Origin of the sequence: Microbacterium sp. NPDC089190 (assembly GCF_040701795.1) — a bacterium.
In the GTDB taxonomy this organism is placed as follows: Bacteria; Actinomycetota; Actinomycetes; order Actinomycetales; family Microbacteriaceae; genus Microbacterium; species Microbacterium galbum.
Map to the genome: position 1 here is coordinate 1070104 of NZ_JBFBHF010000001.1, position 57671 is coordinate 1127774.

The window sequence follows — 57671 nt, forward strand, 5'->3', positions numbered from 1 at the left end:
CGAGGGTGGAGCCACTCAGCACACGCGAGGCGACGAGTCGACCCACGGGGATGCGGACGATGCTCTCCGGCTCGGTATCGGAGAAGTCCTCACCGTCGACGATGCCCTGCAGCCCGTCGGCGACGGTGTCGGCGGCCGCCGTGACGCGGGAGCGCTTCCCGCCCGGCCCGGCACCCGCCTCGGCGAGACGCCGACCCGACGCCAGCCGCAGGATGTCGCCGCGGACCGCCTCGGCATCCTTGCCCGAGAGGTACTCGAGCTTGACGTTGGCGTCCAGGCCCGCCCCCACGACCTCGAGCTTCGCCAGCCCGAGAAGGCGCGCGACCATCGGACGGGTCAGGTTCACGCCCTGCACGCGGTCCAGCGGGGCTCGGCGATGGGTGCGGAAGAGCACACCCGAGCGCACCTCGACGTCGTCGTCGCCGATACGCAGGGTGTGGAAGCGCCACGACAGTCGGAAGAGCCCCAGCAGCACCAGGAGGACCACCAGCGCCGCTCCCGCCGCGATGAGGATGAGGTTGTTCGCCAGCAGGAAGTCGACCGGGTCGGGCGGAACGGCCCCGGGCGGCAGGTCGGTGAAGACGGGGAAGAACAGCTCCAGCAGCCGCTCGCGGAGATTCGCGACGATGAGGCCCACGATGACGAGCAGGGACAGGCCGCCGCGCAGCAACGGCGTCAACGGGTGCAGTCGGTGCCATTCACCGTCGCTGTACGGCGAGCGCACGACCGCCCGCGCCCCCGCCCGCCCGCCCGCGCCCGGCGCGATGACGCCCCCGTCACCGGACGGCACGCCCGCACCCGGCACGAGGCCGCTCTCGTCGCCCGCTGACGCGTCCGCGGCGTCGACGGGCGCCCCCGCGGGAGGCCCCGGCGCGTCGCTCGACGGCGGCGGCGTCACCCCTGCGCCGGTCCCGACCGCCTCGCCGCGGTTGCGATCGTCGGTGTCGCTCACAGTCCGGTCCGTCGCGTCTCCGCCACGGCGACGAGCGTGTCGCGCAACTGCTCGGCCGCCTCCTGCGTGAGCCCCGGGATCGTCACACCCGTCGAGGCCGCGGCCGTGACGAGCTTGAGCTGCGCGATACCGAATCCGCGGTCGAGCGGGCCGTGCGTGATGTCGACGAGCTGCATCCGCCCGTACGGCACCGCGACGACGCGCTGCCACAGGATGCCGCGGCGGAAGACGAGATCGTCCTGACGCAGCTGGTACCCGAAGGAGCGCGCCTGCCGCGGCGTGATGAGCAGCCCGATCGCCGTCACGACGAGAACGATGCCGGCGGGGATCCAGGGCCAGGGCACTCCGGTGAAGGCCTGGACGCCGATGGCCACCGCGAGCACGAGGAGGAATACCGCTCCCTGCGAGATGAGCTGCACCCACACATACGCGCGCGCCAGTTGGTGCCACGTGCCCTCGCCGAGCGGGAGCCGGCCGGCGGCGCGCGGCTCCAGGACGCGCGAGAAGGTCCGGGCGTCGAGCGCATCCGCGCCTGCCCCTTCGGCGCGCACCGCGTCGGCGCCCACCGCGTCGGCACCTGCCGCATCGGCGTCTGCCCCATCGGCGCCCACCGCGTCGGCGCCCACCGCGTCGGCACCTGCCGCATCGGCGCGCACCGCGTCGGCGCCTGACGCGTCGGCGCCCACCGCCTCAGATGCCGACGGGTCCGGCGGGGGTGTTCCCGGGGGTGTCGTCATCATCGTCCTTCCGGAGGGTGCACAGCTGCTCGGCCACGAGCCCCGCGACGACGAGGACGACCGCGCACACGACCGTCGCGATGATCGATCCCATCGAGCCTAGCGAGGGGGTCGCGGGCCGGCTCAGCAGGAACGCGAGAAGTCCGACGCCGAATCCGAACGCGGCAGCCCCCACGAGCGACGACGCCTTCGCGAGCATCGCGACACGCAGGGCGCGGAAGGGATCGATGCGCCGCTCGCTGCGCCCGCGCGTCGCACGGAACACCGGCACCGCCAGGATGACGATGACCGCACCGACCAGCGCGAGGATCGTGGGCAGGCTCGCCGCGGGGGTGAACGTCGCGCGCCCCATCGCGGTGAGCATCGTGTCGAGGACGAAGCCGACCACGCCGCCGATGATGGCGGCGATGAGCAGGATGCCGGCACCCGTGCGCCTCATCGCGCCCCTCCCCGCAGTTCGGCGAGCAGGGCGTCGACCCGGCCGCGCCCGGGGATCACGGCATCCGGATCGACGTCGAGCCACGGCACCAGCACGAACTCGCGCTCGTGCGCGCGCGGGTGCGGCACCACGAGGTCGTCGCGGTCGATGATCTCCCCGCCGTAGGCGATGAGATCGAGGTCGAGCGTGCGGTCGCCCCAGCGTTCCCGGCGCACGCGCCCGTGTCGCGCCTCGATGCGGTGCAGGGCGGCGAGCAGCGCCGTCGGGGCGAGTCGCGTGCGCAGCGTCGCGACGGCGTTGAGATAGCGGGGGGCGTCGTCGTCCTCGCCGTCCAGGGTCACGGCGGTCGTCTCGATCGGGGTCGACACCGCGACGTCCGTGGTGAGGGGCAGCGCCCGCACCTCCGTCACGGCTGCGGCGAGCGTCTCGGCCCGCTCCCCGAGGTTGGCGCCCAGGGCGATCACCGCGGCGACGGGGGACGTGCGCGGCGCCTCTCCGATGCCGTGGGCCAGTCGCACGCTCACGAGCGCCCGCGCGTGATCGTCACCGACACGTCGGCGAAGGGGACGGGGATGGGCGCCGCAGGCTTGTGCACGGTGATGGTCACGGACTCGACCCGCTCGTCGCGGAGCACCGCGTCGGCGATGCGCGCGGCGAGCCTCTCGAGGAGGTCGACCGGCTCGCCCGACACGATCACGGCGATCCGCTCGGCGAGTTCGCCGTAGTGCACCGTGTCGGCGACGTCGTCCGTCTCGGCCGCGCGGGCCAGGGGCAGGACCACCGTCGCGTCGACGATGAACTCCTGCCCGTCGCGCTTCTCGTCGGGATAGACCCCGTGGTATCCGAAGGCGCGGACGCCCGTCAGGGTGATGTGGTCGACGGCATCCATCAGGACTCCCAAGCGCGGGCGACGGCGAGCGCGTCGCGGGTGGTCGGCACGTCGTGAACGCGCACGGCCCAGGCGCCGGCCTGGGCGGCGAGGGCGCTCGTGACGGCCGTGGCCAGGTCGCGGCGCGCGAGGTCGGCGTCGTCGCCGAGCGCGTCGGCGAGGAACCTCTTGCGGCTCGTGCCGACGAGCACGCGTCGGCCGCGGGCGACGAGCGCGGGCAGCGCACCCAGAGTCCGCCAGTTCTGCTCGCCGCGCTTGCCGAACCCGATACCGGGGTCGACGACGATGCGCGACGACGGGATCCCGACGGCCTCCGCGGCCGCGACGCGCTCGTCGAGCTCGGCGGTCACCTCCGCGGCGACGTCGACGTACTCCGCTCGCGCGTACATCTCGCTCGACGGCCCGCGCCAGTGGCCGATCGCCATCTCCGCGCCGCTCCGGGCTACGGCGTCGAGCATCTCGGGGTCGGCGAGACCTCCTGAGACGTCGTTGACGAGACGGGCTCCGACCGCGACGGCGGCTGCGGCGGTCGAGGCGTTCATGGTGTCGATGCTGACGTACGCCCCCTCGGAGGCCAGGGCGGCGACGACGGGCAGGACGCGCTGCTGCTCGACCCGGGGCGAGACCCGTTCGGCCCCGGGTCGTGTGGACTCCCCGCCGATATCGAGCAGGTCGGCCCCCTCAGCGCGAAGACGGCGCGCGTGCGCGATCGCCACGTCGGGAGCGAGGTACCTCCCGCCGTCGCTGAAGGAGTCGGGGGTGACGTTGACGATCGCCATCACGAGTGTCACGCGCGTGCTCCGATCAGGGCGACGAGCTCGGCACGGGCGACCGGCTCGGCGTACGCACCGCGCGCGGCGATCGTCACGGTCGAAGCGTCGAGCTGTCGTCCGCCGCGCATGGTCACGCACTCGTGGGTGGCATCCAGGACGACGAGCACACCCCGCGCATCGAGGGCGGATGCGATGGCGTCGGCGATCTGCTCCCCGAGACGCTCCTGCACCTGCGGACGGGCGGCCAGGATGTCGATGACCTTCGGCAGCGCCCCGAGGCCCACGACCTCCTCGCCCGGCAGGTACGCCACGTGGGCGCGGCCGCGGAAGGGCAGCAGGTGATGCTCGCACATCGAGCGGAACGCGATGTCGCGCAGCATCACCGCTCCCGAGGGGAGCGTGTCGGGCGCGGGCCCGCGTGACACCGAGATCGTGTGCTGCAGCGGGGCGCCGGCATCCTGGTTCACGCCCGAGAAGAACTCGGCCCAGCTGTCGGCGACCCGGGTCGGGGTCTGCCGCAGCCCGGGGCGATCGGGATCTTCCCCGATCGCCTCCAGCAGCTCACGGACGAGGGCTGCGACCCGCTCTCGATCGACGGCCACGGCGCCTCAGGCGGTCGCCGGGCGCGTCTGTCCGCTCGGACGGGGCTGCGCCTGGGCCTGCGTCTGCGCCTCCGCCTCGGCGGACGCGGCGATGCCGGCCGGAGCCTGGCGACGCGGGACGTCGACCGGCGGCTGGTTCGACACGGGACGATCGCCCGACGACAGCCACTGCGGGCGCGGGGTGAGGCGCTTGACGTCCGTGAAGATCTCGGCGAGCTCGATGTGGTCGAGCGTCTCCTTCTCGAGCAGCGCCAGGGCCAGGCGGTCGAGCACGTCGCGGTTGTCGTTGATGACCTGGTACGCCTCGTTGTGCGCCTGCTCGATGAGCGCGCGCACCTGGGCGTCGACCCGCTCGGCGATGCGCTCCGAGAAGTCGCGACCGTGTCCCATGTCGCGGCCCATGAACACCTCGCCCGACGACGAGCCGAGCTTCACGGGGCCCACCTCGTTGGTCATGCCGTACTCGGTGACCATCTTGCGGGCGATGCTCGTGGCCTTCTCGATGTCGTTCGAGGCGCCGGTGGTGGGGTCGTGGAAGACGATCTCCTCCGCGACACGGCCGCCCATGGCGTACGTCAGCTGGTCCTGCAGCTCGTTGCGGGTGACGGAGTACTTGTCGTCGAGCGGCAGCACCATCGTGTAGCCCAGCGCCTTGCCGCGCGGGAGGATGGTGACCTTCGTCACGGGGTCCGTGTGGTTCATCGCCGCCGCGGCGAGGGCGTGACCGCCCTCGTGGTACGCCGTGATGAGCTTCTCCTTATCCTTCATCACGCGCGTGCGACGCTGCGGTCCGGCGATCACGCGGTCGATGGCCTCGTCGAGGGCGCGGTTGTCGATGAGCTGCGCGTTCGAGCGCGCGGTCAGCAGGGCCGCCTCGTTCAGCACGTTGGCGAGGTCGGCACCGGTGAACCCGGGCGTCTTGCGCGCGACGACTTCGAGGTCGACCGAGTCCGACAGCGGCTTGCCGCGGCCGTGCACCTCGAGGATGCGCTGGCGGCCCTTCAGGTCGGGGGCGTCGACGCCGATCTGACGGTCGAAGCGGCCCGGACGCAGGAGGGCCGGGTCGAGGATGTCGGGGCGGTTGGTCGCAGCGATCACGATGACGTTGACCTTGGGGTCGAAGCCGTCCATCTCGACGAGCATCTGGTTCAGCGTCTGCTCGCGCTCATCGTGACCGCCGCCCATGCCGGCACCGCGGTGGCGGCCGACGGCGTCGATCTCGTCGATGAAGATGATCGCCGGCGAGCTTTCCTTGGCCTGGTTGAACAGGTCGCGGACGCGGCTGGCGCCGACACCGACGAACATCTCGACGAAGTCCGAGCCGGAGATCGAGTAGAACGGCACGCCTGCCTCGCCGGCCACGGCGCGGGCGAGCAGGGTCTTACCGGTTCCGGGAGGGCCGTACAGCAGCACGCCCTTGGGGATGCGCGCACCGACCTCCTCGAACTTCTTGGGGTCCTTCAGGAATTCCTTGATCTCGTCCAGCTCTTCGATCGCCTCGTCGGAGCCCGCGACGTCCTGGAAGGTGACGGTGGGCGTCTCCTTCGTCACGAGCTTCGCGCGCGACTTGCCGAACTGCATGACCTTGCTGCCGCCGCCCTGAGCGCTGGACAGCAGCCACCAGAACAGCAGGCCGAGGAGGATCAGCGGGAGCAGCAAGCCGATGAGGCCGTCGAACCAGCTGGGCTTGGGCACGACGTCGTTGAAGCCGTCGGCGGGGGCCGCGGCGTCGATCGCGCTGGCGACCTCGTCCGCGCGGGCCTGGCTGAAATAGAACTGCACGTCGTTCGCGCCCTCGAAGGGCTGCGACAACGTCAGATCGACGCGCTGATCGGGATCGTTGGTGACGACCTGAGTGACGGTGCCGCCCTTGAGCAGGTCCAGACCCTCCTTGGTGGACACCTGGCGGGCACCACTGAGGTTGGAGATGAGGGAGAAACCGATGACCAGAAGCAGACCGACCAGCAGAACGTAGACGATCGGGTTGCGCGTGATCTTCTTGAAATTCATGGTGGGCGAGCCCAGCCCTTTCGTGATCCTCCGCAGAAACGCGGTCGCATCAGGCTAACGCCCGTGGACTATGCCGGGCCTGTGCGTTCGTCGAGGGCGTACGGAGACTCCGCTCCGAACGCCTCAGGAATACACGTGCGGCGCGAGCACCGCGACGTCGCGCAGGTTGCGGTACTTCTCCGCGTAGTCGAGCCCGTAACCGATCACGAAGTCGTTGGGAATGTCGAAACCGACGTACCGGCAGTCGACCTCGACCTTCATCGCGTCGGGCTTGCGCAGCAGCGCGAGCACCTCGACCGACTCCGCCCCGCGCGAGGCGAAGTTCTCGAGCAGCCAGCTCAGGGTGAGACCGGAGTCGATGATGTCCTCGACGATCAGGACGTGCTTTCCCGTGATGTCGGTGTCGAGGTCCTTCCGGATCTGCACGACGCCGCTCGAGCGGGTGGAGGCGCCGTAGGACGACACGGCCATCCAGTCCATCGACACGTGCATGGGCAGGTGACGGGCGAAATCGGCCATGACCATGACCGCGCCCTTGAGCACGCCCACGAGCACGACGTCGCGGCCCTCGTAGTCGGCGACGACCTGCGTCGCCAATTCGGCGAGCTTGTCGTGGATCTGCTCCTCGGTGAGGAGCACTTCGCTGATGTCGTCGGAGATGTCGGCCGCGCGCATTGGAGAAGTCTACGTCGCTCGATTCCGGATGCCGTGCCCCGGCGATGCGGATCGCCGTCGTGCCGCCCGGAGGGCACCGGGGGCGGGTAGCGTCGCCTTCCGGCCGCCGTTGCTCACTCCGGAAGGGAATCGATGACCTCCACCACGTCATCCCCGCCACGAACGCGCGGCACCGGCGCCGTCATCCTCGCCCAACTCCTGCTGCGGATCGCCTCGGCCGCGGGTGCTCTCGCGCTCGGGTCCTACTTCGTCGACCTCTCCCGACAGGGGACCTCGGTGGGCCGTTGCTGCTCGGCATCCTGTCGGGAACCGGCTTCCTGGCCGAGCTCGTGCTCGCCCCGCTCGCCGGGTCCGCCAGCGATCGACGCGGGCGGAAGATCTTTCTGGTCACCGCCCCCCTGCTCGCTGCGGCAGGCGTCCTGCTCACGCCCGGAGCCTCGCTGCTCGCGGCCGTGCCGTCGATCGCCCTGGTCGTCGTGATCGTCGGGACATCGCGCCTGCTCGACGGCGCGGGCGCGGCGATCGCGGCTCCGACGACGCTCGGGCTGCTCGCCGACTCCAGCGACGGCGATCCGCGACGCCGCGGGCGGGTCACGAGCCTGTACGAGCTGTCATCGTCGGGCGGGATCGCCCTGGGCGCCGTCGCGGGGCCCCTTCTCTACGGCACGCTCGGGCTCTGGACGTTCGCGGTCCTCGCCGCGGTCTACGTCTTCGCGTCCCTGCTGGTGCTGGTCTTCCTACGGCCGGGGCCGGCATCCATGATCACTCCCGCCCGCGCCTCGCTCGGCGACCGCGTGCGTGTCCTCGTCCAACCGCGCCTGCTGGCGTCCCTCCCGGGGTGGATCGCCGTGAACGCGATCCTGGGCACGTGGGTGACCTCGCAGATCACCTTCGTGCTGGCCGGCGACGGGCGGGCGGACGGTCAGCTGTTCCCCGGGGCGTTCCGCGGCGACGAGGCGGGACTGTCGATCGTCCTCGGTGTCTACGTGCTCTTCTTCAGCCTGTGCATCGTCGCGTGGGCCTTCTTCATCGGGCGCCTTCCGACCATCCCGGTGCTCTTCGTCACGGCGGCAGGTGCGCTGATCGCCTCGGTCGGGCTGATGCTCGCCAACCGCGGGGCGCCCCTGGCGGTCGCGCTGCCGCTGGTGATGATCGGGGTGTTCCTCGAGGCGGGATTCACCCCCGCCGCACTGACCCATCTGAGCGACATCTCGGCGGAGTTCCGCGACGACCGCGGACTCATCATGGGCGCGTACTCGGTCGTGGTCGGCGCCGGATATCTTCTGGGCAACCTGCTCGGCGGTGTCTTCGCCCAGTGGCTCCTGTTCGATGGTCTCGCACTGCTGACGATCGGGCTGGCGGCGATCGCCCTGGTGTCGATCACGACGATGTCGGCGGTCGAGAAGCGTCTCGCACGACAGCGTTCCGTCAGCTGAGCCGACGGCGATCAGGAGCGCTCGCGCGCGCGACGATCTCGATCCGGTTGCCCACGCGCCGCGCCACGCACGACGGCAGATCGATCGGGCCCTGCCCCCGCCAGTCGACGGCGAGACGGGCGACCTCGAGCGTCTGCGCCCGCGTCAGCGAGACGCCGAACTCGCTCTCCACGACGTACCGGACGATCCGGTTGCGCAGCGCCGCGGGGTTGGCGGCGAGGGCGGCGACCGAGATCGAGATCCCCGCCTCGGCGTGCTCGACGATGTCCTCGATGGTCTCGTCGATCATGTCCTGGAAGGCCGCCGCGTCTTCGCGCAACTGCTCGGCCGTGCGCGCCAGCGCCTCGGCGACACCCGGTCCCAACTCGTCCTCGAGTGCGGGCAGCACCCGCTCGCGCACCCGCACCCGCGTGTAGGCGGGATCGAGGTTGTGGGGATCCGCCCACGGCTCGAGCCCCTCGGCCGCGCACGCCGCTACGGTCGCCGACCGGCGCACGCCCAGCAGCGGTCGCAGCCACGTCGGGCCGGTGGCATCCCGTCGCTCGGCCGGCATGCCGCCCAGGCTCGTCGCCCCGGACCCGCGCGCGAGACCCAGCAGCACGGTCTCCGCCTGGTCGTCCAGGGTGTGCCCGAGCAGCACCACGTCCGCGCCGACCTCCGCCGCTGCGCCGGTGAGGCCCGCGTACCGGGCGGTGCGGGCGTCGGCCTCGGGTCCGTCCGCGGACCCGACCTCGACCGCGACCACGCGCGCGTCGATGCCGAGCCCGCGCGCCGCCTCGGCCGCACGATGCGCCACGGCATCCGATCCCTGTTGCAGCCCGTGATCGATCACGACGGCTTCGACCCGGATGCCGAGCCGCGCCGCCTCGAACGCCGTCGCCGCCGTGAGGGCGAGCGAGTCGGCCCCGCCCGACAGCGCCACGATCACGGCACCCTGGCGACCCTCGAGGGCTGCGCGCACGGCGCGGCGCACCTCGGCGACGGCAGGGTCGAGACCGGGTCGCCGTTCGTGCATGGCGTCCACGCTATCCCTCCCGGCAGAAGGGCCGCCGCGGACACAACGCGGGAAACCTCCCCAGAGCCTCCAGCACGTCCGGGGCGGGTCCGCGGGGTGCCGCACGGATCTCCATCGTTGTGTCGGGGGGCAGGGAACCGGCGGGACAAAGGACGCTCCGGCTAGGCTGGGCCGCGGAAATCCACAGATCTAAGGAGCACGAGTATGGGCGCTTTCGACGCCGTCATCGAGATCCCCCGCGGCAGCCGCGTGAAGTACGAGGTCGACCACGGCACCGGCCGCGTCTACCTCGACCGCATCCTCTACACGGTGTTCGGCTACCCGGCCAACTACGGCTTCTTCGAGAACACCCTCGGCGAAGACGGCGACCCGCTCGACGTGCTCGTGCTGCTCGACCGCGACCTGCACCCCGGCATCCTGGCCAAGGTGCGTCCCGTCGGCGTGCTGAAGATGAGCGACGAGGCCGGTGGAGACGACAAGGTCGTCGCCGTGCTCGCGAAGGACCCGCGATGGGACCACATCCAGGACGTCGACGACATCGACGAGTGGACCAAGAAGGAGATCTCGCACTTCTTCGAGCACTACAAGGACCTCGAGCCCAACAAGTGGGTCAAGGTCGACGAGTGGGCGAACGCCGCCGAGGCCGAGCGTCTCGTGGCCGAGGCCTTCACGCGCTTCGACGAGCACGACGCGCAGACCAAGACGCAGGGTGCGGGCGAGGCTCCCAACACCCTCTGAGTTCGGTGACACGAAGAAACCCCCGGTCGATGGACCGGGGGTTTTCTCGTGCCGGGATCAGACCCAGACGCCGCGATCGCGGAGCCAGGGGGCCGGATCGGTCGTACCGCCCCAGGGCGGGTAGACCTCGAAGTGCAGGTGGCAGCCGAAGGAGTTGCCGGTCTGGCCGGTCGCCGCGATCTGCTCCCCCGCGCCGACGCGCTGGCCGTACGACACGTAGATGCCGCCGTTGACGATGTGCGCGTAGCCGGTCGCCGACCCGTCGTCGTGCTGGATGCGGATGTAGTTGCCGTAGCCGCCGTTGTACCCGGCGTAGGTCACGCGCCCGGCCGACGCCGCGTAGATCGGCGAGTAGCAGCCGGCGCCGAAGTCGAGACCGAGGTGCCACGAGCTCGCGCAGTAGCTGCCGTTGCACTGGCTCGATCGCGGGCCGTAGCCCGAGGTGGTTCCGGCCGACGACGGACGCGCCCAGCCGGAGCCGGTGGCCTGGCCGCCGCCTCCGCCACCCCCGCCGCTGTTGGAGCCGCCGCCCCCACCGCCGCCGCCACCGTTGTTGTTGTTGTTGTTGTTCTGCCGGTCGCGCTCTTCCTGCTCGCGACGCGCGCGCTCGGCGCGGTCCCGCGCCTCGGCCTCTTCCCGGGCCTTCCGCTCGCGCTCTTCGCGGGCCTTGCGCTCGGCCTCGACACCGGCCTGGTAGTCGGCGACGGTCTTGGCCGTGGTGTCCTGGAGAGCAGCCAGCTGGGCCTCGAGGACCACCTGGTTCGCCTGCTGGGCGGCCAGCGCCTCCTGCGCGGCCTGGGCGGCCTGCTGGGCGGCCACCATCTTCTCCTCGGCGATCTTCTGCAGACGATCGCGCTCGGTGCGGGCGTCGTTGGCCTGGTTGCTCAGCTGCGTCGCGGAGTCGCGGGCCGTGACGGCCGCCGCGTACACCGAGCGGTTGCGCTCGATGAGCTTGTCCATCGTGCCGAGCTTGGCCAGCAGGTCGTCGGCGCTGGCGGCCGACCCCGAGAAGAAGAGGTCGAGCGAGGTGTCGTCGCCGCCGGAGCGATAGAGCTGCGCGGCGACCTTGCCGGCTTTGGCCGCGGCGTCGGTGGCCTTGGCCGCTTCGGCGTCGGCCTGCGCCTGGATCTGCTGCGCACGGTAATCGGCGTCGAGGTAGGCCTGCTGCGCGGTGTAGTACTCGTCGGAGCGGGCGACGACCTCGGCCTGCGTGCGCGCCACCTCGGACTGCAGGCCCTGGATGAGGCCCTGGATGCGGGCGATCTCGCCGGCTTTCGCCGACTCGTTCGCCCGCGCCGCCTCGACGTCGGCCCACGAGGGGTAGTCGGCGGCGACGGCGGGAGAGGAGAACCCGGATGCCGCAGCGCCGAACGCGCCGAGGGCCGCGGCGCTCAGGGCACCGAACTTCAGCGCGCTGCGTCGATCGAACGTCGGCCACAGGCGCCGCCGCTCGCTCGCGGTGGGCGCGCAGCCGCAATCGTCTGACTCAACGGGGCGCTCGAGCGTCACGGGAATACCTCATCTCACCGGTCGCAACTCGACTCACAGTAGCAACACGAGTCACACACACAACAGGGCGAGTTCCCGTCGGCAGCGCCCATCCTGCGCCCCCGACACGCGCGAGCCGCGTACGCCACGCCCCGAATTGGCAATCTCGCGAGATGTGAAGTAGGCTCGGTCGTCGGCAAGCGAGAAGGAAATCGAAAGGTTTTCGCCTCATCCGGCCCCATCGTTTAGCGGCCTAGGACGCCGCCCTTTCACGGCGGTAGCACGGGTTCGAATCCCGTTGGGGTCACTTTCCGGTGAAGTACAATTGAAAATGCATGGCCCTGTAGCGCAGTTGGTTAGCGTGCCGCCCTGTCACGGCGGAGGTCGCGGGTTCAAGTCCCGTCAGGGTCGCTCCACAGCGACGGGCCTTCTTTCGAGGAGGCCTTTCGTTTAGGAAGCGGCAGACATGCCGCTCGGCTCTGTAGCTCAGTTGGTAGAGCGCACGACTGAAAATCGTGAGGTCACGGGATCGACGCCCGTCGGAGCCACACGGACCGTCATTACAACGGTCCCAGAAACCCTCGCCTAGCTTCTACATGGCGGGGGTTTTGCTTTTCCCCGGCGAGGGATGCCGCCCCGCATGGCTCCGACCGCTCGCTCGTCGAGCCACCGCAGCACGCTGACCTGCTGCGCCGGGCGTCGGCCTCCCCCACGCGCCACGCGTGAAAACAGGCGAGGGTTCGAGAACAGGACGACCAGCCCCGACATCGCCCTGTCCCGGTGCGATTCCCTGTTCTCGCGCGAGGCCGCCACGATCCGCGCCCGCCGCACCCCGCCGCCCGCGCCCGCCGCCGCACCCCGCCGCGCGCGCACGGGCACGGCCCGCCTGCACTCCGGACGCCGGCCCGGGACACGACTCCCCCCACGGGGGTATTTCTGCGGGCCCGGGGCGATGCCGACCCGCAGGTGGTTCCCCGACCCCGGTGGACGGCGCTACTATTTGTTGACTTTTAGCAAACACCTGGCGCCCGGCCCCGCCCGATCGAGCCGCCCGCCACCCCTTCTCGATGAGGACAGATGTCAGACATCACCCGCAGCCGGCGCGCGCACACCGGCACCACCGACACGGTCATGACCCACCGCATGATCATGTTCGTGATCTTCGGCCTCATGGCCGGAATGTTCCTGTCCGCCCTCGACCAGACGATCGTCGGAACCTCGATCCGCACGATCGGCGACGACCTCCAGGGCCTGAGCCTGCAGGCCTGGGTCACGACCGCCTACCTGATCGTCTCGACGATCTCGACGCCCATCTACGGCAAGCTCTCCGACATCTTCGGCCGTCGCCCGCTGTTCCTGCTCGCGATCCTCATCTTCATCGTCGGATCCGTGCTCGCGAGCTTCTCGACCTCGATGGCCGAGCTCGCCGCCTTCCGCGCCATCCAGGGCCTCGGCGCCGGTGGCCTGATGTCGATGCCGCTGGCGATCATGGGCGACATCCTCGCCCCGCGCGAGCGCGCGAAGTACCAGGGCTACTTCCTCGCCGTCTTCGGCATCTCCAGCGTCATCGGCCCGCTCGTCGGCGGTCTGTTCGCCGGCGCCGACCAGATCCTCTTCATCACCGGCTGGCGCTGGGTGTTCCTCATCAACGTGCCGATCGGCATCGCGGCCCTCGCGATCGTGTGGCGGTTCCTGCACATCCCCAAGCAGCCGCGCCATTCGGTGCGCATCGACTGGTGGGGCGCCACGACCGTCATCGTCGCGCTGGTCCCGCTGCTGCTCGTGGCCGAACAGGGGCGCGAGTGGGGCTGGGGCTCGCCCATCGCGATCGCCTGCTACGCGGTCGGGGCCCTCGGCATCCTGGCCTTCGTCATCGCCGAGACGAAGATGAAGGACGACGCGCTCATCCCGCTGAAGCTCTTCCGCTCCCCCACCTTCTCGATGGCGACGATCATCGGCGTGCTCGTGGGCTTCGGCATGTTCGGCGCGATGCTCACGCTGCCGCTCTACCTGCAGCTCGTGCTCGGCTCGACGCCGACCGAGAGCGGCTTCGAGATGCTCCCGATGATCCTGGGCCTCATGATCGCCTCGATCGCGAGCGGTCAGATCATCGCGCGCACCGGTCGCTACCGCATGTTCCCGATCCTCGGCACGGCGCTGATGTCGGTGGGCTTCTTCCTGCTGACCTTCCTCAAGTACGACAGCCCCTACTGGCACGTCGCGCTCGCGATGCTCGTGATCGGCCTGGGCCTCGGCCAGCTCATGCAGACGCTCACGATCGCCAGCCAGAACTCCGTGGGTCTGCGCGACATGGGCGTGGCGACGAGCGGGTCGACGTTCTTCCGCCAGATCGGTGGAACGCTCGGCACGGCCGTCCTGCTCTCGCTGCTGTTCACGCTCATGCCGTCGAACATCATCGGGTCCTTCTCCGACCGCGGCACCCTCACCGACGCCCTCGACGCCGCCTTCGACCCCACGGTCGCCTCGGCACCGGCCAACGAGAAGATCATGTCGGGCATCTACACGCCCATCGTGACCCAGACGACCGATGCCGTGACCCAGCAGGTGCAGCAGGGCGTGCAGCAAGCACAGGATGCCGCGACTCAGGCCGTGGCGGCGCAGGTCGCCGCGGGGCAGATCCCGGCCGCCGCGCAGGCGCAGGCCACGCAAGCGGCGATCACCCAGGCGACGTCGGCCGCCGCGACGCAGATCCAGCAGCAGATTCCGGTCGCCCGCGTGGGCAGCGACGGATCGGTGAGCCTGGACTTCTCGAACGCCGCCGACCGCGCGGCCTTCGTCGACACCGTCGCGACGACGCTCGAGGAGCGATTCGAGGACGGCGGTGAGAACACCTCGATCGGCGACTCGACCCTGGACGACACCTCCTTCCTCGTGGGCGCCGACGCGCGTCTGACCAAGCCCTTCCTGGTCGGCTTCAACTCGTCGGCGACGAGCGTCTACTGGGTGGCGATGGGCGTGGTGCTGCTCGCGTTCGTGCTGTCGCTGTTCTTCCGCACGCCCCCGCTGCGCGCGAAGTCGGCGCTGCAGGAAGCCGCAGACGAGCGTCGCGGCCGCGACGACGAGGAGAAGCGCGCGGAGGAGTCCGCCGCGCAGACCGGCGCCCTGCTCACGCCGTGACCTGAACGACGAAGGGCGGGGCCGTCGCTAGACGCCCCGCCCTTCGTCGTCGTCACACCGCTTCGCGCGCGCGCAGGTCCTTCCGCAGGATCTTCCCCGACGTCGACTTAGGCACCACGTCGATGAACTCCACCCGCCGCACCTTCTTGTGGGGCGCGACCTGGCCGGCGACGAACGCCATGACGTCCTCCGCCGTCAGGCCGGCATCCGGTGCCGCCACGACGAACGCCTTGGGGATCTCCTCACCGTCGTCCCCGCGCACGCCGATGACGGCGGCATCCTGGATCTTCGGATGCGACAGCAGCAGCGCCTCGAGCTCGGCGGGGGCGATCTGGTAGCCGTGGTACTTGATGAGCTCCTTCAACCGGTCGACGATCGTGAAGTAGCCGTCGACGTGGTGGACGCCGATGTCACCGGTGTGCAGGAAGCCGTCGGCGTCGAGCGTCTCGGCGGTGGCGTCGGGCCGGTTCAAGTAGCCGAGCATGACGTTGGGGCCGCGCACCCAGATCTCGCCCGGCGCGGTCAGCCCGTCGTCACCGTGCTGCTCGAGCTCCGCGCCGGTCTCGGGGTCGACGAGCTTGGCGTCGCACCCCGGGATGAGCACGCCGACCGAACTGACCGGGAATCCCGAGCCGGCGGGGATGGCGTGCGAGACGGGACTCAGCTCGCTCATGCCGTAGCCCTGGAAGAACCGGGCACCGATGCGCCGGCCGGCCGTCTCGGCGGTCTCGCCGTCGAGCGGGGCCGCACCGGAGAAGACGCTGTGCACGCTGGAGAGGTCGAACTGGTCGACGGCGGGGTGCTTGGCGAGGGCGACCGCGATGGGCGGCGCGATGAAGAGGAACGTGCAGCGGTGCTCCTGCACGACCCGGAGGAACTCCATGAGGTCGAAGCGGGGCATGGTGACCAGTGTCGCCCGCTGACGCAGAGCGAGGTTCAGCAGCACCGTCATCCCGTAGATGTGGAAGAACGGCAGCACGGCGAGAACGCGATCGTCGGGTGAGATCTCGATGACCGATCGGCACTGGTGCACGTTCGCGACGAGGTTGCGGTGCGACAGCATGACCCCCTTCGGCACTCCGGTCGTGCCCGACGAGTACGGCAGCACGGCGACGTGCGTGGCAGGGTCGAACGACACCTCGGGCGGCGTCCGGCCCTCGGTGAGCAGCGAGCGCAGATCGGGGTGCCCGTCCGCACCGTCGAGCACGATCACGTGATCGTCGGCGATGCCCGCTGCGTCGGCCGCGGCCTTCGCCTGCGCGAGCAGCGGTGAGACGGTGACGAGCCAGGTGGCGGAGGCGTCGCGCAGCTGGTTCTCGATCTCGCGGGCCGTGTAGAGGGAGTTCACGGTGGTGATCGCAGCCCCCAGACGCAGGATGCCGTGGAACACCGTCGCGAAAGCCGGCACGTTCGGGCACAGCATCGCCACGACCGTGTCGGTGTCGACCCCGCGTGCGGCGAGCGCCCCGGCGAAGGCGTCGACCTGCGCGCGCAGGGCGCGGTAGGTGGTCTCCGCCCCGCTGGACGGGTCGACCAGGGCCACCCGGTCGAGATCGGTGTCCCCCAGCGAGGCGAACAGGTAGTCGTAGATGCTCTGATCCGGAACGTCGATGCTCGGATAGGGGCTCTGGAACACGGTTCTCTCCCTCGAAAACAGGCGCGGCGGCCGGGGCCGTCCGCTCATCCTGGCATCGGTGGGACGCGGTGTCACCCCGTGCGGAACCGGCTCTCGGCCGCCGCTCAGGTGAGCGACAGGATGACGCCGCCGGCCGCCCCCACGAGCACCACCGCCCACGCCGGCGTCTTGACCGCGACCAGCAGCACGAATCCCCCCACCGCGAGCACGAGGGGCCCCGGCCCCGTGATCGCGGTGGTGAACACGGGAGTGTAGAGAGCAGCGCCCAGGATGCCGACGACGGCGGCGTTCGCCCCGCGCATGGCCGCTCGAGCACGCGGCCGCGAGCGCACGGCATCCCAGAACGGGAGGACTCCGAGCAGCACGAGGAACCCCGGGAGGAAGATCGCCACGAGCGCGATCGCGGCGCCCGCGACGCCGCCTGGTCCCACGTCGGAGACGGCGCCGAGATAGGCCGCGAACGTGAAGAGGGGGCCGGGCACGGCCTGCGCCGCGCCGTAGCCGGCGAGGAAGGCCTCGGGCGTGACCCACCCCGTCTGCACGACACCGGCCTGCAGCAGCGGCAGCACGACATGACCGCCGCCGAAGACCAGGGCGCCCGAGCGGAAGAAGGCATCGGCGAGGGCGAGCACCTCCGCCCCGGTACCCGCGGCGAGCAGCGGGAGCGCGACGAGCCCGACCGCGAAGAGCACGAGGCACGACACGGCAGCCGCGCGGGGGACGCCGAACGGGGGCAGCTCGACCCCCGGCGGTTCGTCCGCACCGCGCAGCAGGAGCAGCCCCGCGACGACGCCCATCGCCAGCGCGCCGAGCTGCCCCGGAGCGGCGGAGAGCAGCAGCGCGAGGGCCAGGGCGACCACCGCGATCCCGGCTCGGCGGGCATCGGGCGCGAGGGTGCGGGCCATTCCCCACACCGCGTGGGCCACGATCGCCACCGCGACGATCTTGAGCCCGTCCAGGATCCCGTCGCCGATCGGTCCGCCGATCACGGCCGCGCCCGCCGCGAAGGCGACGAGCAGCACCGCCGAGGGGAGGGTGAAGGCCGCGAAGGCCGCGAGCGCGCCCGCGATGCCCGCGCGCTGGAGCCCCATCGCGAACCCGACCTGGCTGGATGCGGGTCCGGGGAGGAATTGGCACAGGGCGACGAGGTCGGCGTACGCCCGATCGTCCATCCAGCGGCGCCGGGTCACGAGATCGTCGCGGAAGTACCCCAGGTGGGCGACGGGACCGCCGAAGGAGGTGAGTCCCAGCCTCAAGAACGCGAGGAAGACCTCGCCCACCGATCCCGCCCGCCGCATCCGTCGATCCTCTCGCCGTGGGGGAAACGACAGGTGAACTCGTGGACCTCCGTCTACGCCAGCGGGACGGCGAGCAGCTCGTCGACGAGGCGCAACGTCGCCGCGGTGAGGTCCTGGTCCCCGGCGATGTCGGCGCCCTCGATCGCCTGTCGCAGACGCTCGACCTCCCCCACCATCGGGTTGTCGGGGGCGGCGACCTCGATCGCGTACGGGGCCCGACCGCGCGGGGTCACGATGAGCCGTCGGGGCGCGTCGACGGCATCGATCGCGAGCGAGGCGTCCTCGCCCTGGATCTCGCTCGGCAGGGCCGTGTCGGTGATCTTCGACCAGGCGACGTCGGCGATGAATCCGTCGTAGACGGCGAGGGCGCTGCCGAGACCGTCGGTCCCGGAGGCGATGCCCACGCGCGCGCCCTGGATCGACCTCGGCTCGCCGAACAGGCGGACGAGGGCATGCAGTGGATAGACCCCGAGATCGCGCAGCGCGCTGCCCCCGAGCGCCGGGTCGAAGATGTTCGTCTGCTCTCCCGCGAGGACGTGGTCGTACCGCGCCGATCTCTTCTCGTAGCGCAGAGAGACCCGTCGCACCGCGCCGAGACGCGGAAGGAGGTCGCGCACGGCGGACAGCCCGGGGTCGTAAGCGGTGCGCATGGCCTCGAGAAGCACCACGCCCCGCGCCCGGGCACGTCCCACCGCGGTGTCCCAGTCGGCGGCCGACAGCACGGCCGGCTTCTCGACGAGGGTCGGGATGCCGGCATCCACCGCCTGAGCGATCTGCGCGGCGTGCACGGAGTTGGGGCTGGCGAGGTAGACGGCATCCACGTCGGGGGCGGCGAGGAGGTCGTCGAGCCCGACCGCGACACCGGGGGCGCCGATCACGTCGGCGAAGGCGCGCGCCCGGCCCTCGTCTCGAGAGGCCACTCGCGAGACCACCGTGTTGTCCACCGCACCCACCGCCTCGGCGAAGCGCTCGGAGATGCTGCTGGTGCCGACGATGCCGATACGGATCATGCGCCCATCCTCTCGCGCCCGCGCATCGCGACGCGAAGGGTCCCGGGCGCGCGCGAAGCGCCCCGCTAGGATCGCGGCGAGCCGCCCCACCCGATCCCGAGGCATCATGACGACCACCCGAGCCGCCCGCCGTCGGCGCGCCAGCCGCCGCGTCCGCGCGCGGCGCACCCTCGTCGCGACCGTCGCCGTCGCCCTGATCGCCGGGGCGGTCGCCGTCTTCGCCCTCACCCGTGCGCCGATCGCGCCGTCCGAGACGAGCGCCGCGAGCGGAGCGCCGTCGAGCTCCCCGACGCCCACCCCGACGCCGACGCCTCTCTCCCCGGCGCAGCGGTTGCTGTCGACCACCACCGACCCGAACGCCTGCGCGGTCTCGTTCGCGGGCGACGGCATCGCCCTCGACCCGCAGGTGCAGACGCAGGGGGTCCGCTACGAGGCGCTGCCGATCCCGCGCGCGGACGGCCGGGTGTTCGCCGGCTGGTACCCGACCACCTCCGACGCCTCCGCACTGACCGCCTCCACCCGCGTCAACGGCGCCGACCTCGTGACCTGCACCGATCGCGAACGGGTGCTGCACGCCGGGTGGGTCACGCCCCAGGCGAACGCGGCGGAGGATGCCGGCATCCCGATCCTCATGTACCACCAGTTCACGCGGAAGCCCGAGGGAGAAGACGGCTGGCTGCGCGGCAATTACGCGTACGTCGGCGACTTCGATGCCCAGATGGCGTACATCAAGGACGCGGACTTCTACCTGCCGACGTGGGACGAGCTGAGCGCCTTCATCGACGGAGCCCTCTTCCTGCCCCGACACTCCGTGATCATCACCGACGACGACGCGGACTCCAGCTGGCTCGAACTCGCCGCTCCCATCGTCGACGGCAAGAACCTGCTGACCACGTCGTTCGTCATCACGTCGTTCCGCACCGAACCGACACCGAACAAGTTCGTGCTGCAGCGTTCGCACACGCACGACATGCATCGCGCCGGCGCCGACGGCAAGGGGCGCATGGTCAACGAGGATGCCGACACGATCGCCGCCGATCTGGAGCAGTCCGCACGGATCCTCGGGGCGAAGGAGGTCGTCGCGTATCCGTTCGGCCACTACAACGACACGACCAAGGAGGGCGTGCGCCGAGCCGGCTTCGAGCTCGGACGCACCATCGAGCCGGGGTATGTCCGCATCGGCACGGATAAGCTGGCCCTGCCTGTCGTCCGTATCAATTACGGAATGACGGTCGACGATCTGAAAGCGAAGATCGGCTGAGCGTCGACGCGATATCGCGCCGGTAACGGGCGGTTTCTGGCCGGACGCTGGGGTGAACACCCGCTAGCTCCCAGGTAACTCCTCCACAATCCCAATTTGGGCACGCGTCGGCCGGTCTACGCTGTGTACTTCTGTCTTACCGAGAAAACGCGAGCACACATGGATATTTCCGTCATCGTTCCGACCTTCAACGAGGGTCCGAACGTCGCCGAGCTCGTTCGTCGCACGACGGACGCCCTGCTCGGTCGTGACGTGGAGATCATCTTCGTCGACGACTCCCGCGACGACACCCCCGACATCATCCGGGCCGTCGCAGCGACCTCCGCCGTTCCGGTTCGCCTCATCCACCGCGACGAGCCCGTCGGCGGGCTCGGTGGCGCCGTCGTCGAGGGCATCAAGGCCGCGGTGTCCGACTACTGCGTCGTCATGGACGGCGATCTGCAGCACCCGCCGGAGGTCATCGCCGAACTGCTCGCGCGCGCCGAGGTGGGCGATGCCGACGTGGTCGTGGCATCCCGCTACATCGCCGGCGGAACCTCCGACGGTCTGGCCAACGCCGTACGCACCACGGTGTCGCGGGCGTCCACGCTTCTCACCAAGGCCATGTTCCCCAAGAAGCTGCACAACTGCTCCGACCCCATGACGGGGTTCTTCCTCGTCGACCGGCGCTCCCTCGAGGTCGAGACCCTGCAGCCGCGCGGCTTCAAGATCCTGCTCGAGATCCTTGCGCGCAAGCAGATGCGCGTCGCCGAGGTGCCTTTCTCGTTCGCTCCCCGCTTCGCCGGCGAGTCGAAGGCGTCGTTCAGCCAGGGCATGCGCTTCCTCACCCAGCTCACGATGCTGCGATTCGGCCGCATGTCCGCGTTCGCCCTCGTCGGCGGTCTCGGGGCCGTCGCGAACCTCGTGATCATGTGGGCGCTTCAGGCCGTCGGCGTTCAGTACCTCATCGCCGCGGTGATCGCGAGCGTCGTGACCATCGTGGCGAACTTCCTCGCCCTCGAGTACCTCGTCTTCGCCGACATGCGCGCGGAGTCCGGGCTCATGCGACACCGGTTCATCAAGTCGTTCACGTTCAACGGCGTCGAAGCCATCGTGCGCATCCCGGTCATCTGGGTCCTGGTCAGCCAGGCGCACATCCAGAGCGTCGTCGCCGCCGCGCTCACGCTCATCGCCGCCTTCATCGTGCGATTCGTCTTCCACGCGCTCGTCGTGTACGCGCCCAAGAAGAGCCGCGTCGGGAAGGTCGTCCACGCCATCGAGCCCCTCGAGGACGAAGTCACCGCCTGAGCCCGGGCCAGCGGTCATGCGCCACCCGTCGGGTGGGGTTCTCAGCGCCCGCCGAGCGCGGGCGGCGTACGCTGGAGCCATGTCTTCCGACGCATCCATCCGTATGTTCGGCGCCGACTGGTGCCGTGATTGCATCCGCACCAAGAAGCAGCTCGACGAGCTCGGCATCGACTACGAGTACGTCGATCTGGTCGCCGATCCCGCCGCCGCCGACGTCGCCAAGGAGATCTCGGGTCGCACGAGCATCCCCGTCGTCGTCTACCCCGACTCCAGCCACCACGTCGAGCCCTCCAACGCCGACGTCGAGGCCAAGCTCCGCGAACTCTCGCTGATCTGACGACCGTGCGGTCGGTCCGACGGGCGTTGACCGGCGAGAGCGGCACGATGCTGCCGGCCTTCGTCGACCACCACGTGCATCTGCACCTCGTCGACTCCTCCGACCTCCCCCGGCGCGGGATCGCCGCCGTCGTCGACCTCGGCGGTGATCCCGTCGCACTCGCCCGGCGCCCGGACGGGCTCCCCCGCGTCGCCTACGCGGGAGCGTTCCTCACCGTCCCGGGCGGCTACCCCGCCGGGCGGCCATGGGCGCCGGAGAGCGTCGTGCGCGTCGTGACGGGCAGTTCGCGGCATCCGGGAGTCGACGGAGGAGCGCGCACCGCGGTCGACGCGCAAGCGGATGCCGGCGCGTCGGTCATCAAGGTCGCCCTCCATGCCGACGCGGGCCCCGTCCCCGACGACGACACGCTCGCCGCGATCGTCGAGAGCGCGCGCGAGCGCGGAATCGCGGCCGTCGCGCACGCGCAAGGCGACGGCCAGGTGGAGCGCGCGATCGACGCCGGCGTCTCGACCCTCGCTCACGCCCCTTTCGACGCTCCGCTGTCGCGCCGGGTGATCTCGCGGGCCGTCGCGGCCGGGCAGGCGTGGATCTCGACCCTCGACATCCACCGCGGAGAGGCCCGGCGCCTGGCGATCGCGAACGTCCGCGCCTTCGCCGCGCGCGGAGGGCGGGTGCTGTACGGCACCGACCTCGGCAACGGTCCCCTGCCGGTGGGGCTGAACCGCCGCGAGCTGCTCGCCCTGCACGAGGCGGGCGTTCGCGGCGACGCCCTCGTCGCCACCCTGACGGATCCCTGGCCCGGCTCCACGGCGACGGACGCCGTCTCGACCTTCATCGCCGGTCCGACCCCCACCGACCCCGACGACGTGCCCACCTGGCTGAGCCGGGGGACGGTCGTCCCGACCGAGGAGCTCACGCGTGTCGACTGACCCCTCCCCCGCCTTCGGATCCGTCGACCGCATGGAGGTGCCGCACGCCTCCCTCGAGGTCGAGGCGGCGGCCCTCGACGCCGACGATCCGCTCGCGTCGTATCGCGACGCCTTCGTCGGGGCGGAGACCCCGCTGGTGTACTTCGACGGCAACTCGCTCGGCCGACCGCCCCGGGCCACCGCCGAACGACTCTCCCGGTTCGTGACCGAGGAGTGGGGCGGCCGCCTCATCCGCGGCTGGGACGAAGCGTGGATGGAGCTCCCCTTCGCGATCGGCGACCGTATCGGATCGCTCGCGCTCGGTGCGGCCCCCGGGCAGACGGTGATCGGCGATTCCACCACCGTGCTGCTGTACAAGCTGATCCGCGCCGCGCTCGACGCGCAGAGCACGGCCGACCCCGAGCGGGTCGAGATCGTGGTGGGGCGCGACGACTTCCCCACCGACCGCTACCTCGTCGAGGGCATCGCGGCCGAGCGGGGCGCCCGCGTCGTCTGGGTGGAGGTCGACACGGAGCGGGGCGTGGATGCCGACCTGCTGCGCGACGCGGTCGGCCCGCGCACCGCGGTGGTGCTGCTCAGCCACGTCTCGTACCGCTCCGGGTACCTCGCCGACGGCCTCGCGCTCACCGCGATCGCGCACGAGGCGGGAGCGCTCGTGCTGTGGGACCTGTGCCACTCCGCCGGATCGGTGCCGATGGAGCTCGACGCGTGGGGCGCCGACCTCGCCGTCGGGTGCACCTACAAGTACCTCAACGGCGGCCCCGGCTCCCCGGCGTTCGCCTATGTCGCCGCACGCCACCAGCGCCGCCTCACCCAGCCGGTGCAGGGGTGGATGGGGGCGGCCGACGTCTTCTCGATGGGGCCGCAGTACCACCCCGCCGACGGCATGCGCCGCTTCCTGTCGGGGACGCCTCCGGTGCTCGCGATGATCGCGATGCAGGACACCCTCGACCTGCTCGCGGAGGCGGGCATCGCGGCGGTTCGACGCAAGTCGATCGCGCTGACCGAGTTCGCGGTGCGCGCGGCGGACGGCATCCTGGCTCCTCTCGGGGTGCGCCTCGCGTCTCCGCGCGATGCCGCCGAGCGCGGAGGGCATCTGACGCTGTCGCACCCCGCGATGCGTGCGGTGACCGCTCGGCTGTGGGAGGACGACGTGATCCCCGACTACCGCGACCCGCACGGTCTGCGCATCGGGTTGTCGCCCTTGTCGACGAGCTTCACCGAGACGCTGACGGGACTGCACGCCGTCGCCGACGCCCTCCGCGCGGAGGGCTGAGACCCCGCGGTCGAGGACGTAAGAGGCGGAGGGCTAGCCTCGGAGGGTGATCGATCCGCTCCTCGTCGTCGTCGCCGGCGTGGTGGTCGTCGCCCTCGCCACGGTCATCGGGCCGCGCTTCAACCTCGCCGGACCCCTGGTGCTGCTCGCCATCGGCGCGGGGGTGAGCCTCCTCCCCTTCGTCCCCGCCTTCGCGGTCAACCCCGAGGTCATCCTCATCGGGGTTCTCCCGCCGCTGCTGTACTCGGCGGCGGTGCAGCTTCCCGCCATCGAGTTCCGGCGCGACTTCGCCCCCATCGCCGGGCTCTCGGTGCTGCTCGTCGTCTTCAGCTCGCTCGTGCTCGGCCTCTTCTTCTGGGCCGTCATCCCCGGCCTCGGGCTCGCTCTCGCGATCGCGCTGGGCGCCATCCTCAGCCCCACGGATGCCGTGGCCACCTCGATCGCCAAGCGCCTGGGCATCTCGCCGCGCGTGGTGACGATGCTCGAGGGAGAGAGCCTGCTCAACGACGCCACCGCGCTCGTGCTGCTGCGCACCGCGGTCGCAGCCGTGGCATCCGGATTCGCCTTCGGCGATGCCCTGGCCTCGTTCGCGTGGGCCGTGGCGATCGCCCTCGCGCTGGGCGCCGTCGTCGGCTGGGTCAACCTCCGCGTGCGCGAGCGTGTGACGAACTCCGCCGCGAACACCGCGTTGAGCTTCACCGTGCCGTTCATCGCCTACCTGCCGACCGAACACCTGGGCGGCTCGGGTCTGGTCGCCGCGGTGGTCGCGGGCATCGTGACCGGACAGGGCGCGGCACGGCGCTTCACCCCGGAGCAGCGCATCAGCGACCGACTCAACTGGCGCACGATCGAGCTGATCCTCGAGGGCGGGGTCTTCCTCGTCTTCGGACTCGAGCTCAAGGACATCGTCACGGCCAACCTCCGCGAGCACGAGGGCCTCTGGCACGGGACGTGGCTGGCGCTCTCGGCGCTCGGCATCACCCTCGCGGCCCGTGCGCTGTACGTGTCGTGGCTCATCTGGATCCAGGGGCGGCGCAGTCGCCGCGCCGACCGTCACCAGGAACGCGTCGACGACGCGCAGCGCCGCCTCGACCGGTTCGAGGAGGCCTACCGCACGGCGCCCGAGCAGTTCGGCATCCGGGCCGAGGACCCCGCTCGCGCCGCGCGGCGCATCGGGTGGATGCGCGCGCGCATCTCGCGCACCCTGGCCGATCTGGACTACTACCGCGACACCCCGTTGGGCGCGCGGCATGGGAGCGTCATCGTCTGGGCGGGAATGCGCGGCGTGGTGACCCTCGCGGCGGCGCAGACCCTCCCCGAGGACACCTCGCAACGCCCGCTGCTGATCTTCGTCGCCTTCCTGGTCGCCCTGTTCAGCCTGGTCCTGCAGGGGCTGACCCTGCCGGCCGTCGTCCGCCGGGTCGGACTCGCGGGCGACGGGGGCGAGGGACCGTCGCGCGAGGAGCAACGCGCCCTCGACGCGGAGCTCCGGGATGCCGCGATCGCGGCCGTGCAGTCGGGCTCGCTCGTCCGGCGGGACGGCGCCGCCTTCCCGGCCGACATGATCGAGCGCGCGGGCGCCCGCCTCGTGCAGCCGCCCGACGAGGAGGCTTCGATGCGCGTGCGCGACTTCCTCGAGTTGCGGCTCGCCTCGATCGAGGCGATGCGCCGCCGTCTGCACGACGTCGGCCGCGACGGCCGCTACAGCACGGCCGCGCTCAGGCATGCCCTCGCCGAACTCGATGCCGACCAGCTCAGCCTCGAGCTGCGCATCGACGACGGCGAGGACGACTGACGCGGAATACCGCGGCCGGCGTCGGGGTTTTCATTCACGCGCATGCGGTCACCGCGAGATCCGCGATGACTCGACGGCGGGAGAGAAGTGCATCCATGAGCAGGTTCGCCCAGAAGGTCGCCCTCGTCACCGGTGGCGGAAGCGGAATCGGAGCCGCGATCGCGCGGGAGCTGGCCGCGGAAGGCGCGTCGGTCGTCGTGACCGACATCAACGAGGATGCCGCCCAGGGCGTCGTGCAGCAGATCACCGACGCGGGAGGAACCGCTGCGGCCTTCGCGCAGAACACCGCGAAGTGGGAGGACTCCGAGGCGGCCGTCGCCTTCGCCCGCTCGACCTTCGGCGGACTCCACCTGGCCGTGAACAACGCCGGCATCGGCGCCCCGCCCCAGAACATCGGCGACTACGACATCGAGGCCTGGGACCGCGTGCGCGCGGTCGACCTCGACGGCGTCTTCTACGGCCTCAAGTTCCAGTTGCCGGCCATCGTCGCCTCCGGCGGCGGTGCGGTGGTGAACATGGCATCCGTCCTCGGGTCGGTCGGCATCGCGCAGAACGCGGCCTACGTTGCCAGCAAGCACGCGCTGGTCGGTCTGACGAAGGTCGCCGCCCTCGAGTACACGAAGCAGGGCGTGCGCACGAATGCCGTGGGCCCGGGCTTCATCGACACCCCGCTGGTGCGCTCGAGCCTGACCCCCGAGGCCCTGACGCACCTCGAGAACGAGCACGCGACCGGACGCCTCGGCACGGACTCCGAGGTCGCCGCGTTGACGCTGTTCCTGCTCAGCGACGCCGCGTCGTTCATCTCGGGCAGCTACCACCTCGTCGACGGCGGGTACTCGGCGCACTGAGTCCCGGGCCCGTCGCACGTCGCGTGCGGCGGGCCCTTCCGTGTGCGGGGGCTGAGGGCGGTGGGTCGGGCCGGTGTGGGGGTCACGTTGGCGTTGGGGGTGGCGTCGGTGTCGGCGTTCGCGGTAGCGAGCGTGTCCCACGTATGCCCGGCGCGGGACTGCGTGAAGGGCACTTCCCGGGCCACTCATCGCCCTCGGCGGGACGAGGGGCCGCGGGCGTGGCCCGGGGGGCGGTTTCGCAGGAGCGTGGGGCACAATGGTCGCGGAGGTTTCCATGAGCGATCCGATCCCGACGATGCCGTCATCCACGGATGCCGCCGGGAGCGCCGCGGTGCCCGTGATGCATACCGCGGCCGAGTGCCCGAAGTGCTTCACCGAGCTGCAGAGCGATCGGGACTGGTGGCGTGCCCGCCCCGCGGGGTCCCGCCTCGTCGGACTGGTCGTGTCGCGTCCCGACATGCCCACCGTCGTGCAGCAGCGTGACGACCTGACGCGCTTCGGGGTTCCCATCGAGGGCTTCCGACACCCGGCTCCCGAGACGCTCGAGGGATGGGCGAACCGACTCGACCGATTCTTCGGCACGCTGACGCGCGGCGATGTGCTCGTGGTGGCGAGCGTTCACGCGCTCGGTCTGACGCGCGAAGACGAAACGCGCGCGGTGGCCGACCTGCGCCGCCGCGGCGTCATGGTGAAGGTGCTGTCGCACGGCGACCGGCACCTGCACGACGCATCGCTCCCCGCGCGCGGCTGACCGGAGTCCCCCGCGGAGACGGCGGCGCACCGCGAGCTGCGGGACCGGAACCTCGTCGCGTGCCGACGCGACGTGCGCCGGGCCCCGTGCCCGGAGACCGACGACGCGCGCGACAGACCCGGCGATCAGCCGCCGACGTAGCGTGCGAGGTGCTCTCCCGTGAGCGTCGAGCGCTCGGCGACGAGGTCGGCGGGCGTCCCCTCGAACACGACCGTGCCGCCGTCGCGACCGGCCCCGGGGCCGAGGTCGACGAGCCAGTCGGCGTGCGCCATCACCGCCTGGTGGTGTTCGATCACGACGACGGTGTTGCCGGCATCCACGAGCTGATCCAGGAGCCGAAGGAGCGTGTCGACGTCGGCGAGGTGCAGTCCTGTCGTGGGCTCATCGAGGACGTAGACGGCACCGGACTTCGCCATCGAGATCGCGAGCTTGAGGCGCTGGCGTTCTCCGCCCGACAGCGTGCTGAGTGATTGTCCCAGCGTGAGGTAGCCGAGCCCCACATCGCGCAGCCGACCGAGGACGGCCACCGCCGGACCGGCGACGAGGAACTCCCCCGCCTCGGCGACCGACATCGCGAGCACTTCGGCGATGTTCTTCCCGTCGAGCGTGTACTCGAGCACGTCGTCGGAGAACCCGGTGCCCTCGCACAGTTCGCAGACGGTCTCGACCGTGGATTGGAACCCCAGCTGCGTCACGATGACGCCGAGGCCCTTGCATGCGGCGCACGCACCCTGGCTGTTGGCGCTGAACAGCGCCGGCTTGACCCCGTTCGCCTTGGCGAACGCCGCCCGCACCGCGTCGAGGATGCCGGTGTAGGTCGCGGGGCTGCTGCGCCGCGAGCCCTTGATCGCGGTCTGGTCGACCACGACGACGTCGTCGAACGAGGGGAGGTTGCCGTGGATGAGCGACGACTTGCCGGAGCCGGCGACCCCCGTCACCACCGTGAGCACTCCGCGCGGGATGTCGACGTCGACACCGCGGAGATTGTGCTGGCTCGCCCCCCGGATGGGGAGCGCGCCGGTGGCCTCGCGCACACTGTCTTTGAGGTGCGCGCGGTGGTCGAGGAAGCGACCGGTCAGGGTGTCGGAAGCCCGCAGCCCCGCGACATCGCCCTCGAACTGGATCACGCCGCCCTCGCGGCCGGCGCGCGGACCGAGGTCGACCACGTGGTCGGCGATGTCGATGACCTCCGGCTTGTGCTCGACGACGAGCACCGTGTTGCCCTTGTCGCGCAACTGCAGGAGCGTCTCGTTCATGCGCTGGATGTCGTGCGGGTGCAGGCCCGCGGTGGGCTCGTCGAACACGTAGGTGATGTCGCTCAGGCTCGAGCCCAGGTGCCGGATCATCTTGGTGCGCTGCGCCTCCCCGCCCGACAGCGTGCCGCTCGAACGGTCGAGCGAGAGGTAGCCGAGGCCGATGTGGACGAAGGCGTCGAGCGTCTCGCGCAGACCCTGCACGAGCGGTGCCACCGAGAGGTCGTCGATCGTGCCCACCCAGGCGGCGAGGTCGGTGATCTGCATGGCTGCGGCATCCGCGATGTTGACGCCGCCGATACGCGACGAGCGCGCGCCGTCGTTGAGACGCGTGCCCTCGCACGCCGGGCAGGGGACGACCGTGGCCGCGCGGTCGACGAAGGCGCGGACGTGCGGCTGCAGCGCGTCGCGGTCTTTCTGCAGCATGCTCTTGGTGATCTTGGGGACGAGCCCCTCGTATGTCATGTTGGTGTTCGCGATGCGCACCTTCGTCTGCTCTTTGTAGAAGAAATCATCGCGCTCCTGAGGAGTGAAGTCGCGCACGGGCTTGTCGGGGTCGAGGAAGCCTGACTCGCTGAAGACGCGCACCATCCAGCCGTCGGCCGTGTAGCCGGGCACGAGGATGGCCCCCGCGTTCAGCGAGAGCGACGCATCGACGAGCTGGTCGAGGTCGAGGTCGCCGACCTGGCCGAGGCCCTCGCACTCGGGGCACATCCCGCCGGTGATCTCGAAGGATCGGCGCTCCTTCTGCCCCTTCTTCGCACCCGTCGCGATCGTCACCGCGCCCGCTCCGGAGATCGAGGGCACGTTGAACGAGAACGCCTGCGACGACCCGACGTGCGGCTGACCGAGGCGGCTGAAGAGCACGCGCAGCATGGCGTGGACGTCGGTGGCCGTGCCGACGGTGGAGCGGGCGTTCGCGGCCATGCGCTCCTGATCGACGCGGATGGTCGCGCTGAGGTTCTCGAGGGCATCGACGTCGGGCCGCGACAGCTCGCCCATGAACTGCTGCACGAAGGTGGGATAGGTCTCGTTGATGAGCCGCTGCGACTCGGCCGCGATGGTGCCGAACACCAGCGACGACTTTCCCGACCCACTGACCCCGGTGAACACCGTGAGACGCCGCTTGGGCACGTCGAGGTCGACGTTTTTGAGGTTGTTCTCTCGCGCGCCCCGCACGCGGATGACGTCGTGGGCGTCGGGACCGGTCATGGGCGCCTCCTCGGGATCGTCCCCAGTGTGGCGCAGACCACCGACATCGGCCAGCGAGGGCGCGGGGTGCGCCGGTCCGGGCGGCATGCCGGGTGCGGCGGGCGGGGGTGCGGCGTGTGCGGCGGGCGGGGGTGGCGTGCGGGTGCGGCGGGCGGAAGGCGGCGGGCCGGTCAGGCGCGAGCACAGCGGGACGGGCGGAGCCGGAAGACCCCACCGGCACACGGGACGGGCGGAGCCGGAAGACCCCACCGGAACACGACGGTGCCCCCGCAGACGGATCTGCGGGGGCACCGGGGACGGGGGCTCAGCCCTGCGCGCGGCGATTCGTGCGCGGCGAACGGGCGCCGACGACCATGCCGGTCGTCGGGGCACCGGATGCCGAGCGACCCGCGCCCTGGGCACGGGCGGCGCCGGCGCGCTGGGCGCCGCCGGCCGACTGTCCGCGTCCGGCACCCGAACGCTGGCCCTGGCCGCGCCCGCCCTGGGGCGCGTGACCGGCGGCCGCGGGAGCCTCGGAACCCTGACCGCCACCGCTGCCACCGCGTCCGCGACGACGGCGACCGCCACCGGCGGCCGGGGCTGCGGCATCCTGGCCCGGGGTGCGGGCGGCGCGCTTGCGCTGGGCGTTGGCGCCCTGCGAGCGGCCCCCGCCCTGCGGCTGGGCGACGACCGGCTCGGGCTTGACGTACGGCGCGACCTCACCGACCAGCGCCACGACCTCGGGCGAGGCGGGGGTGACGGGCTGCGGGGTGGCGGAGATCTTCGCCTTGCGGAGGATGTCGAGGGTGTCGCGACGCTGCTCGGGCAGCATGATCGTCACCACATCGCCGGCGGAGCCCGCGCGGGCGGTGCGGCCGGAGCGGTGCAGGTACGCCTTGTGCTCGACGGGCGGGTCGACGTGCACGACCAGTTCGACGCCGTCGACGTGCACGCCGCGGGCGGCGACGTCGGTGGCCACGAGAACCTTCGCGCGGCCGTCGCCGAAGGCGGCGAGGTTGCGGTCGCGAGCGGGCTGGGACAGGTTGCCGTGCAGGTCGACGGCGGGGATGCCCGAGGCGGTGAGCTGCTTCGCGAGCTTCTTGGCCTGGTGCTTGGTGCGCATGAAGAGGATGCGTCGCGCCGTGCCCGAGGCGAGGGTCTGGACGAGGTCCTTCTTGGCATCCGCGTCGGCCGGGGCGAAGACGTGGTGCGTCATCGCGGCGACGTGCGAGTGCGCCTCGTCGACCGAGTGCAGGACCTCGTTGCGCAGGAAGCGCTTGACGAGCTTGTCCACGCCGTTGTCGAGCGTCGCCGAGAACAGCAGACGCTGACCGTCGGCGGGGGTGCGCGAGAGCAGGCGGGTGACTCCGGGGAGGAAGCCGAGGTCGGCCATGTGGTCGGCCTCGTCGAGGACGGTGATCTCGATGTCGCCGAGGTTCGCGAAGCCCTGGCCGATGAGATCTTCGAGGCGGCCGGGGCACGCGACGAGGATGTCGACGCCGGCGTTCAGCGCGTCGACCTGACGCTTCTGGTTCACGCCGCCGTAGACGGTCGTGGTGACGAGTCCGAAGGGCTGGGCGAGGGGCTTGATGACCTCGTCGATCTGGTTCGCGAGCTCGCGGGTCGGGGCGAGCACGAGCGCGCGGGGCTTGCGTCCGCGACGGCGATCGGTGGACGCGGCGAGACGCGCGACCAACGGCAGCGAGAAGGCGAGGGTCTTGCCCGAGCCGGTCTTGCCGCGGCCGAGCACGTCACGCCCGGCGAGGGTGTCGGGCAGGGTGTCGGCCTGGATCGGGAAGGGCTCGTTCTTGCCCTGGGCGGCGAGAACGTCGATGAGAGGGGCGGGCACGCCGAGGTCGGCAAAAGTCTGGGACGTCATGAATACTCCTGCCGCGGCGCACGCGCGCACGGCGGTTCGGGATGCCGCGATGCTGCGGCCAAGTGGGCGAAGGCGCCGGGTGGCGCATCCGTTCGCCGTGAAGGTCAAAGGCCCGAGAAGAAGGGGCCGGTGCGTTCGACGACGCGCGGAGCGAAAGCTCCTGGGTCCAGTCTACCCGTTTCGGGCCGCGCGGCCGTCAGGCCGCACGCCAGCACCCCGCAACGTGGTCGTCGACCATGCCCGACGACTGCATGAGCGCGTACATGGTGGTCGGTCCGACGAAGCGGAACCCGCGGCGGCGGAGGTCTTTGCTCAACGCGGTCGACTCGGGCGTCACCGCGGGCACCTCGGCGAAGGTCGCCGGGGGCGTGTGGGATGCCGGGGCGAACGACCACATCAGTGCATCGAGCTCGCCCGGGCCCATGGCCGCGACGATCGCCGCGTTGCCGATCGCGGCCTCGATCTTGCCGCGGTGGCGGATGATGCCGGCATCCTGAAGCAGACGCTCGACGTCGTCGGGGCCGAACCGCGCCACGACCGACGGCTCGAAGTCGTGGAACACCTCGCGGAAGCGCGGACGCTTGCGCAGGATCGTGATCCAGGCGAGGCCCGCTTGGAAACCCTCGAGGCTCATCTTCTCGAACAGCGGGCGGTCGCCGTGCAGCGGGGTGCCCCACTCCTCGTCGTGGTAGCGCTGGTACTCCGCGTCGGAACCGGCCCATGCGCAGCGGGTGACGCCGTCGGCTCCGGTCACGAGGTCGTTCATGCTCCCAGGCTAGGCCGGACCGCCGACATCGAACGATCAGGGAGCGCGCTGCACGCACGGCTCGAGCGCGGGTCGTGCGAGGACAGGGGATCACACGAGAACAGGCCGACCCTGCACGGATCGGCCTGTTCTCGTCGCATCCCCTGTTCTGACGACAGGGATGCCGCTAGCGCGCGGGCTTCTTCTCCGGAACCGGGGCGTCGCCCGAAGCCTTCAGGGCGGCGTAGTACGACGCGGCCTCGTTCTGCCGGTCGTCCTCGACGCCGGACGCGATCGACGCGCGGATGTGCTCCGGGCCGTAGCCGAACGCGTCGACGAGGTCCTGCGCGTGCGGACGCAGCCGAGCGCAGAGGCGATCGATGTAGCTGGAGACGGCGGCGGCCCGCTGCGTCGAGAGCCGACCGTGGATCAGGTACCACGCGAGGTGCTTCTCGATCAGCTGCAGTCCGAACAGGTCGCGCAGCCAGGTCAGCACCTTCAGGGTGTCGCGGTCGTCGACGCGGTTGATGGCGTCGGTGAACGCCTCCCACTGCAGCAGCTCGCCGTGCGCGCGCGCGGCCTCGATGAGCTCGGCCTGGTTCTCGTTGAACAGTGCCGCCGCGTCGTCGCGGGAGAGCTTGGATGCCGGACGGAGGCGCCCCGCGATGTCGGCGATCATCTGCTGGACACGGCCGGCCAGGAGCTCGTGCTGCTGTTCGGCGCGCAGACCCTTCTCCACCGATCGGGCGGTCGAGCCGAAGTCGCTGACGGCCTGACCCAACTGACGCATGCCCGCTCCGTGGAAGAGCTTGCCGGCGGTCTGGCCGACGGCGAAGGCGGCGAGCTGCTTGGCATCCTTGCCCTTGAACTGCTTCGCGTAGTCGGCGAGGAGGCGCTTGCCGACGAGCTGCAGAAGGATGTTGTTGTCGCCCTCGAAGGTGACGTAGATGTCGAGGTCGGCGCGCAGACCGACCAGGCGGTTCTCGAACAGGAAGCCCTGTCCTCCGCACGCCTCGCGCGCCTCCTGCAACGTGTCGAGCGCGTGCCAGGTCGACAGGGGCTTGAGGGCGGCGGCGAGGGTCTCGAGGTCTTCGCGGTCGGCGTCGGTGTCGGCCTTTCCGCTGAAGACGCCGTCGAACTTCTGCAGGAACTCGTCGTGCGCGAAGATCTCGGCGTAGGTCGTGGCCAGGCGCGGCAGGAGGCGCCGCTGGTGCTTGCCGTAGTCGAGCAGGGTCACCTCGGGGGTGCCGCTGCCCGAGTCGAACTGGCGGCGCTGGTTGCCGTAGGTGATCGCGATCGTCAGACCGATGGCCGATGCCCAGGCGGCCGCGCCGTCGAGCGAGACGCGTCCCTGGACGAGGGTGCCGAGCATCGTGAAGAACCGGCGCCCCGGGCTCGCGATCTCGCTCGAGTACGTGCCGTCGGCCGCGACGTCGCCGTAGCGGTTGAGGAGGTTCGTGCGAGGGACGCGCACCTGGTCGAAGTGCAGACGACCGTTGTCGATGCCGTTCAGACCGCCCTTCAGACCGTCGTCTTCTCCGCCGATGCCCGGGAGGAAGCTCCCCTCCTCGTCGCGCAGCGGCACGTAGAAGCAGTGCACGCCGTGGTTGACGCCCTTCGTGATGAGCTGGGCGAACACCGTCGCGGCCTTGCCGTGCAGGGCGGCGTTGCCGAGGTAGTCCTTCCACGCACCGCGGAAAGGCGTGTGGATGACGAACTCCTCGGTCTCGGGGTCGTAGGTCGCGGTGGTCCCGATCGCCGAGACGTCAGACCCGTGTCCGGTCTCGGTCATGGCGAAGGCGCCCGGGATCTCGAGGCTCATGATGCCGGGGAGCCACTTGTCGTGGTGCTCGCGCGTGCCCAGCTGCAGCACGGCCGAGCCGAACAGGCCCCACTGCACGCCCGACTTGATCTGCAGGCTGGGGTCGGCCGCGACGAGCTCTTCGAAGCCGGCGATGTTGGCGCCGTTGTTCTCCTCACCGCCGAGGCGCTTCGGGAACGCCCGGTGCACGGCCTTGTTCTGCACGAGGAGGTGGAGCTGGCTGAGGGTGCGCTCGCGGTGCGCATCCATGCCGAGGCTGTCGTCGCGCCAGAGCGCGGGGTCTTTGATCATCTCGCGCGCCTCGCGGCGGGTCTCGGCCCACGTGCCGAGCAGCAGATCGGTGACCCGCTCGGTGTCGATGCGGGCTTCGGCGGCCTCGGCCGCGGTGTGCGCGGCGGTGGGCGCTCCGCCCACGGGCGTGCGCGTGCTCGTGGCGGGCGTGGTGGGACGGACGGCGGCGTCGGTCATTTCGGCACCTTTCGACGTTGCAAAGGGATGACTCCACGGTAGGTGTCCCACAACGACCACTCAAACCTCCTGTCGGTTCACCACAACGGACGCGCATCCGTCCGCGCGGGGTCGTTGTGGGGGGTCAACATTCCCGAACGGCGGCCCGCACGCCGGAGTGGCGGGGGTCAGTTCGCCGCGACCACCGTCAGGATGCCGTCGCCGTACGCCTCGCGCTTCTTGGCGCCGATACCGGTGATGCCGTCGAGGTCGCCGATCGCGCCGGGGCGGGCGGCGGCGATCGCGCGCAGGGTGGCATCGCCAAACACGATGTAGGCCGGAACACCCTGCTCTCGCGCCTTCTCGGCCCGCCACGCGCGCAACGCCTCGAACAGCTCGCGATCGTCGGGGGCGACGTCGTCGGCGCTCGACTTGCGCTGACGACTCCCCCCGCCGCCACCCGTGCGGCCGAGGGCGTCGCGACGCAGAGGGACGGGTGTCTCGCCGCGCAGCACTCCGGCCGACGCCTCGCTCAGCGCGAGCGTGCCGTAGTCGCCCTGGGCCACGATGACGCCGCGCGCGAGCAGCTGGCGGATCACGCTGCGCCAGTCCTGGTCGGACAGATCGGCACCCAGACCGTAGGTGCTCAGGCGATCGTGCCCCTGCTGCGCGATGCGCTCGGTCTTCGCCCCGCGCAGGATGTCGATGAGGTGACCGGCGCCGAACGCCTGCCCGCGCTCGCGCTGCAGGCGCACGATCGTCGACAGCAGCTTCTGAGAGGCGATGAGGCCGTCCCAGGTGTCGGGCGGGGTGAGGCACGTGTCGCAGTTGCCGCAGGGCTCGGAGCGTTGGCCGAAGTAGTCGAGAAGGTTCTGCCGGCGGCATCCGACCGTCTCGCACAGCGCGAGCATCGCGTCGAGATGCTGACCGAGGCGCATCTTGTAGGAACGATCACCCGGCGACTGATCGATCATGCGGCGCTGCTGCACGACGTCGCCCAGTCCGTAGGCCATCCACACCACCGACGGATCGCCGTCGCGGCCTGCGCGACCGGTCTCCTGGTAGTACCCCTCGACCGACTTCGGCAGGTCGATGTGGGCGACGAAGCGCACGTCGGGTTTGTCGATGCCCATGCCGAACGCGATCGTGGCCACCATCACCACCCCGTCGTCGCGGAGGAAACGCGACTGATGCGCCGCGCGCACCGAAGCGTCGAGACCCGCGTGATAGGGCAGGGCGTCGAGGCCCTGCGATGCCAGATAGGCGGCGGTCTGCTCGACGGTCTTGCGGCTCAGGGCGTAGACGATGCCGGCGGAGCCCTCGGGCTGCGAGCGGATGAACTGCACCAGCTGCCGACGCGGGTCGACCTTCGCGTCGATGCGGTACTGGATGTTGGGACGGTCGAAGCTCGCGACGAACCCGCGGGCGTCGCGCAGGCGCAGGCGCTCGACGATCTCCTGCGCGGTCTCGGGCGTCGCCGTGGCGGTGAGCGCCATGCGCGGCACGCCGGGGAACCGGTCGGCGAGGTCGCCGAGCGCCAGGTAGTCGGGGCGGAAGTCGTGACCCCACTGCGACACGCAGTGCGCCTCGTCGATCGCGATGACGCTGAGGCGACCGCGGGAGAGCAGCCCGAGGGTCTGCGCGCCGTTCAACCGCTCGGGCGCGACGTACAGGAGGTCGAGCTCGCCGGCGAGGTATGCCTGCTCGACGGCCTGGCGCTCGGCGGGCGCCTGCGTGGAGTTGAGGTACCCGGCCCGCACACCGTTGGCGATGAGCGCCTCGACCTGGTCGTGCATGAGGGCGATCAGGGGGCTGACGACCAGCCCCGTACCGGGACGCACGAGCGCCGGCACTTGATACGTGACGCTCTTTCCGCCGCCGGTCGGCATGAGCACGACCGCGTCGCCGCCGTCGACGACGTGCTGGACGATGTCGGCCTGGTCGCCGCGGAACGCGTCGTAGCCGTACACCTCGTGCAGAACGGCGCGCGGGTCGTGGCCGGTGAAGTCGCGCACCGCCGGCAGCTCGCGGGCCGTCCCCGTCGCGGCGGCCGCGCGGGCGAAGGCCGACGCGGGGTCGACCGGCGGCGGTGGCGCATCGAAATCGTCGGGCGGCGCGAGCTGGTCGGGGTCCCACCGCGCGCCGGCGTACGGGTCGTCGGGGACGTCGTACGACTCGGGCGGAGCGTCGGCGTACGACTCGGGGGCGGCGCCGGGATATGTCACCCCACCACGGTAACCCGGGCCGCCGACACCGACACCGCCCCGTCATCCGATGGGGATGACGGGGCGGCTGGGGAGGAGGCACGCGGCACGCCGCGGCACAGGAGCACTCAGTGCGTCGGTGGCGAGAACGCGAGCTGGGATGCCACGAGCCCGTGCTCCCGGCTGACGATCTGCGCGCGGCCGGGAGCGGCGCGCTCCGGCTTGACGCGGCCGATGAGCGCCCCCTCCTCGGGGTTGCCGCCGAGCAGGATGCCGGTCACTCCGAGATCGGTGAACCGCTGGATGATCGGGTCGTAGGCCGCGCGGCTGGCGCCGCCCGAGCGCCGGGTGAGCACCACGTGCAGGCCCAGGTCGCCCGCCTGCGCCAGCAGCGGCTGCAGGACGGCGAGGGGGTTGCCCTGGCTCGTGGCGACGAGGTCGTAGTCGTCGACGAGGATGAAGCCCTCGGCCCCCTTCCACCAACTGCGCTCGCGCAGCTGCGTCGGGGTGACGTCGGGCCCGGGGACGCGCGTCGAGAAATACTGCGCGAGGTCGTTCATGCCCCCGGTCGCGAGGTCGTGCGACGTCAGGTAGGCGCCGAGGTAGTCGTCGGGGATCTCCCCGAGGAGCGCACGGCGGTAGTCGACGACGAAGATCTTCGCCTCGGCGGGGGTGTACAGGCGCTGGATCTCCTTCGCCACCGCGCGCAGGAACGACGACTTGCCCATTCCGGAGTCGCCGTACACGAACAGATGCGGCTCGACGCGGGGGTCGACGCCGAAGGGCGAGAGCTGCGCCTCCTCGATGCCGAGCAGCATGCGGCCGTCGCCGGGCTCGGTGAGCGCGCGCACCTCGTCGAGGGTGATGTTCTCCGGCAGCAGGCGCAGTTTCGGGCCGGGCTCGCCGTGCCACGCCGCCGCCACGCGGCCGATCATGTCGGTGACGCCGTCGGCGATCGTGGCCGGGTCGTCGGATCCGTCGACGCGCGGCACCGCCGTGAGCATCTGCAGCTTCGACGCGCTGAGACCGCGGCCGGGCTGCCCGACGGGCACGTTCGCCGCCTGCTTGCGGTCGACGTCGGAGTCGGTCGGGTCGCCCAGGCGCAGTTCGAGGCGGGTCTGGATGAGGTCCTTGAGGTTCGCCCGGATCTCGAGCCACCGGTTCGCGGTGACGACGACGTGCACGCCGAAGCTGAGACCGCGGGCGGCGATGGTCTGCACCCGGGCTTCGAGCGGCTCGAACTCCGAGCGAAGGGTCGACCAGCCGTCGATGACGAGGAAGACGTCGCCGAAGCCGTCGTCGAGGCGCCCCTCGCGGCGACGCGAACGGTACGTCTCGATGGAGTCGACCGCGTTGCGGCGGAAGTACTGCTCGCGCGCGTCGAGCACGGCCTCCACCTCGGCGACGGCCCGACGCACCGCCTCGGGCTCGGTGCGCGTCGCGACGCCCGACACGTGCGGGTGCTGCTGCATCGCGGTGAAGCCGCCCCCGCCGAAGTCGAGCACGAAGAACTGGAACTCCCGCGGGGTCCCGGTCAAGGACAGGGCCGAGACGAGGGTCCGCGCCAGCGTGGACTTTCCGCTGAGGGGCGAGCCGACGATCGCCACGTGACCCGCGGCGCCACCGAGCGACACGGTCAGGTGGTCGCGGCGCTGCTCGAGCGGGATGTCGACGAGCCCGATCGGCACCGTGAGGGCGCCGGCGCTGCGCCAGCGGTGCGACACGAGTCCGAGCTCGGGATCCTCGACCAGATCCGGCATGAGGGCATCGAGGGGCGACGGTTCCGCGAGCGGAGGCAGCCACACCTGGTGCGCCTCGGGGCCGCGGTCCTTCATGCGGTCGACCGCGATCTGGAACGTCGAGCGCTTCTCCGCCACGGGGGCCGCGATGGCCGCGGGCGCGGCATCCATCTCCTCCGGGGACCCGTCGTCGTCGGGCTGGGCGAGGGCCGTGAACACCTCGACGCGGGCGGGACCGCCCGAGACGGACGCGGGGTCGGCGACATCGACGCCGGCCGTGCCGCGCGGGCGCCCGGAGACGTAGGCCGCGCGGAATTGCACGAGGTTCTCGGTGTCGCTCTTGAGGAAGCCGACGCCGGGCTCCTGCGGAAGCGTGTAGGCGTCGGGCGTGCCGATGATGGTGCGCGACTCGGATGCCGAGAACGTGCGCAGACCGATCCGGTACGACAGGTAGGTGTCGAGGCCGCGGAGCTTGCCCTCTTCGAGGCGCTGGGATGCCAGGAGCAGGTGCACGTGCAACGAGCGGCCGACGCGGCCGATGTTGAGGAAGCTGTCGACGAACTCGGGCTTGGCGGTCAGCAGCTCGGAGAACTCGTCGACGACGATCAGCAGTGCCGGAAGGGGCGCCAGGTCGGTGCGTCCTCCGCGCCGCGCCGCCTCGTACTCGCCGACGTTGGCGAAGTTGCCCGCGGCGCGCAGGAGCTCCTGGCGGCGCACGACCTCGCCCTGCAGGGCGTCCTGGAAGCGGTCGACGAGGGCGAGCTCGCTGCCGAGGTTCGTGATGACCGCCGACACGTGCGGCATCTCGGCCATCCCCGCGAACGTCGCTCCACCCTTGAAGTCGACGAGGACGAAGTTGAGCTGCTCGGGCGAGTGGGTCATCGCGAGGGCGAGCACGAGGGTGCGCAGCACCTCGGACTTGCCCGATCCGGTCGCACCGACCATCACGCCGTGCGGGCCCATGCCCTGCGAGGCGGACTCCTTGAGGTCGAGCACGAGCGGCGCGCCCGAGGGCTCCTGACCGATGGGCACGCGCAGGCGATCGCGCTCCAGGCGCGGCGTCCACGCCTGATCGAAGTCGACCGCGCGCACGTCGGGCAGACCGAGCAGCTCGGTCAGCTCCGCCTGGCCCTGCGTCGTGGGGGCGTCGACGACGACCATCGGGGCGGGGCGCAGCGGCATGAGGCGGCGCGCGGTCGCCTCCGCTTCGGCGACGGTCATGGCATCCGGGACGAAGGACTGCGCGCGTCCGGCGCCGTCGATGAACTCCGCCGGCGCGGTGGCGGGGGCGGCCTCGCCGCGCCGCGTACGGACGGCGACCGGGGCGTCCGCGAGGGCCACGCGAGCGACCGTCGGGTCGTCGAGTTCGTCCCAGCGGGTGGGGAGGTCGATGACGGTGACGCCCTGCGCGCCCTCCAGCCCGGTCAACGGGGCGTTCGACGACGACTCCACCCCGTCGATCACCAGCACGACGTGCGGGGTGACCCCGCCGCCGGGAGTGAAGCGGGCGCGCGAGGCGAGCTGGGCCGGCAGCATGTCCATCAGCTCGTCGGGGGATGCCGCGATCATGCGCGCGGGTCCGAGTCGGTCCTGCACGCGCGACGACATCGCGTGCGGCAGCCACTTCACCCAGTCCCATGCGCCGATCTGCGCGGGTCCGGCGAGGACGGCGATGATGACGTCCTCCGGGTCGTGGAGCGTGGCCGCCGAGGCCACGAGCGAGCGGGCGAGGCTGCGGACGGCCTCCTCGTCGGGGCCGACGAGTTCGATACGCGCGTACTCGCCGAGGGGGAAGCCCAGCGGCAGATCGCGCTGGATCTCGTGCGTGAGCATGAAGCGGTGCGCCGCCGAGGCGGCCACCGGGTCGAGCTGGGCCAGGGGCGGCAGCTCGGGGGCCTCGAGGGTGAGACTCAGGGGCTGATCGGCCACGCCGATGCGGGCGAGCAGGAACGTCTCGTCGCCGGGCTGACGCTCCCACACGCGCGAGCGCTCCTCGGCGATGAAGGGCAGGGCCGAGGGGGCGGGCATGATCCACCCGCCGTGGCGGCGCTGTTTGCGTGCGGCCACGCGCACGGTCTCGCGCAGCTCGGACAGATAGGCGAGGTACTCGCGCCGGTTGCCGAGCACCTCGGCATTGCGCTGCGCACGCTGGCGCCAGCCGTTCACCGCCACGAAGCCCAGCGACGACAGCAGGAACATGCCGCCGATGAGGAAGCCCGTCGGTCCGCTGTTGGAGATCGTCACCATCACGATCGCGCCGACACTGCCGAGCATCGGCAGGAGGGAGGTCAGGATGCCGCTGCCGCCCTCGTTCGGGACGAGCTCGGGCGGCGGCTGCAGCACGACCCGCCCGTTGGGCAGGGACGGCGGGGCGATACGCGGGCCCGTGCTCACACCGGACCTCCGATCAGTCGGCTCAGGGTGAACACGCGCTCGCTCAGACGCACCCGGGTGCCGTCTTCGAGCAGGGTGCGCGCACCGGGCTGCAGGGGGTGGACGGCTCCGTCGTCGTCGATGAGCTCCGAGCCGTTCGTGGAACCGGCGTCGATGACCCACGCGGTCTCGCCGTCGTGCTCGAGGCGCAGGTGCGTCTTGGAGATGAGACGGTCGGGGTCGTCGACGGCGATCAGCACGTCTGCGGGCTCCGTCGCGACCGGGGCGCGCCCGAAGTTGACCGCGGCGGGCAGGTTGATCTGCGCGCGCTGTCCGGTGTCGAAGACCACGAGCAGCTGCGCGCGTCCGACGGCACCCGTGACCACCGGTTCCTCGGCCGCCCGCGCGGGCGGTGCGGCCGCGGGGGTGCGCCCGCCCGCGGCGGCGGGGGCGTCGACGGCGGCCGGGGCATCGGTCGCGGCCGGAGCATCGACGGCCAGCAGCGGGGTGTCCCACGCCGGCGCGGTCGGCAGCGCGGCGGCGGCGGCGGACACGCGGAGCGGCTCGCGGCCGGCCGAGGAGCGCGCATGGACGGTGGGTTCGGCGAGGGCGGAGGAGCCGTCGGCATCCTGATCCTGCCGATCCCGGGGAGCGACGACCAGGACGGTACCGGCCGCGCGGTCGGCCCAGGAACGCCGCAGGCCCGAGCGGTCGAACCCGGCCGAGGCGACGACGACCCAGGCTCCGGCGACGAGGGCGAGACCCCCGAGCAGCACCAGCGACCCGCGGACGAAGGCCCTTCCCGCACCGGGCACGAGCGGCGCCTCCGCACGCGAGGTGCGCAGGCCGAACAACAACGCACCCGGACCGAAGCCGCGGCGCGCCTGGAGGATCCACAGGCCCAGCAGGGCTTCCGCGGCGACCGCGGCACCGAGGACGGGCGAGGCGAGGAGGGATGCCGCGCCGGCGGCGATGACCACGAGGGCGGCGTCGACGCTGAAGGCGCCGATGCGCACCCCCACCGTCGCGGGCACGCCGAACGGCGGCGACTGCGTCATGTCGCCATCATCGCACGCGCGACCTCGATCGCTCCGGCGGCCAGCATGCCCGCCGGAAGCGACAGGGCCGTCGCGAGCGCCTCGAACACGTCACCCGTGCGCGACCATCCCAGCGACCGCAGGCCGCGTCCCACCGGGACCACCAGGAGCGCGACGGCGAGGGCCGCGAGCAGGATGACGCCCGCGACGACGACGAGCATGTCGGACGGGATCGTGGGCACGAGCGCCGTCAAGACGGCCGCCAGGACCACGGCGGCGCCGAATCGGGCCACCCACCGGAGGAAGGGCACCGTGCTCTTGCGCGAGCCGAGCAGCAGGGCGAGCACCACCGTGACGGCGAGGGCGATGCGCCCGCCGAGCACCACGGGATCTGCGACCGCGAAGGTCGGCAGGGCGGCGAACGCGCTGGCGGCTCCCGCCGCGACCAGGAGCACGACGCCGACGGTCAGCCGGGCGGTCGAGCGTTCGACGAGGGCGTCGGCGTCATCGGCCTCGATCGTGCGCACCTCGTCGGGCAGACTCTGCCGCACCGTCCATCGGGTGCTCTGGAAGCGTCCGTAGTCGATGAACGTGCCGGGTTCGACGTCGACGAGGCTCGACTGCAGGATGCGCTGGGCGACGGGGACGAGCCCGAGGGTCACGGCGGCCGGGGCCGAGGGGTCGAGGTGCAGCAGGAGCGCGAGCGCCCACACGGCCGCGAGCATGGCGGAGACGATCGTCGCGGTGCGGCTCTGCGCGCGCAGGGTCTGCGTCGCCCCCATCACTCCGCCGACTCCGGTCGTCACGGCCGCAGCGAGGAGACCCGTGAACACCGCCACCTGCGCCGACGAGGCCGGAAGGTCGGGCACGATCGCCACTCCCCCGCCGAAGGCGAGGGCCGCGACGGCGACGACGGGAGCGAGCGTCGGCGTGCGCGGCCGCGCGCGCAGCGAGAAGACCGTGGCCGCGGCGAGGGCGGCGAGCAAGGACGCGGCGGCAACGGGAGTGCGCACCTCGGCAGGAAGGGCGACGGCGTCGAGCAGACGGAGGAAGGCCAGGATGCCGCCCGCCGCAGCGAGCACCATCCATACGGCCGTCGCCCGCGCGGCGATCGGCGCCCGCGTCGAGCGGCGTTCAGCCGACTCGATCGTGGCGGCGGGATCGACCAGCACGAGGACGACTCCGTCTTCGAGCGCGGTCATCGCCGTCGAGCGGTCGATCTCGCGACCCGAGAGCCCCACCACGCGCACATCCCGCTCGGTCGCCGTGCCCGCGGCGCGCAGGACGTCTCCGACCTCGGCACGCAGAGGCACCACGAGGTCGAATCTCGACGCGCCGTCGATGAGGGCGACGCGTCGCCCCTGCATCACTTCCGCGCTCAACGGTCCCCCTCGTTCTCGCGCCACCGACCCGAGGGCCGGCTCAACCGCACCAGCGTATCCGCCCGCACGGAGGCGGGTCTCACGTTTCCACTCATCACCGGGACTAAACATGAGAGTTTTGTCATCTTTCAAAATACGCAAGAGGGTTGTCGCGTCGCAGAGCATTACGTATGTTCGAAGGCCGGTGGGGGGCTCCGGCCACTCCATCGATCCCGCGCTCGGGGCCGAATCCCGTGCGTGCAGACATGATCCGCAACGCCCGGGCGCGCCCCGGAGGAACATCGAGGAGACAACGTGGCAGATCTCATCGCAGCCCAGGAGGGTGCGCTTCGTCGCGGGGCCGAGGCGGTCAACACCGCGAAGTCGGGCATCGACGAGCAGGTGCGCAAGGTCCGCACCGAACTCGACCAGGTGGCCGGCTTCTGGACGGGAGCTGCGGCCGGCTCGTACACGCAGCTCATGCAGCGCTGGAACGAGGAGACCACCAAGCTTAACAACGTGCTCGTCACGCTCGAAGACGCCCTTCGCGGCACCGAGCGCGACCAGGCGGCTTCGGAAGAGTCGCACCAGCAGACCATCGGCAACCTGGGCTCACTGCTCGGCTGACCCGCTCGATACGAAAGAAGGAACTCTCATGCAGTCCATGTCCGTTCGTCCCGAGCAGGTCATCGCCCTCTCCGGTCAGATTCGCAACGGCGCCTCCGGCATCCGCACCCGTCTCGACGAGCTCGAGTCGCAGGTCAACGCCCTGCGCTCCTCCTGGGACGGTGAGGCGCAGACCGCCTACGACCAGGCGCAGGCCCAGTGGACGCAGTCCATCACCCGCCTGAACGAGCTGCTCCAGCAGATCGCCGGCAAGACCGACGAGATCGCCCAGGGCTACACCTCGACCGACAAGTCGGCCGCAGGCCGCTTCGCCTGAGCCACCCCGGACCGGCGGTCGCTGCGGCGGCCGCCGGTTCTCTGGGCTCGCGCGCTCGTCACGCGCGGATTCCCCCTTCGCATCCCGATCACAGAGAAACGAGTGATCCCCCATGGCCGACTCGATCTTCCTCAACCTCGACCTCGCCATCCAGCGCGTTCTGCAGCTGACGCAGGTGCCGGAGGAGATCCCCTCTTCGGGCACCATCGAGATCGTCGACGGCAACGGCACGGAGCCCGCGGCGGCAGCGTTGACACAGCGCGTGCGCCAGTGCGCGCAGGAAGTGGCCGCCGAGGTCGAGAAGCTGCGTCAGACCATTGCGGGAAGTGCCGACGCCCTCTCGCAGGCCGCGCAATCACTTCAGGAGACCGACACGTCGGGCTCGGCGATGGCGCAGAACGCGCTCTCGCTCGTCGAGTCGGCGTCGCAGCCCGAGTCGGCACCCGCTCAGCCGGCACCCACCGGCGGCGCGGCCGGCGTCCGTTCGGCTCTCGGCGGAGCACCCCAGTGACACGACGCCACCTTCGAACCCTGCGCACGGCGGGTGGGGCGCTGGCGATCAGCGTCCTCGCCATCGCGGGGGTCGCACCGACCGCCCAGGCCGCAGCCGGCGGCGACTACGACTGGTGGTACGACACGTATCAGGTGCAGGCCGCGCACGATGCCGGCATCACGGGGTCGGGCGTCAAGATCGCCGTCATCGACGCACAGATCGATCCCGGCCAGCCGATCTTCGAGGGCCGCAACCTCACCGTCAGCGACACCCAGCTCTGCAAGTCCCGCACCGAATCGGTGTCGGAGACGGCGACCGAACCCTCCATCCACGGCACCACCATGGCCGCCCTGCTCATCGGCAACGGCACCGGCGCGAGCGGCATTCGCGGTATCGCCCCCGACGCCGACGTGACCTTCTACGGATACGGCACCCTCGACCTTCGGGAAGAGGACTATTGCCGCCCGAACACGGACGACGACGTCTCGATGTTCGGCTACGCGGTGAAGAAGGCCGTGGACGACGGCGCCGAGATCATCACGACGTCGGTTCAGAGGAGAGCGTACGAGAACGACGCACCGGCCATCGCGTACGCCCTCGCGCGCGGGGCGACGATCGTCGTGGGCACACCCAACGCGGACACTGCGGTAGACAGCGGTACGGACGTGGCGAGCTTCAACGGTGTCGTCGCCGCCACCGCCATCGACCGTGAGGGCGCCGTGCAGACCGACGGGGCCGGCAAGCCCTTCGTCGTGCCCAAGACCGATGTCGTCGCTGCGGGCGTCAATCTGCCGACCGTCGGGGTCGACGGCGACTGGAACTCGTCGCGCGCAGCCGTGGGTTCGTCGTTCGCCGCGCCCATGGTGGCGGGCATGCTCGCCCTCGCCGCGCAGAAATACCCCGACGCCACCGGCGATCAGCTCGTGCACTCTTTGATCGCGACCACGAACGCTACGCAGCACGAACCGGCCCGCACCGAAGACGGCTACGGGTACGGGGCCGCATGGCTCCCGACCCTGCTGAGCGTCGATCCGACCACCTTCCCCGACGAGTCGCCCCTCATGAGCAAGCCCGTGGGTGCACCGACGCAGGAGCAGATCGACACGGCCAAGACCGATGGCTTCGTCCCGGTGACCGTACCCCGCAGCGCGGACCAGTACGAAGACGCCGCACCAACGTCATCCGGTTTCGATATCGCATCACTCGTCATCTGGGCCGTCATCGGCATCGGCATCCTCCTCGTGGTGGCCGCCGTCGTGATCGTGCTCATCGTCATCACCCGACGCCGCAAGGCCGGAAAGGGGAACACGCCGTGACAGGTACGTGGGAGCAGCGCCTTCAGAACCTCGCGGAGGGTGGCGTTCCGTGGGACATGCCCACCCGTTTCGAGCTCGCCAATGCCCTCGAATCTCTGAGGCAGGTCCTCGATGCGGCGTCGAAGGACACCGGCATCGACGGAGATGCCGGAAACGCGGCGCGTGAGAGGTTCGCGACGTCAGCCGCCGAGATCGGCGAGCACATCACGTATCTGCGTGAGCACGTCAACGGTCGTCTGATCGACGCGAATGAGGTGCGTCGCCGGGCGCGGGACTCGGCGGCGTCATTGCCACCGGGCGAGATGAACGGCAACCAGGAAGCGATGGTCCGCGGGGCGGCCGCCGGCGCGTCGATCGTGTTCGGGCCGGTCGCGTTCCTGGCCGGCGAAGGAGCCAGCCGCGCGATCAACGGTTACATGGCATCGCAGCGCGAGGAGGCCGCACGCACCGCGGTCGAGACGCACTCCGGTGAGATGGATGCCGTGAAGCTGGACCCGCCGCCGACCTTCTCGTCGGTGGTGATCTCGGGTACCGCCCTCCCGCCGACCAAGACAGAGGTACCGGAAGGCGGGTACGGATCGCAGCAACGGAGTTTCGAGTCGTACCCCGACTGGAACGTGTCCGGCGGTGGCCCGGGCGGCGGAAACGGCGGCGGCGAGATCGCTCTGCCTCCCGGCGGCGGCGGCGGTGGCGGTGGCGGCGGCATCCAGCCTCCCCCGAGCGAGTACGGGCCGTTCCCGAACCCTCCCGGCCAGACGCCGGGAGGGCAGCCGCCGATCGACATCGGCAACGTCCCGCCCGACCCCACCCCGGACGGCCCCATCAGCGGCAGCCCCACCCTCCCGGGTGGGATCCCGACGGCGCCCGGCGGCGGCGGCGGGCTCGTCGGCTCCCCCGGCGGCCCCGGGGCGGGGCTCGGATCGGGTCTCGGCGCGGGCGTCATCGCCGGTGGCGGAGGAGCGCTCGCGCTCGGACGCATCGGTGGCGGCGCGGGTGCTCCCGGCGTACCCGGCGGCCGTCTCTTCGGCGGCCCCGCGGGCGGATCGGTCGGCGCGGGTGGCGCCGGCGGTGCGCGTTCCGGCGGTCTGCTCGGACGCCCCGGCGCCGGCGGCGGTCTGGGAACACGCGGCGTCGGCGGGCTCGGCGCGGCGGGAACGGGCTCGGCGAACTCCACCGCGCGCGGCGCGGGTGCACGAGCCGGCGGCCTCGGTGCTGCGGGCACGCGCGCCGGTGGCGTCGGTGGGGCGGGCGGCTCGGCCACAGGCGCGTCCGGCGGGCGCGCGGGCTCGGCGAACGGTCGCCCGGGCACCGGCGCGGCCGGTGCCGGTCGGTCCGGTGCCGCCGCAGCATCCGGCCGCACCGCGGGTGCCGGTACGCGCGGGGTGGGCGGTATGGGCGGCCCCGGCTCGCGCTCCGAGCGCAAGAAGGACGAGGCACGCGGTCTCGCCGGTCCGATCGCTCCGCGCATGGAGGACGACGAAGAGATCGGTCCCCGGTCCGAGAACGCCCAGGCCGGCGGCCGCGACGAGTGACCCTCGCCGCCCGATGACCCTCACCGACAGGAAAGAAGACGATGTCTGATCGCATCTCCGCCCAAGAGGGCGCGCTCGTCCGTGGCGCCGAAGTGGTGATGGGCGCGCACGCCGACATCAGCGACAGCGCCCGCCGCGTGCTCGCCGAGCTCGACGAACTCGCCGCCAACTGGTCGGGCGACGCGGCGAGCTCCTACAACGCGCTCGTGAACGAGTGGACGGCCGGGGCCACCCGCCTGAACGACGTGCTCGTGACCCTCAGCGCCGCCCTGCGGGCGACCGCGAGCGACCAGGAGGCGGTCGAGGAGCAGCACCGCACCACCATCCAGGGCCTCGGCTCGCTGCTCGGAGGAGAGTGACATGGGCGATCTACGCGTCACCCCCGAAGCACTGCACGCCGCCGCCGCGCGGTTGCGATCCGAGAGTGCCCGCATCGACGCCGCCCTCGGCGGACTGGATGCCGAGGTCGCCCGCCTGCGCGGGGGGTGGGAGGGCACCGCGCAGGTGGCCTACAACAACGCCCAGCAGCAGTGGAGCGCCACGATCGAGCAGATGCGCGACGCCCTGTCGCGCATCTCGAACGCCACCGACTCGATCGCCGACGACTACGTCTCGGCCGACCGGGCCTCGGCCGCGCGGTTCCAGTGACCGCTCTGCGCTGATCCCTCACCGCCGGGCGATCGACACCGAGGGCTCGGCGGTGAGGGATCACCGCACGGCGCTCGACCGCCGCCGCGACGCGCGGCGATAGGATTTCGAGGTCTGACCGCAGGGGGCTTCGGTCCGGAAAGAGGGGGCCGCGGATGGCTGACGTCATGAACGCGACACGAGCGCTGCTGCGACTGTCGGTGCAGAGCGAGGGGCGGCGGCTCGACATCGCGATCCCCGCCCAGGTACCCGTGATCGAGTTCCTGCCCGGGTTCGCCCGCTCGCTCGGCGTTCTCGACGCCTCGATGACGTCCGCGGGGTACGCCCTGCAGCGCGCCGACGGGTCCACCGTCGATCCCTCGCTCGGTGCATCGGCGCAGGGCATCGTCGACGGCGAAGTGCTCACGCTCGTCCGCGGCGGTCTCGTCGCGCAGCCGCGCGTCTACGACGACATCGTCGAGGCGGTCATCGACGCCACCGCCCAGCAGAACCGTCCGTGGACCACGCGCGACAACGCCCGCACCGCGCTGGCGGTCAGCCTGGCCCTCCTCGGCGTGTGCGCCGTCCTGCTGCTGGCGGCCGGACGCGCCCTGCCCTTCGGGGCGCTCGTGGCCGGCGGAGGCGCCGTCGTGCTGCTCGTCGTCTCGGCCGTGGTCGCCCGGCTCGGTCAGCGCGAGGCGGGCCAGGGGCTCGGGATGGCGGCATCCGTCTTCGCCGCCGTCGCGGGGTTCCTCGCGATCCCCGCCTCGTTCGACATGTGGGGCTGGCCGCTCGCCGCCGCCGGCGGAGGGGCGTTCGTGATCGCCGGGGTCGCCCTGGCGCTCACGCGCGATCGCGCCGAGTTGCAGCTCACCCCGCTCGTCGCCGGAGGTGCGCTCGGGGTCACGGGCACGCTCGCCGCGTTCTTCCCGGCCGCGACGGTGTGGACGCTCATGGTCGGGATCGTCGCGACGCTCGCCGGCGCCCTCCCGTGGCTCGCGATGAGCACGACCCGCCTGCGCGTGGCCTCCCCGCAGAACGACGTCGAGATCTTCGCCGATCCGCAGCCGATCGACGCCGACGACATCGCCGCCCGTGTCGCGCAGGGCAAGCGCATCCTCATCGCGCTGCGCCTGGCTCTCGCGGTGGCGATCATCGTGGCCACGCCCCTCGTCGCGGCGCAGAACGCCACCGGCGCACTCGTGTGCGCCCTCGCCTTCGCCGGCATGATGTTCCCCTCGCGGCAGACCTACGCGCGTTCGGGTGTGCTGACGGTCATGGCCACCGGCATCCTGGGGCTCGTCGTCGCCGGCGTCGTGGCCTCGCTCGCCCAGCCGGGTCTGCGCGTCGGCATCCTCGTCGTCCTGCTCGTCGCGACGGTCAGCGTCGTGACGATCACCCTGCTCGCGCCGAAGACCCGCCTGCGCCTCATCCGGGTGGCGGACACCGCGGAGCTGCTCGTGCTCGCGGCGCTGCTGCCGCTCGCGGTGATCTCGTCCGGGTTGGCCTGACGCGATGGCCACCAAGGGCGATCTCATCGAGGCGCAGAACTTCTCGCGCCGCCGCCTTCTCACCGCCTTCGTCAGCGGCGCCCCGGGCGGCAAGGAACTGCAGCCGACCGCTCCCCTGCGTGCCGTCATCGCCGCGATCGCGCTGACGGTCATCGTCGTCCTCGTCGGGGTCTTCTACGGACTCATCCGGCCGGGCCTGCCCACCGGGTGGGAGAACGGCAAGCTCGTGCTGGTCTCCGACACCGGCGCGCGCTTCGTGACCGTCGACGGCACCCTTCACCCCGTCATCAACACCGCCAGCGCGCGTCTGCTGCTGCCGGCGAACGAGTACGGCGTGATCTCGACCGACCAGGCCACCCTCGCGGGCACCCCCGTCGGCGACACCCTCGGCATCACGGGCGCACCCGACGAGCTTCCGCCGGCATCCGGCCTCGTCAACACGGGGTGGAGCGCCTGCGTGTCCGACGACGCGGCGCTGGACGTGCGCGTCTCGACTTCCACCGGCCCCACTCCCGCGCCGGATCGGGCTGTGGTGGTCTCGGTCGACGGCATCCTCCACGTGATCCAGGGCGAGCGGAGCTTCGCCGTGTCGAGTGAGGATCCCGACGCCGTGCTGCGCGCCGCGGGGATCTCGGCGCTCGACCCCGTCACCGTTCCGGCGTCGTGGCTCGACCTGTTCACCGCGGGCACGGCGCTCACCCCGATCACCCTGAAGAACTACGGCGAGAGCGTCTCGGGAACCTCGCTGCGCGTCGGTCAGGTGGTCCGCCAGGCGGGCGCCCCCGAGGACGAGCGCTTCCTCGTGCAGACCGGAGGGGTGCTCGAGACCCTGTCTCCGCTCGCGTGGCAGCTGTACCAGCTCGGCAGTGGCAGCGCGCTGAAGGGCGAGGTCACGGAAGTGACCGGAAGCGAGATCCGCGGTCTCGCGACGGCCTCGAAGGGCATCGGCGACCAGTGGCCGTCGACGGGCTTCGAGACGGTCCCGAGCGGTCAGCGTCCCTGCGCCGTGCTCGAGGGCGCCGAGGGTGCCGAGAGCCAGGCGGTCTCAACTCTGGCCACGCAGCCGACCTCGACCGCCGTCTCGCCAGGCGTGCGGGTCGACCCGAGCCACGGCGCGCTCGTCCGCGCCGGCGGGCGCGGCGACCAGAACACCAGCGTGCTGACCCTGGTGGATGCCACGGGCACCGCCTACCCGCTCCCGAATGCGAACGACGAGACCATCGCCCGCCTGGGCTACTCGTCCGACGACATCGGTTCGATCCCCGACGGCTGGACGGCCCTGATGGCGACGGGTCCGTCGTTGAGCGAGAGCGCGGCGCAGCGCACCCCGGAGGCGAAGTGATCCGTCGCGCCGAGGCCGCGCGTCTCGGCGCGGTCGCGCTCGTCGCGGGCCTCCTGGCGGCCGCGGTGCCCATGACCGCCCACGCCGCGCCGCTCGCGCCGCGTCCGGTGCTCTCGGCCTCGGAGGACACGTGCCTCGCCTCGACGCGCGTTCCCGACACACCTCCCGCCCTGGGCGAACTGCAGAGCGCGGCCGCGTGGGAGATCACCAAGGGCGCCGGGGTGGTGGTCGCCGTCGTCGACTCCGGCGTGGCACCCAACCCGCACCTCGACGCCTCCGTGCTCCCCGGGATCAACCTCGTGCCCGACGGCACGGACTCCACCGCCCGCACCGACGTCTACGGCCACGGCACGGTGATCGCCGGCCAGATCGCGGCACAGGTCATCTCCAAGTCGGGGGTCCAGGGTCTCGCCCCGGATGCCAAGATCCTCCCCATCCGCGTCTTCGCCGGCACGTCGGACCAGCTGAAGGACGCGGGGTTCGGTCCCAACACCGCGCGCATGGCCGACGGCATCCGGATCGCCGCGGACCTCGGCGCGCAGATCATCAACGTCTCGATGAGCACGACCGCCGAGGACGGCGGTCTCTCCTCCGCCGTCGCCTACGCGCGCGAGAAGGGAAGCCTCGTCGTGGCGAGCGCCGGCAACCGCGACTCGGAGGCCGCGGTCGAGGAGGACGACAAGGACGGCGTGCGCTACCCGGCCGGCTTCCCCGGCGCGATCGGCGTCGCCGCGACCAATGCATCGGGCACGGTGACCAGTGCGAGCATCCGCGGATCGCACGTCAAGCTCTCGGCGCCCGGCCAGGCGATCGCCTCGTCGTGGCCGCAGGGCGGCGACTGCGTGGTGGCCGGCGACGCCCCCGCGACCAGCTACGCGGCCGCATACGTCTCGGCCGCCGCCGCGCTCGTCGCGTCCGCGCATCCCGACGAGACGCCCGACCAGTGGGCGTACCGCCTCGAGGTGACCGCCGTGCGCGGGCAGCCCGACGCGCGGTCCAACACCTCGGGATGGGGCGTGGTGCAGCCCTACGACGCCCTCGTGCTCGTCCCGGGATCGGGCCTGCGCGGACCTTCGAACCCCTTCGTGCGGTCGTCCGCCTCACCCGACCCGACGGCGACGCCCGCCCCGGTGAGCATCACGGTGGGCCCGGGTCCGGATGCCGCGGCCATCACGATGGCGACCGGCATCGGTGCGGGGGCGCTGGTGCTGCTGGGCGCGATCGGCGCGATGGCGGTCTTCGTCAGTCGTCGCCGCGATGACACGGGCGCGCGCCGTCCGGCGCCGACCGGGCGCGGACTCTATGGCGACGACACCGCCACGGACTGAGGACGGCGGCGCGATCGCGTCAGCGGGTGACGGCGCGGTCGCACAGCGGCGCAGACACGCGACGGCGCGATCGCACAACGGCGCAGACACGCGACGGCGCGATCGCACAACGGCGCAGACACGCGACGGCGCGGTCGTGCAGCGGCGCGCACGCGACGGCTCGGCCGCGCGCCTCCGCAAACGCGAGCATCGACCCGCGGCCGTTGTCGCGCCGGGTTCAGCCCGCCGCCGGTCGCACTTCGAGACCGGCGTCGCCGAGACGGAAGCGGGTCGGCACCGGAGCCGTGGCGCCGCCCGACAGCCGCTCGACGCGTCCGTCATCGTGGACGAGCGTCACGCCGTTCGTCGAGTCGAGGTCGGTGATCGTCCAGCCGGTGACGGTCCAGTCGAGGCGGGCGTGCTCCTTCGACATCGTGCGACTGTCGTCGTGCACGGCCACGTACTGCACCGACTTATCGGCGTTCGAGGGTTTGCGTCCCAGCACCACCGTGCGACCCGTGAGGGCCACCGCTGCACCGTCGGGGAGCGCGAGGGTCCACTCCCCCCGCCGGCGCGAACGCGGACGGGCGGTCTGCGTCGACTCGTCGACGGGAGCGGCGACGTCAGTGCGACCGGCCGAGCGTTCGGCCGTGGAATCCGTGGTCTCCGACACGCGGTCGCCGGTCGGGTCGCCGAGTTGCGCGTCGACCGCCTCCGCCTGAGCTGCGGTGGAGGCGTCCGATGGCGTCGCCCCGCCATCCGGAGTCCGCGTCACGGGAGCGGCGGTGACCGGCGCGGCGGGTGCAGGCGCCGCGGTCGCCGGAGCCGCTGTCGCCGCCACCTCGCCGTCGAGGGCCGTCGACGCGGCCTGCTCGACGTCGGCCGCCGGCCCGTCCGCACCGATCTCGCGGGGCCCCGGCAGCACGGGGAGCGCGTACGGCTCATCGTGCTCAGGGGCGGCGCGTCGCGCTCCGGCTCCGGCGGCGGGAGGCATCGGAGGCGCCGTGGTCGCTGCGGCGGCCGACATGCCCGGCACCGCCGCGATGGGCCCGTCGGCCTCGTCGGCACGGGCCGACTCGGCAACGGTGATCTGCGCGGGAGCCGACGCCTCGGCATCCGCCGTCTGCGGGGTCCGCGCGAGGAGCATGGCCCACGCGGGCGGCAGGACCACCGCGAGCGCCGTCGCTGCGGCCCCGCGACCGCTGCCCTCGCCGATCCGGTTCGCCGCGGTCGCTTTGAGCATGAGCCCGTAGACGTTCACGAACGGCACGATCAGCAGCACGGCACGCACCGGGTCGAGCCGGCCCAGACGGAAGACCTCCGCCTCGTTCACGAGCGGCACCCAGGCACGCCACGGCTCGCCGCCGTGCGCGGCGATCACGCGCGACAGGCCGATCGCGTACCAGACGTGCAGCACGAGCGCGATCGCCAGCACCGCTCCCGCGATCGTGGCGATCAGGGTCAGGGCATCCATGCGTCCTCCGTCGACGGTCTTCATCGACGCTACCGTGCGGACGGCGCCGACGGGTGGCGCCGCACAGCGCCGCGGGACGTCCGACGCCGCGACGGCGCACGCCGGCCCCGTGCGCCTCACACGACGACACGCGAGACGGCGGCGGGCGGCGCCGCCGTCTCCGCATCGGCATCCACGCGCCACGCGCCGCACCCCGCGCAGCGCACGTAGCGCACGCGACCGACGCTCGTGGCGTGCACCGACGCGGTGACCCAGCCGTGTTCATGGACGGATGCCGCAGCGGCGGCCGATCGGGTTCGGGAGGCGGTCATGGACCCAGCGTGATGTAATGCCGTTATGCACCTCAACCCTTACGGGGAGTACGCGGTCCTGCTCGCCGCTTCGCTCGCGAACGACTGGCCGGACGACCGCGCGGGGATCGAGGAGCGGACGATCGAGAGGGGGATGACGATGCGCTTCCCCGTGGCATCCGACGACCATGCGCAGACGCGGATGGTCATCGACGACTGGCTGCGCGTCGTGGACGAGTCCGACCCGGCGGCCCGCGCCGCGATGTTGAACGCGCAGATGGCGGCCGTCGCGGCCTTCCCGCGCCTGACCGACCACGACGGCGAGGGGTGGCACCTGCACTACCGCGACAGCGACGAGGCGCTCCCGCGCGTGCTCGCGGCCGTCATCTCGGTCGGCACCTCACTGCACCTGGTCACCCGCGGAATGGACCGCCTCGGTCGGTGCGCCTCGGAGCCCTGCGATCGGGTCGTCGTCGATGTCACGCGGAACGGCCGTCAGCGCTACTGCTCGGTGCGCTGCGCGAACCGCGCCGCCGTCCGGCGCCACCGCGCCCGCGGCTGAGGATCGCCGCGGTCCCGACCCGCGGCATCCGCCCTGGGCCTCACGCATCGGGCGTGTGCAACCGGGCGAGGTAGCGCTCCACGCGCACCGGCACGCCCCCGCGGTCGCTCAGCGACACGCCGACGATGACCGCGGTGGTGAGCGGGATCGCCCACGCCGCGGGCTGCGCGAACACCACCGCCCACCCGCCCGCGCCGCGGAGCATCCCGCCCGCCACCAGAGCCGCGCCGCACGACACGGCGCCCACGATCATGCCCGCGACCGCCCCGCGCGCGGTCAAGCGCGACCACCACACCCCGAGCAGCAGCACCGGCGACAACGTCGACGCCGCGAAGACGAACACGAGACCGACGCTCGCGACCAGGCCGGCCGGCTCGGTCAGCAGCGCGACGGCGAGCGGCACCAGGGTGCACAGCACCGCCGACAGACGGAACGACCTGACCCCGCCGCCGAAGAGATCCTGGCTCACCACCCCGGCGAGCGAGACGACGATCCCCGACGAGGTCGCCAGGAACGCCGCGAACGCGCCCGCGACGAGCAGGGCCGTGAGCAGCTCCCCGACGAGCCCCGGGAACAGGCGCGAGGGCAGGGCGAGCACGACCGTATCCGCCAGCCCGGGGAGCGCGAGATCGGGGGCGACGACGCGAGAGATGAGCCCCATGGTCGACGACACCGCGTAGAACGCCCCGATGAGCACGATGACGACCACCGTCGTGCGCCGCGCCGACGCCCCGTCGGGGCTGGTGTAGAACCGCACGAGCACATGCGGCAGGCCGATCGTGCCCAACAGCAGGGCCAGCAGCAGCGACGCGGTGGCGTACACGTCGAGCGCCCCCGGTCCACTCTCGACGGGGAAGACCTGCACCGGGTCGATGTCGCGGCCGCCGCCCGACAGGGCAGCGAGCAGGAACACCGCGGGTACGAGCAGCGCCGTGAGTTTGAGCCAGTACTGAAACGCCTGCACCGCGGTGATCGCCCGCATCCCTCCCGCGGCGACGATCGCCGCCACCAGCACCGCGACGACGACCCCGCCGGTCCACGGGGGGACGTCGGCCACGACGCCCAGCGCGAGCGCCGCCCCGTGCAGCTGCGGCACGATGTAGAGCCACCCGATCACGAGGACGACGATGCTGGTGACCCGTCTGACGGTGCGGGACTCCAGGCGCGCCTCGACGAAGTCGGGGATCGTGTAGGCGCCGCTGCGGCGGAGGGGAGCCGCGACGAACAGCAGCACCAGCAGATAGCCGGCGGCGTAGCCGATGGGGAACCAGAAGCCCTCCGCCCCCGAGAGCAGCACGAGCCCCGCGAGTCCCAGGAACGTGCCCGCCGACAGGTACTCGCCGCTGATGGCCGACGCGTTCCACACGCTCCCGACGCTGCGCGAGGCGACGAAGAAGTCGCTGCGGGTGCGCGAGGTGCGGATTCCGGCGAACCCGAGGACCGCGGTGACCACGACGAGCAGACCGACCGCCGTCAGATCGAACACCGGGTTCATCCGGCCTCCCCGGGGTCGGTGAGCTGCCGATAACGCCGTTCGTTGCGCGCTGCGGCGCGCGCATAGATGACGGCGAAAACAAGGATCAGCGGATAGAAGCCGTAGGCGTGCAGCAGCCACGACAGGGGGACCGCCCACAGCACCGGGTCTCCGAGCGCGGGCAGGGCCGCGATGGCCCCCGTCAGCGCCGCGGCCATCACCACGAACGACGTCGCGCACGCGAGAGCGAGGCGGAGCTGCGCGCGCACGAGACCGCGCGAGAACACCGCGTCGGCCTCGTCTGCCACGCGCCCCGGGAGCGCGAACCCGCGCGTGAGCGGCCGGGCGACACGACCGGCGGTGGATGCCGTGACCCGCACGCGCGGCAACGGACGGGGGTCGGGACTCATGGCATCCGCCGTTCCCGTCGCTCCTCCGCGACCGGTTGCGCCCTCATCGCCGCATCGCCTCCCGCACGGCCGCGACGAGGCGGCGGCTGACGGGGAGCTCGATGTCGCCCAGCAGGACCGTGGGGGCCGTTCCCGACAGACGTACCTCCCGCACCGCGTCGCGATGGACGAGGTACGACCGGTGCACGCGCACGAAACCCGCGTCGGCCCAGCGGTCGGCGAGCTCCGAGAGGGTCACGCGCACCAGGTGATCGCCGGTCGGGGTGTACAGCCGCGAGTAATCGCCGTTGGCCTGCACCCAGCGCACCTCGGCCCGTCGCACCCACCGCGTCGCGGAGCCCACCGTGACGGGGATCGTCTCGTCGTCCGCCGCATCGGCGCCCACTCCGGTGGCGAGGGCTCGCCCGAGCGCGCGGGACAGCCGTTCCACGCGGACGGGCTTGAGCACGTAATCCACCGCTTCGAGGTCGAAGGCCCGCACCGCTCCGGAGTCGTCGGCTGTGACGAACACCACCGCCGGGCGCACGCGCAGCCCCGCGAGGGCTCGCGCGAGGTCGAATCCGGAGATCCCGGGCATGTGGATGTCGAGGAAGGCCACCGCCACTCCTCCCCGCTCGAGCACCTGCAGCGCCTCCGCGCCGCCACTCGCCGTGTGCACCACGTCGACGCGGGGGTCGGCTGACAGCAGCGCCGCGAGCTCGCGCAGCGCCGGAGCCTCGTCGTCGGCGACGAGCACCTCGACGCTCACGCGTGCGCCGTCTCGTGCAGCGGCTGCGATTTGGGCACGCGCAGACGCACCGAGGTGCCCGAGCCGACGTTCGTCTCGACCACGAGGCCGCCCGCGGGCCCGTACAGCTGGCGCAGACGCGCGTCGACGTTGCGCAGCCCCACGTGCGTCGACGGCGCGTCGAGGTCGAGCAGCGCCGCCAGCTCGTGCGGATCCATCCCCACCCCGTCGTCGTCGACGATCACCTCGGTGTGCGTGCCGTCGTCGATCGAGGTCACGGTGAGCACTCCTC

The 57671-nt window shown here is 71.7% G+C and carries 50 protein-coding genes and 3 tRNA genes (2 of these 53 only partly in view); 25 read left to right on the forward strand and 28 right to left on the reverse strand.

Features of this window, described 5'->3' with window-relative positions; genetic code table 11:
- From AB0230_RS05270 to hpt, 9 genes are all read right to left on the reverse strand, one after another.
- A protein-coding gene (locus AB0230_RS05270; protein ID WP_366374374.1) for a PH domain-containing protein crosses the window boundary here: on the reverse strand, positions 1-952 show its 5' portion. Its footprint begins 800 nt before the window's first position; the window shows 952 of its 1752 coding nt (coding positions 1-952); it begins with the start codon at positions 950-952; the stop codon falls past the left edge of the window.
- Positions 949-1518: a PH domain-containing protein gene (locus tag AB0230_RS05275; protein ID WP_366374524.1), complete on the reverse strand. Its 570-nt coding sequence runs from the start codon at positions 1516-1518 to the stop codon at positions 949-951. The genes AB0230_RS05270 and AB0230_RS05275 overlap by 4 nt, the downstream gene beginning before the upstream one ends.
- A gap of 124 nt (positions 1519-1642) precedes the next feature.
- Entirely contained in the window at positions 1643-2128 is a 486-nt protein-coding gene (locus tag AB0230_RS05280) for a DUF3180 domain-containing protein (RefSeq protein ID WP_363387404.1), read from the reverse strand.
- A complete protein-coding gene (gene folK / locus AB0230_RS05285; protein WP_363387407.1) occupies positions 2125-2652 on the reverse strand; it encodes a 2-amino-4-hydroxy-6-hydroxymethyldihydropteridine diphosphokinase in 528 nt (175 codons plus the stop codon). The genes AB0230_RS05280 and folK overlap by 4 nt, the downstream gene beginning before the upstream one ends.
- Positions 2649-3017: a dihydroneopterin aldolase gene (gene folB, locus AB0230_RS05290; RefSeq protein ID WP_366374377.1), complete on the reverse strand. Its 369-nt coding sequence runs from the start codon at positions 3015-3017 to the stop codon at positions 2649-2651. Before folB ends, folK begins: the two co-directional genes overlap by 4 nt.
- Positions 3017-3808 (reverse strand): dihydropteroate synthase, encoded by a 792-nt coding sequence (gene folP, locus AB0230_RS05295; protein WP_366374379.1) that lies wholly within the window; start codon positions 3806-3808, stop codon positions 3017-3019. The genes folB and folP overlap by 1 nt, the downstream gene beginning before the upstream one ends.
- Positions 3805-4392 (reverse strand): GTP cyclohydrolase I, encoded by a 588-nt coding sequence (gene folE, locus AB0230_RS05300; RefSeq protein ID WP_366374381.1) that lies wholly within the window; start codon positions 4390-4392, stop codon positions 3805-3807. The genes folP and folE overlap by 4 nt, the downstream gene beginning before the upstream one ends.
- Positions 4393-4398: 6 nt before the next feature.
- Positions 4399-6402: an ATP-dependent zinc metalloprotease FtsH gene (ftsH, locus tag AB0230_RS05305; protein WP_315993763.1), complete on the reverse strand. Its 2004-nt coding sequence runs from the start codon at positions 6400-6402 to the stop codon at positions 4399-4401.
- Positions 6403-6525: 123 nt separating this feature from the next.
- Positions 6526-7077, reverse strand: coding sequence for a hypoxanthine phosphoribosyltransferase (gene hpt, locus AB0230_RS05310; RefSeq protein WP_315993764.1), 552 nt, complete (start codon positions 7075-7077; stop codon positions 6526-6528).
- Between the two features lie 44 nt (positions 7078-7121).
- On the opposite strand from hpt, the gene AB0230_RS05315 reads away from it, so the two are divergent.
- A complete protein-coding gene (locus AB0230_RS05315; protein ID WP_366374384.1) occupies positions 7122-8513 on the forward strand; it encodes an MFS transporter in 1392 nt (463 codons plus the stop codon).
- On the opposite strand, the gene tilS is transcribed toward AB0230_RS05315, so the two are convergent.
- Positions 8506-9528, reverse strand: a complete 1023-nt coding sequence (gene tilS, locus AB0230_RS05320) for a tRNA lysidine(34) synthetase TilS (RefSeq protein WP_366374386.1) — start codon at positions 9526-9528, stop codon at positions 8506-8508. The genes AB0230_RS05315 and tilS overlap by 8 nt on opposite strands.
- Positions 9529-9732: 204 nt before the next feature.
- Here tilS and AB0230_RS05325 point away from each other — a divergent pair, with 204 nt between their 5' ends.
- Positions 9733-10266 carry an inorganic diphosphatase gene (locus tag AB0230_RS05325; RefSeq protein ID WP_136586076.1) on the forward strand — a complete coding sequence of 178 codons (534 nt, stop codon included), beginning with the start codon at positions 9733-9735 and terminating at the stop codon, positions 10264-10266.
- Between the two features lie 57 nt (positions 10267-10323).
- Here the strand turns inward: AB0230_RS05325 and AB0230_RS05330 are convergent, their stop codons facing one another.
- A complete protein-coding gene (locus AB0230_RS05330) occupies positions 10324-11775 on the reverse strand; it encodes a M23 family metallopeptidase (protein WP_366374389.1) in 1452 nt (483 codons plus the stop codon).
- 213 nt (positions 11776-11988) lie between these two features.
- Between AB0230_RS05330 and AB0230_RS05335 the strand changes: the two genes are divergently transcribed.
- From AB0230_RS05335 to AB0230_RS05350, 4 genes are all read left to right on the forward strand, one after another.
- Positions 11989-12061 (forward strand) — tRNA-Glu (locus AB0230_RS05335).
- Between the two features lie 30 nt (positions 12062-12091).
- Positions 12092-12165 (forward strand) — tRNA-Asp (locus tag AB0230_RS05340).
- A 64-nt stretch (positions 12166-12229) separates the two neighbouring features.
- Positions 12230-12302: transfer RNA gene (locus AB0230_RS05345), tRNA-Phe, on the forward strand.
- 529 nt (positions 12303-12831) lie between these two features.
- Positions 12832-14892: an MDR family MFS transporter gene (locus AB0230_RS05350; RefSeq protein WP_366374391.1), complete on the forward strand. Its 2061-nt coding sequence runs from the start codon at positions 12832-12834 to the stop codon at positions 14890-14892.
- Positions 14893-14944: 52 nt separating this feature from the next.
- Here AB0230_RS05350 and AB0230_RS05355 read toward each other — a convergent pair whose 3' ends face one another.
- The 3 genes from AB0230_RS05355 to AB0230_RS05365 form a co-directional block, all read right to left on the reverse strand.
- Positions 14945-16528, reverse strand: a complete 1584-nt coding sequence (locus AB0230_RS05355) for an AMP-binding protein (RefSeq protein WP_366374393.1) — start codon at positions 16526-16528, stop codon at positions 14945-14947.
- A gap of 104 nt (positions 16529-16632) precedes the next feature.
- Positions 16633-17826: a chromate efflux transporter gene (chrA, locus tag AB0230_RS05360; RefSeq protein WP_366374395.1), complete on the reverse strand. Its 1194-nt coding sequence runs from the start codon at positions 17824-17826 to the stop codon at positions 16633-16635.
- A gap of 53 nt (positions 17827-17879) precedes the next feature.
- On the reverse strand, positions 17880-18836 hold the full coding sequence (locus AB0230_RS05365; RefSeq protein ID WP_366374397.1) for a Gfo/Idh/MocA family oxidoreductase: 957 nt from the start codon (positions 18834-18836) through the stop codon (positions 17880-17882).
- Positions 18837-18942: 106 nt separating this feature from the next.
- On the opposite strand from AB0230_RS05365, the gene AB0230_RS05370 reads away from it, so the two are divergent.
- The 8 genes from AB0230_RS05370 (at position 18943) to AB0230_RS05405 (ending at position 27320) form a co-directional block, all read left to right on the forward strand.
- Positions 18943-20097, forward strand: coding sequence for a xylanase (locus AB0230_RS05370; protein ID WP_366374399.1), 1155 nt, complete (start codon positions 18943-18945; stop codon positions 20095-20097).
- A gap of 159 nt (positions 20098-20256) precedes the next feature.
- Positions 20257-21384, forward strand: coding sequence for a glycosyltransferase family 2 protein (locus AB0230_RS05375; RefSeq protein WP_315993773.1), 1128 nt, complete (start codon positions 20257-20259; stop codon positions 21382-21384).
- A gap of 79 nt (positions 21385-21463) precedes the next feature.
- On the forward strand, positions 21464-21721 hold the full coding sequence (locus tag AB0230_RS05380; protein ID WP_055959528.1) for a glutaredoxin domain-containing protein: 258 nt from the start codon (positions 21464-21466) through the stop codon (positions 21719-21721).
- A 47-nt stretch (positions 21722-21768) separates the two neighbouring features.
- A complete protein-coding gene (locus AB0230_RS05385; RefSeq protein ID WP_366374402.1) occupies positions 21769-22650 on the forward strand; it encodes a hypothetical protein in 882 nt (293 codons plus the stop codon).
- Positions 22651-22681: 31 nt separating this feature from the next.
- Positions 22682-23926 carry an aminotransferase class V-fold PLP-dependent enzyme gene (locus AB0230_RS05390; RefSeq protein ID WP_366374526.1) on the forward strand — a complete coding sequence of 415 codons (1245 nt, stop codon included), beginning with the start codon at positions 22682-22684 and terminating at the stop codon, positions 23924-23926.
- A gap of 46 nt (positions 23927-23972) precedes the next feature.
- Positions 23973-25721, forward strand: coding sequence for a sodium:proton antiporter (locus tag AB0230_RS05395; RefSeq protein ID WP_366374404.1), 1749 nt, complete (start codon positions 23973-23975; stop codon positions 25719-25721).
- Positions 25722-25816: 95 nt separating this feature from the next.
- Positions 25817-26569: an SDR family oxidoreductase gene (locus AB0230_RS05400; RefSeq protein ID WP_363387464.1), complete on the forward strand. Its 753-nt coding sequence runs from the start codon at positions 25817-25819 to the stop codon at positions 26567-26569.
- A 274-nt stretch (positions 26570-26843) separates the two neighbouring features.
- Complete coding sequence (locus tag AB0230_RS05405) at positions 26844-27320, forward strand: dehydrogenase (protein ID WP_315993777.1); 477 nt, start codon at positions 26844-26846, stop codon at positions 27318-27320.
- Positions 27321-27445: 125 nt separating this feature from the next.
- On the opposite strand, the gene AB0230_RS05410 is transcribed toward AB0230_RS05405, so the two are convergent.
- The 8 genes from AB0230_RS05410 to AB0230_RS05445 all read right to left on the reverse strand — a co-directional run bounded on the left by AB0230_RS05410 (position 27446) and on the right by AB0230_RS05445 (position 43392).
- Positions 27446-29785, reverse strand: coding sequence for an excinuclease ABC subunit UvrA (locus AB0230_RS05410; RefSeq protein WP_366374407.1), 2340 nt, complete (start codon positions 29783-29785; stop codon positions 27446-27448).
- 304 nt (positions 29786-30089) lie between these two features.
- A complete protein-coding gene (locus AB0230_RS05415) occupies positions 30090-31643 on the reverse strand; it encodes a DEAD/DEAH box helicase (RefSeq protein WP_363387473.1) in 1554 nt (517 codons plus the stop codon).
- 196 nt (positions 31644-31839) lie between these two features.
- Complete coding sequence (locus tag AB0230_RS05420; RefSeq protein WP_315993780.1) at positions 31840-32409, reverse strand: DNA-3-methyladenine glycosylase I; 570 nt, start codon at positions 32407-32409, stop codon at positions 31840-31842.
- Between the two features lie 166 nt (positions 32410-32575).
- Positions 32576-34678, reverse strand: a complete 2103-nt coding sequence (locus AB0230_RS05425; protein WP_363387479.1) for an acyl-CoA dehydrogenase — start codon at positions 34676-34678, stop codon at positions 32576-32578.
- Between the two features lie 167 nt (positions 34679-34845).
- A complete protein-coding gene (gene recQ / locus AB0230_RS05430) occupies positions 34846-36882 on the reverse strand; it encodes a DNA helicase RecQ (RefSeq protein ID WP_315993782.1) in 2037 nt (678 codons plus the stop codon).
- Positions 36883-36989: 107 nt separating this feature from the next.
- The gene (eccCa, locus tag AB0230_RS05435) at positions 36990-40994 is read right to left on the reverse strand and encodes a type VII secretion protein EccCa (RefSeq protein WP_366374411.1); all 4005 of its coding nucleotides are present in this window, start codon (positions 40992-40994) and stop codon (positions 36990-36992) included.
- A complete protein-coding gene (locus AB0230_RS05440) occupies positions 40991-42031 on the reverse strand; it encodes an FHA domain-containing protein (protein ID WP_366374413.1) in 1041 nt (346 codons plus the stop codon). The genes eccCa and AB0230_RS05440 overlap by 4 nt, the downstream gene beginning before the upstream one ends.
- Positions 42028-43392 (reverse strand): hypothetical protein, encoded by a 1365-nt coding sequence (locus AB0230_RS05445; protein WP_366374415.1) that lies wholly within the window; start codon positions 43390-43392, stop codon positions 42028-42030. Before AB0230_RS05445 ends, AB0230_RS05440 begins: the two co-directional genes overlap by 4 nt.
- 294 nt (positions 43393-43686) lie before the next feature.
- Here AB0230_RS05445 and AB0230_RS05450 point away from each other — a divergent pair, with 294 nt between their 5' ends.
- The 10 genes from AB0230_RS05450 (at position 43687) to AB0230_RS05495 (ending at position 52463) form a co-directional block, all read left to right on the forward strand.
- Positions 43687-43998, forward strand: coding sequence for a WXG100 family type VII secretion target (locus tag AB0230_RS05450; protein WP_055831852.1), 312 nt, complete (start codon positions 43687-43689; stop codon positions 43996-43998).
- A 28-nt stretch (positions 43999-44026) separates the two neighbouring features.
- Positions 44027-44314, forward strand: coding sequence for a WXG100 family type VII secretion target (locus AB0230_RS05455; protein ID WP_315993786.1), 288 nt, complete (start codon positions 44027-44029; stop codon positions 44312-44314).
- A gap of 112 nt (positions 44315-44426) precedes the next feature.
- Entirely contained in the window at positions 44427-44825 is a 399-nt protein-coding gene (locus AB0230_RS05460; RefSeq protein ID WP_315993787.1) for a hypothetical protein, read from the forward strand.
- Positions 44822-46123 (forward strand): S8 family serine peptidase, encoded by a 1302-nt coding sequence (locus AB0230_RS05465; protein ID WP_366374418.1) that lies wholly within the window; start codon positions 44822-44824, stop codon positions 46121-46123. Before AB0230_RS05460 ends, AB0230_RS05465 begins: the two co-directional genes overlap by 4 nt.
- Positions 46120-47655, forward strand: coding sequence for a hypothetical protein (locus AB0230_RS05470; protein WP_366374420.1), 1536 nt, complete (start codon positions 46120-46122; stop codon positions 47653-47655). The genes AB0230_RS05465 and AB0230_RS05470 overlap by 4 nt, the downstream gene beginning before the upstream one ends.
- 41 nt (positions 47656-47696) lie before the next feature.
- On the forward strand, positions 47697-48014 hold the full coding sequence (locus AB0230_RS05475) for a WXG100 family type VII secretion target (RefSeq protein ID WP_076673392.1): 318 nt from the start codon (positions 47697-47699) through the stop codon (positions 48012-48014).
- 1 nt (position 48015) lies between these two features.
- Positions 48016-48303 carry a WXG100 family type VII secretion target gene (locus AB0230_RS05480; RefSeq protein WP_366374423.1) on the forward strand — a complete coding sequence of 96 codons (288 nt, stop codon included), beginning with the start codon at positions 48016-48018 and terminating at the stop codon, positions 48301-48303.
- A gap of 155 nt (positions 48304-48458) precedes the next feature.
- Positions 48459-49793, forward strand: coding sequence for a type VII secretion integral membrane protein EccD (gene eccD, locus AB0230_RS05485; protein ID WP_366374425.1), 1335 nt, complete (start codon positions 48459-48461; stop codon positions 49791-49793).
- 4 nt (positions 49794-49797) lie between these two features.
- A complete protein-coding gene (eccB, locus tag AB0230_RS05490; RefSeq protein WP_366374427.1) occupies positions 49798-51135 on the forward strand; it encodes a type VII secretion protein EccB in 1338 nt (445 codons plus the stop codon).
- Positions 51132-52463: a S8 family serine peptidase gene (locus AB0230_RS05495; RefSeq protein WP_366374429.1), complete on the forward strand. Its 1332-nt coding sequence runs from the start codon at positions 51132-51134 to the stop codon at positions 52461-52463. The genes eccB and AB0230_RS05495 overlap by 4 nt, the downstream gene beginning before the upstream one ends.
- A gap of 217 nt (positions 52464-52680) precedes the next feature.
- Here AB0230_RS05495 and AB0230_RS05500 read toward each other — a convergent pair whose 3' ends face one another.
- Complete coding sequence (locus AB0230_RS05500; protein ID WP_366374431.1) at positions 52681-53916, reverse strand: FHA domain-containing protein; 1236 nt, start codon at positions 53914-53916, stop codon at positions 52681-52683.
- Positions 53917-54032: 116 nt separating this feature from the next.
- On the reverse strand, positions 54033-54227 hold the full coding sequence (locus AB0230_RS05505; protein WP_366374433.1) for a hypothetical protein: 195 nt from the start codon (positions 54225-54227) through the stop codon (positions 54033-54035).
- A gap of 25 nt (positions 54228-54252) precedes the next feature.
- Here AB0230_RS05505 and AB0230_RS05510 point away from each other — a divergent pair, with 25 nt between their 5' ends.
- The gene (locus tag AB0230_RS05510; RefSeq protein WP_366374435.1) at positions 54253-54768 is read left to right on the forward strand and encodes a CGNR zinc finger domain-containing protein; all 516 of its coding nucleotides are present in this window, start codon (positions 54253-54255) and stop codon (positions 54766-54768) included.
- A 40-nt stretch (positions 54769-54808) separates the two neighbouring features.
- Here AB0230_RS05510 and AB0230_RS05515 read toward each other — a convergent pair whose 3' ends face one another.
- The 4 genes in view from AB0230_RS05515 to AB0230_RS05530 are tightly spaced (at most 43 nt apart) and all read right to left on the reverse strand, a layout consistent with a single transcriptional unit that may run on beyond the window.
- Positions 54809-56263, reverse strand: coding sequence for a cation acetate symporter (locus tag AB0230_RS05515; protein WP_363577700.1), 1455 nt, complete (start codon positions 56261-56263; stop codon positions 54809-54811).
- Positions 56260-56652, reverse strand: coding sequence for a heavy metal transporter (locus AB0230_RS05520; RefSeq protein ID WP_366374437.1), 393 nt, complete (start codon positions 56650-56652; stop codon positions 56260-56262). The genes AB0230_RS05515 and AB0230_RS05520 overlap by 4 nt, the downstream gene beginning before the upstream one ends.
- 43 nt (positions 56653-56695) lie before the next feature.
- A complete protein-coding gene (locus AB0230_RS05525; protein ID WP_363387526.1) occupies positions 56696-57400 on the reverse strand; it encodes a LytTR family DNA-binding domain-containing protein in 705 nt (234 codons plus the stop codon).
- Positions 57397-57671: the end of a histidine kinase gene (locus tag AB0230_RS05530; RefSeq protein WP_366374439.1), read on the reverse strand. The gene runs 898 nt beyond the window's last position; the window shows 275 of its 1173 coding nt (coding positions 899-1173); its start codon lies off the right edge, out of view; the stop codon is at positions 57397-57399. Before AB0230_RS05530 ends, AB0230_RS05525 begins: the two co-directional genes overlap by 4 nt.

What these genes read in the sequence shown, in the direction of transcription:
- AB0230_RS05315 (WP_366374384.1), top strand. Translation starts at nt 7,122, where the DNA reads ATGCGGATCGCCGTCGTGCCGCCCGGAGGGCACCGGGGGCGGGTAGCG.
- AB0230_RS05425 (WP_363387479.1), bottom strand. Translation starts at nt 34,678, where the DNA reads ATGACCGACGCCGCCGTCCGTCCCACCACGCCCGCCACGAGCACGCGC.
- AB0230_RS05350 (WP_366374391.1), top strand. Translation starts at nt 12,832, where the DNA reads ATGTCAGACATCACCCGCAGCCGGCGCGCGCACACCGGCACCACCGAC.
- AB0230_RS05505 (WP_366374433.1), bottom strand. Translation starts at nt 54,227, where the DNA reads ATGACCGCCTCCCGAACCCGATCGGCCGCCGCTGCGGCATCCGTCCAT.
- AB0230_RS05390 (WP_366374526.1), top strand. Translation starts at nt 22,682, where the DNA reads ATGGAGGTGCCGCACGCCTCCCTCGAGGTCGAGGCGGCGGCCCTCGAC.
- ftsH (WP_315993763.1), bottom strand. Translation starts at nt 6,402, where the DNA reads ATGAATTTCAAGAAGATCACGCGCAACCCGATCGTCTACGTTCTGCTG.
- eccB (WP_366374427.1), top strand. Translation starts at nt 49,798, where the DNA reads ATGGCCACCAAGGGCGATCTCATCGAGGCGCAGAACTTCTCGCGCCGC.
- AB0230_RS05410 (WP_366374407.1), bottom strand. Translation starts at nt 29,785, where the DNA reads ATGACCGGTCCCGACGCCCACGACGTCATCCGCGTGCGGGGCGCGCGA.
- AB0230_RS05400 (WP_363387464.1), top strand. Translation starts at nt 25,817, where the DNA reads ATGAGCAGGTTCGCCCAGAAGGTCGCCCTCGTCACCGGTGGCGGAAGC.
- AB0230_RS05475 (WP_076673392.1), top strand. Translation starts at nt 47,697, where the DNA reads ATGTCTGATCGCATCTCCGCCCAAGAGGGCGCGCTCGTCCGTGGCGCC.
- AB0230_RS05455 (WP_315993786.1), top strand. Translation starts at nt 44,027, where the DNA reads ATGCAGTCCATGTCCGTTCGTCCCGAGCAGGTCATCGCCCTCTCCGGT.
- AB0230_RS05365 (WP_366374397.1), bottom strand. Translation starts at nt 18,836, where the DNA reads ATGATCCGTATCGGCATCGTCGGCACCAGCAGCATCTCCGAGCGCTTC.
- AB0230_RS05385 (WP_366374402.1), top strand. Translation starts at nt 21,769, where the DNA reads ATGCTGCCGGCCTTCGTCGACCACCACGTGCATCTGCACCTCGTCGAC.
- folB (WP_366374377.1), bottom strand. Translation starts at nt 3,017, where the DNA reads ATGGATGCCGTCGACCACATCACCCTGACGGGCGTCCGCGCCTTCGGA.
- tilS (WP_366374386.1), bottom strand. Translation starts at nt 9,528, where the DNA reads ATGCACGAACGGCGACCCGGTCTCGACCCTGCCGTCGCCGAGGTGCGC.
- AB0230_RS05510 (WP_366374435.1), top strand. Translation starts at nt 54,253, where the DNA reads ATGCACCTCAACCCTTACGGGGAGTACGCGGTCCTGCTCGCCGCTTCG.
- AB0230_RS05325 (WP_136586076.1), top strand. Translation starts at nt 9,733, where the DNA reads ATGGGCGCTTTCGACGCCGTCATCGAGATCCCCCGCGGCAGCCGCGTG.
- AB0230_RS05405 (WP_315993777.1), top strand. Translation starts at nt 26,844, where the DNA reads ATGAGCGATCCGATCCCGACGATGCCGTCATCCACGGATGCCGCCGGG.
- AB0230_RS05420 (WP_315993780.1), bottom strand. Translation starts at nt 32,409, where the DNA reads ATGAACGACCTCGTGACCGGAGCCGACGGCGTCACCCGCTGCGCATGG.
- chrA (WP_366374395.1), bottom strand. Translation starts at nt 17,826, where the DNA reads ATGCGGCGGGCGGGATCGGTGGGCGAGGTCTTCCTCGCGTTCTTGAGG.
- AB0230_RS05375 (WP_315993773.1), top strand. Translation starts at nt 20,257, where the DNA reads ATGGATATTTCCGTCATCGTTCCGACCTTCAACGAGGGTCCGAACGTC.
- AB0230_RS05280 (WP_363387404.1), bottom strand. Translation starts at nt 2,128, where the DNA reads ATGAGGCGCACGGGTGCCGGCATCCTGCTCATCGCCGCCATCATCGGC.
- AB0230_RS05380 (WP_055959528.1), top strand. Translation starts at nt 21,464, where the DNA reads ATGTCTTCCGACGCATCCATCCGTATGTTCGGCGCCGACTGGTGCCGT.
- AB0230_RS05460 (WP_315993787.1), top strand. Translation starts at nt 44,427, where the DNA reads ATGGCCGACTCGATCTTCCTCAACCTCGACCTCGCCATCCAGCGCGTT.
- AB0230_RS05500 (WP_366374431.1), bottom strand. Translation starts at nt 53,916, where the DNA reads ATGGATGCCCTGACCCTGATCGCCACGATCGCGGGAGCGGTGCTGGCG.
- AB0230_RS05415 (WP_363387473.1), bottom strand. Translation starts at nt 31,643, where the DNA reads ATGACGTCCCAGACTTTTGCCGACCTCGGCGTGCCCGCCCCTCTCATC.
- AB0230_RS05440 (WP_366374413.1), bottom strand. Translation starts at nt 42,031, where the DNA reads ATGACGCAGTCGCCGCCGTTCGGCGTGCCCGCGACGGTGGGGGTGCGC.
- AB0230_RS05370 (WP_366374399.1), top strand. Translation starts at nt 18,943, where the DNA reads ATGACGACCACCCGAGCCGCCCGCCGTCGGCGCGCCAGCCGCCGCGTC.
- AB0230_RS05480 (WP_366374423.1), top strand. Translation starts at nt 48,016, where the DNA reads ATGGGCGATCTACGCGTCACCCCCGAAGCACTGCACGCCGCCGCCGCG.
- hpt (WP_315993764.1), bottom strand. Translation starts at nt 7,077, where the DNA reads ATGCGCGCGGCCGACATCTCCGACGACATCAGCGAAGTGCTCCTCACC.
- AB0230_RS05515 (WP_363577700.1), bottom strand. Translation starts at nt 56,263, where the DNA reads ATGAACCCGGTGTTCGATCTGACGGCGGTCGGTCTGCTCGTCGTGGTC.
- AB0230_RS05520 (WP_366374437.1), bottom strand. Translation starts at nt 56,652, where the DNA reads ATGAGTCCCGACCCCCGTCCGTTGCCGCGCGTGCGGGTCACGGCATCC.
- eccD (WP_366374425.1), top strand. Translation starts at nt 48,459, where the DNA reads ATGGCTGACGTCATGAACGCGACACGAGCGCTGCTGCGACTGTCGGTG.